Here is a 57,671-nt window from a genome sequence, read left to right as displayed (position 1 = left end):
CGTGTCGACGACGAAGTCGGGCAGCAGGCCGGTGCCGGAGGCGTACGTCGACTGGAGCCGCGTGATCTGGGTCTGGTGCGCGCTGCGCACGGCGTCCCAGGTCGTGTCGCCGGAGGCCGTACGGAAGGCGCGGAAGTGGTCGACCATCCAGTCCGAGGTGCGGGAGATGTAGTAGTACTGGTCGCCCGAGCTGCTCCAGTCGCCCAGCTTCAGGAGCTTGGTCGTCGCGTTGACCTCGTCCTTCTTGATCGCGGCGATGTGCTTGAGCGCGAGGTCCTTGTAGTTGTACGTGCCGGCGCTGCCCCACTGCTTGTCGGCGAGGAGCAGTCCGTAGGCCACGTCCATGTCGCCGTCGGTGGCGCCGTCGCCGCCGTTGACGCTCTTGCAGGCGACGTCCTGTTCGGCCGCGAGGAGGTTCGGGTTGACCGAGGACGGGTGGTCGATCTTCCACTTCACGAGACCGTCGAAGATCTTCTTCGCGTCGGGGTCGGCGCCGGCCATGGTCGCGGTGACGACCATGCCGTATCCCTGGGCCTCGGCGACGTACGGGTGGTCGGCGTCGGGCGAGATGATCTGGTACCAGCCGTTGCCGCAGTTCTGCCGGACGAAGGCGGCCTTCCACTTGTTGTAGTACTCGACGACCTTCTGGTCGATCGCGGCCTGGGTGCCGGAGGGCTTCAGCGTGCCGGCGGCGTAGGGCTTGAGGTGGCTGCCGAAGGGGACGGCCGGCCCGCCGGGGACGCCGCCGCCGCTCGGGGCGCCGTAGACCTCGAACTCCCAGAGGGAGTAGCCGTACGACGTGCCGCGTGCGGTCCCCTGCATGCGCACGTACCGGCCGCTGCCGGAGACCGTGAGGTCGTCGACGGCTCCGTCGCCGGTCGTGGTCGTGTAGACGTCGGTCCAGGTCGACCCGTCGGCCGAGGTCTGGATCCGGTACGCCTTGCCGTAGGCGGCCTCCCAGTGGAGCTTCACCCGGGAGACGGTGTGCGTCGCGCCGAGGTCGATGCGGACCCACTGCGGGTCGACGCCTTCCACACTGGCCCAGCGGGTGGTGGTGCTGCCGTCCGCGGCCAGGCCGGGCTCGAACCCGGAGCCCTCGACGGACGAGGCCGTCACCGGCTTTCCGACGGAGACCAGACTGTCGGCGGCGGCCGCCCGTTCCTGTGCGCGGGGCTGGGTCTGTGGTTGTGCCAGTGCCTGCGGCACCGATGTCAGGGGCAGCACCAGCAGTCCGGCGAGCCCGAGAAGCGAGACGCTTCGTCGACGCATGACAACTCCCTTTCCTTCATGGCTCATTCATCCAATGGTTAGGAAGTTTTCCTAACCATTGAGCCGCGAGGGTAGAGAGGGTCGGGGGCCCGCGCAAGACCCCCGACCGTTCACATGCGGGTTACGGGACGATCCGCAGGAGGCGGTTGGGCGAGCCGCTGCCCGGGCTGGTCACCTTGTTCGGGGTCGCGCCGTTCACCAGAGCCGTCGCGACCTGCGCCGGAGTGGCGGAGGGGTGCCCCGCGAGGTAGACGGCGGCGGCGCCCGCGACGTGCGGGGTGGCCATGGAGGTGCCCGAGATCGTGTTGGTGGCGGTGTCGCTCGTGTTCCAGCCCGCGGTGATCGACACGCCGGGGGCGAAGAGGTCGAGCACCGAGCCGTAGTTGGACCAGCTCGCCTTGGCGTCCGTGTTGCTCGTGGCGCCGACGGTGATGGCGGCCGCGACGCGGGCGGGCGACGAGGAGGACGCGTTGACACCGGAGTTGCCCGCGGCGACGGCGTAGGTGACGCCGTCCGCGATGGAGTTCTTCACCGCGTTGTCGAGGGCGGTGGAGGCGCCGCCGCCGAGCGAGAGGTTGGCGACGGCCGGGGCCCCCGCCGTGTGGTGGGAGGTGACCCAGTCGATGCCCGCGATGACGCCGGCGGTGGTGCCGGATCCGGCGTTGTCGAGCACGCGGACGGCGACGATCTTCGCGGCCTTGGCCACGCCGTACGTCGATCCCGCGATGGTGGTGGCGACGTGCGTGCCGTGTCCGTTGCCGTCCTGGGCAACCGTGTCGCCGTCGACCGCGTCGTACCCGTTCACGGCCCGTCCGCCGAGCTGCGCGTGCGAGATGCGGACGCCGGTGTCGATGACGTACGCGGTGACGCCGCCGCCCGCCGTGTCGGGGTACGTGAACGAGCCGTCGAGCGGCAGGTTCGCCTGGTCGATGCGGTCCAGGCCCCAGGGGGCGTTGGTCTGCGTCGCGTCGGCGCGGAAGATCTGGTTCTGCTCGACGGAGGCGACGGCGGGGTCGGCGGCGAGGCGGCGGGCCTCCGTCGCGCCGAGGGTGGCCGTGTAGCCGTTGAGGGCGGAGCCGAAGGTCTTGCGGACCGTGCCGCCGTAACCGGCTATCAGGGTCCGGCCCTTGGCGGACGCGGCCGTGAAGCCCGCGCCCTGCTTGAGGGTGACGATGTAGCTGCCGGGCACCGCGTCGGCCGAACCGGCCGCGAGGACGACGCCCTCGGCGGGGGCCGCCTGGGCGGGGACGGCGGCGAAGGTGCCGAGCAGGGCGGCCGCGGTCGCGGCGGACACGGTGAGCGCGAGCCGGGCCTTGGTGTGCTGCGGGAGTGCCATACGAGGGAGTCCTCCTCTTCGGCGTCGCGCCTCGTGTGGGGCGGCGCGACTGTGGGGGGCGCGTGTCGGTCACACGCACGGACCGGAGCCGTGTGTGCGCTCCGGGTGATCAGCAGCCTGGCCGGTCTACGGGCGTAGCTCAAGGGAGTTGGGGGCTTGTCATGCATCTGCCATACTCCTGCAATCGAAATCCCGTCGAACCCCCAGAAAACACCCGCCTCCTGACGGCGGGTCGAGCGTGGCGGAATGTTCTGATTGCTCAGATTGCCCTGATACCTTCGGCTTGCCGTGACCGATGCGCGGCACGCATCCGTGCCGCCCGCCCGACGGGATCAGACATGACCGGTGGACCCGAGCCCCTCAGCGATGTCGCCCGTGCGGCGTTCGCGCGCGAACTCGCCGACCTGCGCACCGAACGCGAGACGGTCGCCGTGACCCTGCACGACGGCGGCGGCGATCAGGTCGGCGACCGCGCCGACCAGGCCGACGAGCTGCAACGCGTCACGGAGCTCCAGCGCCTGGACGCCCGTATCGCCGAGATCGAGGGCAGGCTGCGCGAGGGCGCCGTCGCCGGCCCGCCGAGCACCGACACGGTCGGCGTCGGCAGCACCGTGACCGTGCGGTTCGCGGACGCCACGGAGACGACCGTCCAGATCGGCGAGGTCGCCGAGGTCCTGGACGCGACCATGGTCACCGCCGACAGCCCGCTCGGCCGCGCACTGCTCGGCCGCCGCGCCGGCGACACCGTCACGTACGACACGCCCGGGGGCCGGGCCGACGCGGTCGTGGTGTCGCTGGGTGGCGGGGAGGGCGGGGCGGTCAGCCCGTGACGATGCCGGTCACCAGGTTGATGGTGGTGGCGAGGATGCTGGCTCCGAAGACGTACGACAGCAGGCAGTGCCGGAGGACGATCGCGCGGAGCGACGACTTCGAGACGTTGGTGTCGGAGACCTGGTAGGTCATGCCGAGGTTGAAGCTGAAGTACAGGAAGTCGCTGTACCGCGGCGGGTCGTCGGTGTTGAAGTCGATTCCGCCGCCGGGTTCCAGGGCGTAGTAGTCGTACGCGTAGCGCGTCGCGTACATCAGGTGGAGCGCCGCCCAGGCCATGAAGACGCCGCAGAGCGCCGTCGCGGCGGCGGCGTGGCCCAGGTTCGAGTGGCCCACCAGGAGCATCACGATGATGCCGACGAGACCGCACACGGCGGTCCCGACGACGACGATCTCCTCGACGAGGGGCCGGAACTCCTCCCGGCGGACGTTGCGATGGGTGGCGGCCGCGTCCATGGGCCAGAGCACGAGCCATCCCGCGACGACGAAGACCGTCTCCGCCGCGGCGATGCCGGCGAGGATGCCCAGCGGCGTCCTCGTCGTTCCGCCGACGGCCAGGCCGGCCGCCGCCCCGACCACCGTCGATCCGACGAGTCGCGGGACGGCATCGGCCAGCCGGCGGTTCACGGGTCAGGCCTCCAGGACGACCACGGCCTCGTCGGTGTAGGTGAGGAAGGTCAGCGTCTCCTGGAAGTACAGGTCGATGGTGTCCGCGTCGTGGCCCGTGTAGCCGATCGCCACGTCCTGGCCGAGCAGCAGCTCGAAGTCGCCGCCGCGGGTGGAGAGGACGAAGCCGCCGCTGAGGGCCGGCGCCCAGATCGGGGCGCCGTCGAGCATCCGGGCCAGGTGCGCGGCGATCGGATACCCGTGGTCGGAGGTCTCGCTGACCGCCCGGTACTCCTCGGCGCCGAGGAGCAGCGCGTACGGCCCGTCCACGCCGACGAGCCGCAGCTCCGTCAGGGCCCGGCTGACCGCGTCGGGGTAGTCGCGCGGCTCGGTGGGCAGCCGCAGCACCGGGTTGGACGAGCGGGAGCGCAGCCCGTCGACGCCGGCGGCGCCGTACCCGTCGAAGATGGTCCGGTCCTCGACGTACGCCATGGTGCGCGCCGCGTCCTTGACGGGCTGCCAGTCGGAGTCCTTGGAGCCGCGCTCGACGTCGTCCACGGCGGCCCGGGAGACGGAGAACGGCACCCGCAGTTCGACGATGGGCCTCGCCTCGCGCAGCCGCGCCGAGACGCCGGGCGCGGGCGGGTGGATGTCGGTCAGGTGGCCGACACCGACGGCGGCGAGCCCGGGGCCCGCCGGGTCGGGCACGTCGACGACGCGGCGGCCCGCGATGTGGCGCCGGAAGGTGCGGCGGGCCTCCTCCTCGATCTCCGCCCAGGCCGCGGGGGGGATCGGGGCGAGTTCCCGGTGCAGGTTGTTCGTCACGTCGGTCGTCATGACGCGGGGGCTCCTTTCAGGCTGCCGATGCCCAGGGAGTCCCCGGGGCTCGCGGCGGCCGCGGACGGGGCGGCGGGGAGGTCGTCGAGCAGGTCGGCGCTCGGCACGAAGAAGAGGCAGCCGGTGACGGCGCGGGAGAAGTCGAGGATGCGGTCGGTATTGCCGGGTGGATCCCCGAGGAACATGTTGCGCAGCATCCGCTCGGTGACGGCGGGCGAGCGGGCGTAGCCGATGAAGTAGGTGCCCAGCTCGCCGCTGCCGACCCGTCCGTACGGCATGTTCTGGCGCAGGATCTGCTGTTCGGCGCCGTCGTCGTCGACGACCGTGTTGAGGGCGACGTGCGAGTCGGCCGGCTTGACGCCGTCGGGCAGTTCGACGTTGGCCTGCTTGGTGCGGCCGATGACCCGCTCCTGCTCCTCGACGGTGAGGGAGTCCCAGGCCGTCATGTCGTGCACGTACCGCTGCACGACGACATAGCTTCCGCCCCGGAACTCCGGGTCCTCGTCGCCGATCTGCACCGCGTCGGCGGCGGCCTGGCCGGCGGGGTTCTCGCTGCCGTCGACGAAGCCGAGCAGGTCGCGCTCGTCGAAGTACGTGAAGCCGTGGACCTCGTCGACGACGGTCACCGCGCCGCCCAGCCGGTCCAGGATCAGCCGGGCCAGTTCGAAGCAGAGGTCCATGCGCCGCGCGCGCAGGTGGAACAGCAGGTCGCCCGGGGTGGCCGGCGCGCGGTGGCGGGGGCCGCGCAGGGCCGGGAAGGGGTGCAGGTCGCGCGGGCGCGGACCGCCGAAGAGCCGGTCCCAGGCCTCCGAGCCCACGCCTGCGACGCAGCGGAGCCCGGATTCGGGGGACCGGAACGCCACCGAACGGGTCAGCCCCGCCAGGTCCTGGAGTGCCTCCCGTACGGCCGCCTCCCCACCGGGGGCCACGGTGGCCACGAGGAAGACGGCCGCCGGGGCGGGCGGTGTGAGGACGGGCTGCGCGACGACCATGGGACTCCCGTCAAACGAGACAAGTAACATCAAAAAGGATCAATGGGGCGGCGTCAGCGTATCCGCGCGCGGCCGGGACCGCTCGGCCGGACGGGAGCGGTCGGGCCGGACCGGAGCGTCCGGCCGGACGGGATCGCTTGGCCGGACGGAGGCACGGGAGGGGCCTCCGGGGTCGACTGGCAGGCGCACCCCACCGGACCTAGCCTGCCGGAGAGAGTCGTTTCGCCTCCCCGTGCCCGCAAGGCCGGAAGGGTTGAGAGTCGTGAACGCCGACAGCGCCGACAACACCGCTCAGGAACGTCCCCGGGACCCGGAGCAGCCCGAAGCCCGTGTGGGGCCCACTCCCGAGGGCGAACCGGAGTTCCACCCGTACCACCACCCCGCGGCGGGCTGGGGCGCGGCCAAGAGCGTGACGCGCTTCCTCGTCGCCGAGGGCGCGCTGGTGGACGGCCCCCGCGCGATCATGAAGATGAACCACGAGAACACCGGGTTCGACTGCCCCGGCTGCGCATGGCCGGACGACACCAAGGGCCTGCACCTCGACATCTGCGAGAACGGCATCAAGCACGTCACCTGGGAGATGACGAGCAAGCGGGTCGGGCGCGAGTTCTTCGCCGCGCACTCGGTGACCGAGCTGGCCGGGTGGAGCGACTACGACCTGGAGAACCAGGGCCGTCTCACCGAGCCCATGGTCTACGACCCGGAGACGGACCACTACGTACCGATCAACTGGAAGGACGCCTTCGAGCTGGTCGGCCGCACGCTGCGCGAGCTGGACAGCCCGCACCGGGCGGCCTTCTACACCTCCGGCCGCCTCGGCAACGAGGCCACGTTCCTCTACCAGCTGATGGCCCGCGAACTGGGCACGAACAACCTGCCGGACTGCTCCAACATGTGCCACGAGGCCAGCGGCCGCGCCCTCCAGGCCTCCCTGGGCACGGGCAAGGGGACCGTCGACCTGAAGGACTGGGAGACCGCCGACGCGCTGTTCATCCTGGGGGTCAACGCCGCGTCCAACGCGCCCCGGATGCTCACCGCCCTCGCGGAGGCGCACCACCGGGGCGCGCAGATCGTGCACGTCAATCCGCTGGTCGAGGCGGCCGCCACCCGCACGATCGTCCCCCACGACTTCCTCGACATGGCCCTCTTCAAGACGACGAGGACGAGCACCCTGAACCTCCAGCCGCGCATCGGCGGCGACATGGCGCTGCTGCGCGGCATGGCCAAGGCGATCCTGGAGCAGTCCGAGACCGATCCCAAGGCGCTGGACCGGGAGTTCATCGACCGGCACACGGCCGGTTTCGACGAGTACCGCGCGCTGTGCGAGGGCACGTCGTGGGAGAAGCTGGAGAAGCAGTCCGGACTGAGCCGCGCCGACATCCTCGCGGCGGCGCGGGTGTACGGGGAGGCCGACCGCTCCATCGTCAGCTGGTGTCTGGGCGTCACCCAGCACGAGCACGGCGTCGACACCGTACGGGAGATCGTCAACCTCCTTCTGCTGCGAGGCAATCTGGGCCGCGAGGGCGCGGGCCCCTCCCCCGTCCGCGGCCACAGCAACGTCCAGGGCAACCGCACCTGCGGCATCGACCACCGCCCGAGCGACGCGTTCCTCGACCGCCTCGCCGAGGTCTGCGAGATCGAGCCGCCCCGCGAGCACGGTCTGGACACCGTCCGGACGATCACGGCGATGCACGACGGCGACGTCACGGTCTTCGTCGGCATGGGCGGCAACTTCGCCCTCGCGGCGCCGGACACCCCGTACACGTACGCGGCGCTCACGAACTGCGACCTCACCGTGCAGGTGAGCACCAAGCTGAACCGCAGCCACATCGTCCACGGCCGCCGGGCCCTGATCCTGCCGTGCCTCGGCCGGACCGAGAAGGACCATCAGCGCAAGGGCGTCCAGAGCACGTCCGTCGAGGACTCGATGAGCATGGTCCACCTGTCCGTCGGCATGAAGCGGCCCGCGTCGCCGCACCTGCTCTCCGAGCCGGCCGTCGTCGCGGGCATGGCGCGCGCGGCGCTGCCCGACAGCGCGACGCCGTGGGAGTGGTACGTCGAGGACTACGACCGCATCCGCGACACCATGGCCCGCGCCCTCGACGGCTTCGAGGACTTCAACCGGCGCGTCCGGCTGCCCCTCGGCTTCCGCATCAAGCAGCCCGCCCGCGAACTGGTCTTCCTCACGCCGTCGGGACGCGCCGAGTTCTCCTCGGCTGCCCTGCCCGACGTCGTCCCCGCCCCCGGCACCCTGGCGCTCGGCACGATGCGGTCCCACGACCAGTGGAACACCACGATCTACTCCGACAACGACCGCTACCGGGGCGTCAAGAACCTCCGCACGCTCGTCTTCATGAACCGGGCCGACATGCGCGAGCGCGGCATCCCCGACCTCGGACCCGTCGACATCACGAGCACCGCGAAGGACGGCAGCCGGCGGTACCTGCGCGGCTACCTCGCGATCCCGTACGACATCCCCCGGGGCTGCGCCGCCGGCTACATGCCGGAGATGAACGTGCTGTGCGCGCTCGGCGACTACAGCACCCAGAGCGACCAGCCGATCATGAAGCACGTCAAGGTCACGATCGGCCCGGCGGCCTGACGAGCCGCTCCAGGAGCCGGTACGCGCGCTGCTCCGCGGCGGCCGGCTCCGTCGGGTCCATCTCGGCGGGCCACAGCTCGCCCGCCGCGGCGTCGTCGGCCTCGCGCAGCTCCACGACGGCCGCCGCGAGGCGCGTCTGCACGAGCGGGAACGTGCCCGCCGCCCCGGCCGCCAGGGCGCGTTCGGCGGAGTCGGCCGCCGCCGTGCACGCGTCCAGTGCGCGGCGCGCCCGGACCGCCGCCCGGTCGTGGACCACGAGCAGCGCGCAGAGCAGGGCGATGCCCATGCCGAGGACGCTGGCCAGCGCCCGGTCCTGGACGAGCGCCTCGGTCGGAGAGGCGGCGGCCAGGTCCGTCAGGAGCAGGGCGAGCGGGGTCAGGAAGACGACGCCGAGACCGTAGTTGCGGGCGACGACGTATTCGAGCAGGAACTCCAGGAGCACGATCATCAGGACCAGCACGACGGGGTCGGGGTGCGCGGAGAGCACGGCGAGGGCGAGCGCCAGACCGACGACCGTGCCCAGGGTGCGCTGGACGGCGCGCTGGGTCGCCGTACGGACGTTGACGGAGTGCAGGACGGCGGCGGCGGACACGGCCGCCCAGTAGCCGTGGCCGAGGCCCAGCAGCAGGGCCGCGCCGCCCGCGAGGCCGGTGCCGAGGACCATCCGCAGGGCGGGGACGAGCAGGACCGAGGCGTGCGTCGCGGAGGTCCCGCCGCCCGTCAGCAGTTCCGCCGCCCGGAGTTCGGCGGCGCGCCGGGTGGTGGGGGCGGGCGGCGTCGGGGCGCTGTCGTCCTGCGCCAGGGCCGACAGGAGGGCGAGTTCGGGCAGGAGGCGCAGGACCCGCCGGCGGCGGCTCGCGAGCAGGCGGACCTGGGCGCGGAGGACGCGGGCCAGGCCGGTGGTGTCGTCGGGCGGACGGCGGGCGCGGTCGATGAGCAGCGACCAGGCGAGGTCGGTGAGGCGTACGCAGGTGTCGCCCCGGTCCCCGCGTACGGCGGCGGCGCCGGCTGTGGCGGCGGCCGGGGGCGCCAGGCCCAGTGTCCGGTACGCCTGAAGGACGGCGGCGGTCGCGCGGTGACGTGCGAGCCGGTCGCCGGGCCCGGCGCCCGCATCCAGGAGGTCCGCGAGTTCGCGGAGCGCCGCGGCCACGGCGAGGCGCTGCGGCCGGTCCGGGTGGACGAAGCGGCCGGCCACGGCGAGGACCCAGGCCACGGCCGCGCCCAGGGCGGCCAGGGCGGTGTGGGGAAGGACGTCGGCCGTCGTCGAGGCGCCGTTGGCCGCCACGGCGAAGGAGAACAGCAGCAGGACCGCGCCGAGGCCGGTCAGGCGTGCCGCGTCGCAGGCGAACTTGGCGAGCCCGGCGACGAGGGCCGTCGCGGCCACCACCACGGCGGCGCCCGCTCCCCCGGCGGTCGGATCGGCCCACGCGGCGAGCGCCGAACCGCCGCCCACGCAGGCGGTCATGGCCACCGCGACGACCGCGAGCACGCGGGCGCGCCGGGCGTAGGGGAGGTTGCGGCCGAAGGAGGTGGTGAAGGACCCGAGCATCGTGTAGACGGCCTGGTCCGACCGCCCCGCCAGGGCCAACGGCAGAGCGGGCAGCGCCATGGCGAGAGCGGCCCGCAACGCGAAGGACAGGGCGCCGTCCACGCTCTGCAGGGCGAGCGCCCCGCGCGGGGAGAGCGCGCTCCGGGCCCGGGCCGCCGTGCGCCGCAGGCCGGTCAGCACGCGCCGACCCACTCCTCCGTGCCGTCCGCGAAGACCTGGTGCTTCCAGATCGGCACCTCGTGCTTGAGGTCCTCGACGAGACGGGCGCAGGCGGCGAAGGCCTCCGCGCGGTGCGGGCAGGAGACGGCCGCGATCACGGCGATGTCGCCGACGGCCAGCGGGCCCGTGCGGTGGACGGCGGCGAGGGCGCGGACCGGGAAGGCGGCGGCGGTCCGCTCCGCCACCCGGCGCAGCACGTCCCCGGCGTCGGGGTGGGCGCTGTAGTCGAGGCGGGTAACGGCCTTTCCGCCGTCGTGGTCGCGGACGGTGCCGACGAAGAGGGCGGTGCCGCCGGCGGCGGCGTCGCCGACGGCCGCGTACACCTCGTCGAGGGAGAGCGGGGTGTCGCGCACGGCGAGGAGGCGGATCGGGTCGTCGGCGGTTCCGGGCGGGTACGTCATCGGTGTCTCCCCTGCGCTGTCACGTCTTCTGCTTCTGCGGTGTCCCTCCTGGCGCTACGGCCCCGGTACCTCCAGGACCTCGACGTCGGACCCCGCCGGTACGCCGCCGGGCGGGACGACCGCGAGGCCGTCGGCGACGGCGAGGCCGCGGAGCATCGCCGGTCCGTCGAACGGGAGCGGTGCGACGCCGTGGGCCACGCGCCGCACCGGAAGCAGCCGGGTGTCGTGCGGGTGCCCGGGCAGGGGCGCGGCGGCGGTCGCCCGGTGCGGCTCGGGGTCCGCGTGTCCGCCGAGGCGGCGCAGCAGGGGTACGGCGAGGGTGACCGTCCCGGCGACGGCGGCCAGCGGGTTGCCGGGCAGGCCGACGAGGAGGCGGGGGCGGCCGTCGGGGGACGGCGGCAACTCGGCGAGCAGCATGGGGTGTCCGGGCCGGACGGCGACGGAGTCGACCAGGAGCCGCGCGCCCAACGCGCCGAGAGCGGCGTGCAGATGGTCCACGGGCCCGGCGGCCGTGCTGCCGGTGGTGACGACGACGTCGGCGGTGGAGTCGCGCAGGGCGTCGCGCAGCCGCACGGCGTCGTCCGCGACGAGCCGACGCCCGGCCACGTCCGCACCGTGGCGGGCCAGCCACGGCGGGAGGAGCGGCCCGAGCGCGTCGCGGACGCGGCCGTCGCGGGGCGGTCCGGACTCCAGCAACTCGTCGCCGAGGACGAGGAGTTCCACGCGGGGACGCCGGTGCACGGCGAGCCGGTCGTAACCGGCGGCAGCGGCCAGCCCGACGACCCCCGGCGTCACGACGGCCCCGGCGGGCAGCAGCACGTCACCGACCCGACACTCCTGCCCTTGAGCCCGCACGTCCCGACGAGGAGACAAGGGGGCGGGGCCGGGGGCGGGGACGGCAACCGGGCCGGGGGCGGGGTCCGGGCCAGGAACAGGGCCCGATCCGCCTCTCGAGCAGTCGTGCAGCATGCCGTCGCCCGCCCCGATCTCGCCGTGCTCCCTGCGCAGTACGGCGCTCGCTCCCGCCGGCAGGCGGGCGCCGGTGGCGATGGCGACGGCCGTGCCGTCGCGGAGCGGTGGGGGCTGCCCGCCCGCCAGGACCTGGCCGTCCCGCAGCCGCCAGGGGCCGGGTCCGGCGACGGCCCAGCCGTCCATGGCCGAGGTGTCGAACGGCGGCAGGTCGGTGAGGGCCGTCAGCGGTCCGGCGAGGGCGTGGCCGAGGGCCGCGTCGAGGTCGCGGGTGACGACGGGCAGCGGCTGCCCGGCGCTGTCCCGGGCACGGGCGCGGGCCTGTTCCCACGCCACGGCGTGACCCGCCGGTTCGTCACGGGCCCCCTTCCCCGCCTCGGGCGACGGCCCGCCGGCCGCGGGCAGGGCCGCAGGCACCGCCGTCGGCCCGGCCGTCAGGCCGAGCAGGCGTTCCAGGGCCAGCTCCCTGTTCAGTTCGGTCTCGGCCGCGGCGATCCATTGACGCATCTGGTACATCCGGCTCCCCTCTCTCCTCGGGTCCTGTTCTCGTGCGTCAGCCGCCGATGGCCGACATCGGGCGTTCCGGGCGGCGGAAGTCCGGGCTGTCGATGGCGTGGCCCGGGCCCTTGCCCGCGATCGTGTTCCGCCAGGCCGCCTCCAGCGCCGCGTCGTCGGCGCCGCCGCGGAGCAGGGCCCGGAGGTCGGACTCCTCGGTGGCGAAGAGGCAGTTGCGCAGTTGCCCGTCGGCGGTGAGCCGAACCCGGTCGCAGGTCCCGCAGAACGGGCGGGTGACGCCGGCGATGACCCCGATCACCGTGTCCGTACCGGCGATCCGCCATTCCTCCGCGGGCGCGTTGCCGTGCCGTCCGACGGGTACGAGGTCGAAGCGCTCGCCGAGGCGGTCGAGGATCTCGTCGGCGCGGGGCAGCCAGTTCAGGCCCTCCGCGGGCATGCAGTACGTGCAGCGCAGGTTGCAGCGGTCGGTGAGGGACACCCTCAGGTCCGTGTGGACGCGGCCGAAGCGGTCGAGCAGGGGGGCCGGTGGGGCCACGGGGGCCGTGGTGGCCAGGGGGAGCCGGGACACGGGGCTGCCTTCTTCCTCTGCCCGGAGGCAGTCGCGCGGTGCCGGGAATTCTCACCGCCATTCCTGATGGCTGCCGGTGAAACCGGAACAATCACCCGTCGATCACCTTCGGCGCATTCCCTCGGGAAGTCAAAGAGGGTTTCTCGATGACGTCATCGGCGGCGCCTATCCGACCACAGAACCCCTGTACACAGCCGTGCGACACATCGATAGGCCGCGCCTGTCACCTCATCGGAAACACCTCTTTGACTTTCCCCGGGAAATCCCGTGAAGCTTCCTCCGCAGTGCGAGCCGGAAATTCGGAAAGAGGCGGAGCGGAACGTGAGTGACATCGAGGACCCGAGCGACGATCTGAAGGTCACCGCACCCAAGACGTGGGCGACGGGCCTGCCCGCGGTGACGCACGCCCTGGAGTACTCCCTGGGGCAGACGTCCCCGCGCCGCACCGCGCTGACCCTGCTGAACATCAACCAGCCGAAGGGCATCGACTGTCCGGGCTGCGCCTGGCCCGAGCCCGCGCCGGGCGAGCGGCACAGGAACGAGTACTGCGAGAACGGCGCGAAGCACATCAACGACGAGGCCACCTCGCGCCGCGTCACCCGGGAGTTCTTCCGCGAGCACTCGATCGCCGAGCTGGACCGGAAGTCCGACTACTGGCTCAACCAGCAGGGCCGGCTGACCGAGCCCATGGTGAAGCGCCCGGGCGCGTCGCACTACGAACCGATCGACTGGGACGAGGCGCTCGGGCTGCTCGCCCGGGAACTCCAGGCGCTCGACTCCCCCGACGAGGCCCTCTTCTACGTCTCCGGCCGGCTGAGCAACGAGGCCGCGTTCCTCCTCCAGCTCTTCGCCCGCGCCTACGGCACGAACAATCTGCCGGACTGCTCCAACATGTGCCACGAGTCGAGCGGGTCCGCGATGTCGGAGACGCTCGGCATCGGCAAGGGCAGTGTGTCGCTCGACGACATCCACCACGCCGACCTGGTCTTCGTCGTGGGCCAGAACCCGGGCACCAACCACCCGCGCATGCTCTCCGCCCTGGAGGAGACCAAGCGCAACGGCGGCCGGGTCGTCGCCGTGAACACGCTGCCCGAGGCCGGTCTCCTGCGCTTCAAGCACCCGCAGAAGGCCCGCGGGATCATCGGCCGGGGCACGCCGATCGCCGATCAGTTCCTGCACATCCGCGCGGGCGGCGACCTCGCGCTCTTCCAGGCGCTCAACCTCCTGCTCCTGGAGGCCGAGGACGCCGCGCCGGGCACCGTGCTCGACCACGACTTCATACGGGACCACACCACCGGCTTCGACGCGTTCGCCGAGCACACGCGGGACACCTCCTGGGAGAACGTCCTGCGGGCGACCGGGCTGTCCCGCGAGGAGATCGAGGAGGTGCACGAGCGGGTCCTGCGCAGCGAGCGGATCATCGTGTGCTGGGCGATGGGGCTCACCCAGCACAAGCACGGCGTGCCCACCATCCGGGAGGTCGTCAACTTCCTCCTCGCGCGCGGCAACATCGGCCGGCCCGGCGCCGGTGTGTGCCCGGTGCGCGGCCACAGCAACGTCCAGGGCGACCGGACGATGGGCGTGTGGGAACGCATGCCGCAGGAGTTCCTCGACGCCCTGGGCCGGGAGTTCGGCTTCACACCGCCCACCCGGCACGGGCTCGACGCGGTGAACGGCATCCGGGCCATGCACGAGGGCCGGGCCAGGCTCTTCCTCGGCGTCGCCGGGAACTTCGTCCGGGCCACGCCCGACAGCGCGGTCACCGAGGAGGCGATGCGGAAGTGCCGGCTCACGGCCCACGTCTCCACCAAGCTCAACCGCTCCCACACCGTCTGCGGCGACACGGCCCTCATCCTGCCCACCCTGGGCCGCAGCGACCGGGACGTCCAGGCGGGCGGCGAGCAGTTCGTGACCGTCGAGGACTCCATGAGCGACGTCCACGCCTCCCGGGGGAAGCTGCCGCCCGCCTCCCCTCACCTCCTCAGCGAGGTCGCGATCGTCAGCCGGCTCGCCCGGCTGACCCTGGGCGACGAACCGTCCGTCCCCTGGGAGGAGTTCGAAGCCGACTACGGCACGATCCGGGACCGGATCTCCCGAGTCGTGCCGGGCTTCGAGGACTTCGACGCCCGGGCGGCCGTGCCCGGCGGCTTCACGCTGCCCAACCCGGTGAACGCGCGGGTCTTCCCCACCCCGAGCGGCAAGGCGGTCTTCACCCGGAACGCGTTCACGATGCCGCACGTCCCCGAGGGCCACCTCCTGCTCCAGACGCTGCGCTCGCACGACCAGTGGAACACCGTGTGGTACGCGCCGAACGACCGCTACCGGGGCATCCACGACGCGCGCCGGGTCGTCCTCGTCAACCCGGCCGACCTGGCCGGCCTCGGCCTCGCCGACCGCGACACGGTGGATCTGGTGAGCGTCTGGCACGACGGGCGGGAGCGCCGCGCGGAGGGCTTCCGGGTCGTCGCGTACCCGGCGAGCCGTGGCTCGGCGGCGGCCTACTACCCCGAGACGAACGTCCTGGTGCCGCTGGACAGCGTCGCCGACATCAGCAACTGCCCCACGTCCAAGGGCGTGCTGATCCGTCTTGAGCCCGCGGCGGCGCGCTCCGGGGAGGTGAGCGGGCCGTGGGGCGCGTGACCGTACGCCGTCGGGTGCTGCGCGTACGGGACGGCGAGGGTGCGTACCGCCCGGACACGCTGGCCGCCGAGGAGCCGATGGAGATCCGGATCGGCGGGCGGGCGCTGACCGTGACGATGCGCACGCCGGGCGACGACTTCGACCTCGCGGCCGGGTTCCTGGTGAGCGAGGGCGTGGTGCACGCCGCCGGTGACATCGCCGGGATCCGGTACTGCGCGGGCGCCACGGCCGACGGCGGCAACACGTACAACGTGGTGGACGTGGTCCTGGCCCGGGGCGTGGCCGCGCCCGACGCCTCCCTGGAGCGGAACTTCTCCACCACGTCCTCGTGCGGGCTGTGCGGGAAGGCGAGCCTGGACGCGGTGCGGACCTCGGCGGCGTGGTCCGTGGCGGACGACCCGCTGCGGATCGGCCCTGAGGTGCTCGCGGCGCTCCCGGACCGGCTGCGCGCCGCCCAGCGGGTGTTCGACAGCACCGGCGGGCTGCACGCGGCCGGGCTGTTCTCGGCCGACGGGGAGCTGTTGTGCCTGCGGGAGGACGTCGGACGGCACAACGCCGTGGACAAGGTCGTCGGGCACGCCCTGCGGTCGGGGCTGCTGCCGTTGCGGGAGACGGTGCTGATGGTGAGCGGCCGGGCCTCGTTCGAGCTCGTGCAGAAGGCGGCCATGGCCGGAATCCCGCTGCTCGCCGCCGTGTCGGCGCCGTCGTCGCTTGCCGTGGACCTGGCCGAGGAGAGCGGGCTGACCCTGGTCGGGTTCCTGCGGGGCACGTCGATGAACGTGTACAGCGGGGCCGGGCGCCTCGGGTCCGTATCCACGGCCTGAGCGGGTCGGTTGCGCCGGTCGGTGATGCCGATTGGCGTTCCGCGGGGCGGTCGGGTAGACCCGTGAGGTGCTGTTCCGTCAACTCGAATACCTGGTGGCCCTGTCCAGGGAGCGTCACTTCGCCCGTGCCGCCCAGGCCTGCCACGTCTCCCAGCCCGCGCTCTCCGAGGCCGTCCGGAAGCTGGAGGGGGAGCTGGGCGTCCCGCTGGTCCTGCGCGGCCGTACGTACGAGGGCCTCACGCCCGAGGGCGAGCGGATCGTGGTGTGGGCGCGGCGGATCCTCGCCGACCGCGACGCCCTCACGAGCGAGGTCGGCGCGTTGCGCAGCGGGCTCGGCGGCCGGATCCGGATCGGCGCGGTGCCGACCGCGTCCGGGGCGGTCGCCCAGCTGACGGCGCCGTTCTGCCTGGCGCATCCGCTGGTCACGGTGGAGGTGATAGCGGACCTGGCGTCGGAGGAGGTGCTGCGGCAGCTGCGGAGCTTCGAGATCGACGCCGGAATCACGTACCTCCACAAGGATCTCGCCGAGGGCTTCCGGTCGGTCCCGCTGTACGAGGAGCGGTACGTGCTCCTGACGGACGCCGCCGACAGCCTGGTCCACCGGACGACGGCGACCTGGGCGGAGGCCTCGCGGCTGCCGCTGTGCCTGCTGACCCGGGCCATGCAGGGGCGCCAGGTGCTCGACGAGGTGTTCACGGAGGTCGGGGTGCGGCCCTCGCCGCGGGTCGAGACCGATTCGGTGGCGGCGCTCTTCGCCCATGTCCGCACGGGCCGGTGGGCGAGCGTCGTGCCGCACACCTGGCTGCACGTGTTCGGTGTGCCGCACGGGATGCGGGCGGTGCCGCTGGTCGAGCCCACGCGCACGGTGCCGGTCGGTCTGGTGACCGTCGCCCGGGACCCGGGCTCGGTCATGGCCCGGGCGCTCACGGAGGTCGCCCGCCACACGGATGTCGCGGCGGCCCTGGAGCGGCTGCCGGGAGACCCCGCGCCGCACCCCCTCTAGAAGGGCGCGGGCGGCGGGGCATCGGTTAGCGTCGTGGGGCGGGCGGAACCGGTGTGTCCGGATGCCGGCCGCGGACGAAGATCCAGACGAAAGGACGACCATGCCCCTCGAAGGCGAGTACGAGCCCAGCACAAACGCGTGGGTACGTGACCAGGTCGAGATGTACGAGTCGTCCGGCGGCACGGAGGGCACCACGATGCGCGGCCTGCCCGTGGTCCTGGTGACGAACGTCGGCGCGCGGAGCGGCAAGCTCCGCAAGACGCCGCTGATGCGCGTGGAGCACGACGGCGCGTACGCGCTGGTGGCGTCGAACGGCGGGGCGGTGAAGCACCCCGTCTGGTACCACAACCTCGTCGCCACACCCCTGGTCGAGCTGCGTGACGGCCAGCGGACCTGGGACATGAGGGCCCGGATCGTCACGGGCGAGGAGCGGCAGGCGTGGTGGGAGCGGGCCGTCGAGGCCTTCGCCGACTACGCGGACTACCAGCGGAAGACGGACCGCGAGATCCCGGTCTTCGTCGTCGAGCCCGTCGTCCAGGAGCCGTAGGGGGTTCCTGCTCGCGTGTCATGAGGCGCGTACGCGCCGGACTTCCGTAGTCCGGCGCGTCCCACCGCGCCGCCCGCGAGAGGACCCGATGCACGCCAACGAACAGACCCGAGGCCCCGACGCCGTACCGGCCGACCGCGGGCTCGCCCGCCCCCCGGCTCTCCGCGACGGAACCCCCGCGGGGCTGCTCGCCCTCCAGAGCGGCGCATCCACGACGACAGCGCCGCCAGGGCCTCGGCCGCTGAGGTCGGCGCCCGCGCCTACACCAGCGGCAGCCATGTCGTGATCGGCGACGGCGGCTCGGACCGGCACACCCTCGCCCACGAGCTGACCCACGTCATCCAGCAGCGGCAGGGCCCCGTCGCGGGGACGGACAACGGCGACGGCCTGAAGGTCGGCGACCCGTCGGACCCGCGCGACGCCCAGCGTCAGCCGAGCGCCGCGCGGGCGCGGTTGAGGAAGTCGCGGAAGGCGGTGCGCTCGCGGGCCGTGAAGCCCGCGAGCATCTCGTCCTCCAGGTGCTGGACGGCCGTTGCGTGGAGGGCGAGCAGGGCGCGGCCCTCGTCGGTGAGGCTGATGACGTGGCGCCGCCGGCTCGCCGGGTCCGGGGACCGGGCGATGAGGCCGCGCCGCTCCAGGGCGCCGACCAGGTCGGACATCGACTGGGGCGTGACGAAGGAGTTGCGGGCGAGCTCCGCCGAGGACATGCCGTCCCGGCGTTCGAGCACGGTCAGCGCCGTGTACTGGAGGGCGGTGACGCCCGAGGGCCTGAGCAGCTCGTCGAGCCGGGCCCGGGTGGCCAGCTCGACCTGTTTCACCGAGTACAGCAGAGACGGCGGCGTGGTGTCCGTCACCTTCGCTCCCCCTCCCTCCATCATCAGGAATCCTGTCGAAAATCCTAGCGCAACCCCCTTGCCCGACGGCGGCACGTCCTCCGATACTCAGGATTCCTGATGATTGAGGAGTCCTTCTTGAGCACGCTGTCGATCGACCGCCATGACGGAGTGGCGGTCCTGACGCTCTGCCGGCCGGCCAAGCGCAACGCCCTCGACGACGCCACGGTGCTGGCCGTCGAGGCGTTCTTCCGGAAGCCGGGCCCCGACGTCCGGGCCGTCGTCCTGGACGCCGAGGGCGACCACTTCTCGGCCGGGCTCGACCTCGGCGAGCTGACCGAGCGGTCCACCGAGGAGGCGCTGGAGCACTCGCTCATGTGGCACCGCGTCTTCGACACGATCGAGGGCGGCCGGGTCCCCGTGGTCGCCGCGCTGAAGGGCGCGGTCATCGGCGGCGGTCTGGAACTGGCGGCCGCCGCGCACCTGCGCGTGGCCGAGCCGTCCACGTTCTACGCGCTGCCGGAGGGGCAGCGCGGACTGTTCGTCGGCGGTGGCGGCTCCGTCCGGATCCCGCGGCTGATCGGCGCGCACCGGATGGCGGACATGATGCTCACCGGCCGCGTCCTCGACGCCGCCGAGGGCCAGGCCGTCGGCCTCTCGCACTATCTGACCCCCGAGGGCGGGGCGCGCGCCAAGGCCCTGGAGCTCGCGGAGCGGATCGCGGCCAACGCGCCGCTGACCAACTTCGCCGTCCTCCAGGCACTCCCCCGCATCGCCGAGGCATCGCCCGCCGGCGGCCTCCTGCTCGAATCCCTCATGGCGGCCGTCGCCGCCGGCAGCGACGACGCCCAGGCGAGGATGCGGGCCTTCCTCGACGGCCGCGCCGGAAAGGTCACCCGATGAGCGAGATCCTCAGCACCCCCGGCCCCCGGGTCAGGGACGAGTCGGAGATCGGCCGCTACCTCCGCTGGCTGGAGTCCGAGCGGGGCCTGTACTTCCCGGACTACGCCGGCCTGTGGCAGTGGTCCGTCACCGATCTGGAGGGCTTCTGGTCCTCGGTCTGGGAGTTCTTCGACGTCCGCCCGCACACCCCGCCCACCGCCGTCCTGGGCCGCAGGTCCATGCCGGACACCGAGTGGTTCCCCGGCGCGACCCTCAACTACGCCGAGCACGCCCTCGGCCGGGAGGAAGATCTCGACGCCGTCGCGGTCGTCGCCCACTCCCAGACCCGGGCGCCGATGGAGCTGACCTTCGGCGAGCTCCGCGACCGGGTCGCCCGGGCCCGCGCCGGGCTGCTCCGCCTCGGCGTCGGCAAGGGCGACCGGGTCGTCGCGTACCTGCCGAACATCCCGGAGACGCTGGTCGCCTTCCTCGCCACGGCGAGCATCGGGGCGGTCTGGGCGGCCTGCGCACCGGAGTTCGGGCCGCGCAGCGTCGTCGACCGCTTCGCCCAGCTCGAACCGAAGGTGCTGCTCACCGTCGCCGGCTACCGCTACGGCGAGCGGGACGTCGACCGCCGCACCGAGGTCGCGGAGATCGCCGCCGGGCTCCCCACCGTGGAGCGGATCGTCCACGTCCCGTACGGCCCGAACGCACTGCCCGACGCGCTGGGCTGGGCGGAGCTGCTCGCGGAGCCGGCCCCCGGGCCCGTGTCCTTCGAGCCCGTGCCGTTCGACCATCCGCTGTTCGTGCTGTTCTCCTCCGGCACCACCGGCATCCCCAAGGCGATCGTCCACCGCCACGGCGGGATCCTCCTGGAGCACCTGAAGAACAACGCGCTGAGCTGGGACCTGAAGCCCGGCGACCGGATGCTCTGGTTCAGCACCACCGCCTGGATGCTGTGGAACACCCTGGTCTCCGCGCTGCTCGTGCGCGCCTCGATCGTCATGATCGACGGCAATCCGGTCCATCCGGAGCTGCGGGAGCAGTGGCGGATCGCCGCCGAGACGGGGGCGACGCTCATGGGCGTCAGCCCCGGCTATCTGATGGCCTGCCGCAAGGCCGGGGTGCGGCCCGCCGAGGAGTTCGACCTGTCGCGGCTGCGGCAGCTCGGCGCGGCGGGCAGCCCGCTCGCCGCCGAAGGCTTCCACTGGGTGGCCGAGCAGTTCGGCGACCGGGTCCTCCTGAACGTCGGCTGCGGCGGCACCGACGTGTGCACCGGCATCCTCCAGGGCAGCCCGCTCCAGACGGTGCGCGCCGGGGAGATCTCCGGCCCGTGCCTCGGGGTCGCCGCGTACGCCTACGACGCCGAGGGCAAGCCGGTCGTCGGGGAGCTGGGCGAGCTGGTGATCACCGAGCCGATGCCGTCGATGCCCGTCGGGTTCTGGGGCGACACCGACGGCTCCCGCTACCGGGCCGCCTACTTCGAGGAGTTCCCGGGGGTGTGGCGGCACGGCGACTGGGTGCGGTTCGCGCCCGAGGGCCACTGCGTCGTCGCCGGACGCTCCGACGCCACGCTCAACCGGGGCGGGGTCCGGCTCGGCACCGCGGAGTTCTACGCCGTCGTCGAGGACCTGCCCGAGATCGACGACAGCCTCGTCGTCCACATCGAGGACCCCGAGGGCGGCAACGGCGAACTGCTGCTCTTCGTCGCGGGCCCCGTCGAGCTCGACGACGCCCTCCGTACGAGGATCGCCCGGGCCCTGCGGTCGGCGCTCTCGCCCCGGCACGTCCCCGACGTCATCGAGCGGGTGCCCGCCGTCCCGCGCAACCGGACCGGCAAGAAGCTGGAGGTGCCGGTGAAGCGGATCCTCCTCGGCGCGGCCCCCGAGTCCGTCGCGAGCACCGACGTCCTCGCCGACCCCCGCTCGCTCGACACCTTCGTCGCGTACGCCGCCAAGCGCGCCGGCGCGCCGAACGACGGGCGCGCGTCATGAGGATCGCCGTCGTCGGAACCGGCGTCATCGGGGCCTCCTGGACCACCCTCTTCCTGGAGTACGGGCACGAGGTCGTCGCCACCGACCCGGCGCCCGGCGCGGAGGACCGACTCCGGGCGGCCGTCACCTCCGACCAGACCCGGCTGACGTTCACCACGGACCTCGCCGGGGCCGTCGCGGACGCCGGCTTCGTCCAGGAGAACGGCCCCGAGCGGCCGGAGCTGAAGGACGAGGTCTTCGCCGTCCTCGACGCCGCCGCCCCGCCGGAGACGGTCCTGGCGAGCAGCTCCTCCGGGCTGCTGCCGTCCCGGATCCAGCGGGCCTGCGCGGCCCACCCCGAACGGGTCCTCGTCGGGCATCCGTTCAACCCGCCGCACCTCATCCCGCTGGTCGAGGTCGTGCCGGGGGAACGGACGGGCGAGGCCGCCGTGGAGGAGGCCATGGCGTTCTACCGCGGCCTCGGCCGGCGGCCGATCAGGCTGCGCCAGGAGCTGCCCGGGCATGTCGCGAACCGGCTCCAGGCGGCGCTGTGGCGCGAGGCGTACTCCCTCGTCGGCCGGGGCGCGGCGAGCGTCGCCGACATCGACACGGCCATCGCCCACGGGCCCGGTCTGCGCTGGGCCCTGCTCGGGCCGTTCCTCAACCAGCACCTCTCGGGCGGCGCGGGCGGCATCGCGCACGTACTGGAGCATCTCGGCCCGCCCATGGAGGAGTGGTGGGCGGACCTCGGCGCGCCGCGCCTCACGCCCGAGCTGACGCGCGCGATCACCCGAGGCGTCGCCGAAGAGCTGGCCGGGACCTCCGAGGCCGATGTCGTCGCCGAGCGCGACGCGCTCCTCGCCCTTCTCCTCGACGCCAAGAACCGGACCGACCACCTGTGAGCACCCCGATGAGCCTGCCGATGAACCCGTCGATGAACCCCGACGAGCTGACCGCGATCGACTTCCACGTCCATGTGGAGCAGGACGCCCATGGCCATCTCGCGCTCGACGCCGAGCTGATGGACGCCTCGGCCGCCTACTTCAAGTCCGGCCAGGACCGCACCCCGACCGTCGAGCGCCTCGCGGCGTACTACCGCGAGCGCCGGACGGCCGCCGTGATCTTCACGGTGGACGCCACCACGGGACTCGGCCACCCGGCCCTGTCCAGCGAGGAGATCGCCGCGGCCGCGGCCGAACACCCCGACGTCCTCATCCCGTTCGGATCGGTCGACCCGCACCGGCCCGACGCCGTCGACCGGGCCCGGGCGCTCGTCCTCGACCACGGCGTCCGCGGCTTCAAGTTCCACCCGAGCCTCCAGGCGTTCGCGCCGAACGAGCGGGAGCACTACCCGCTCTACGAGGCGATCCAGGAGCTGGGCGTCCCCGCGCTGTTCCACACGGGGCAGACCGGGATCGGCGCGGGCCTGCCCGGCGGGCGCGGCATCAAGCTGCGCTACTCGAATCCGATGCTCCTGGACGACGTCGCGGCCGACTTCCCCGGTCTGACGATCGTCCTGGCGCACCCGTCGGTGCCGTGGCAGGACGAGGCGATCTCCATCGCCACGCACAAGGCCAACGTCCACATCGATCTGTCGGGCTGGTCGCCGAAGTACTTCCCGCCGCAGCTCGTCAGGGCGGCCGGCTCCTTCCTCCGGCACAAGGTGCTGTTCGGCTCGGACTTCCCGGTCGTGACGCCGGACCGCTGGCTGGCCGACTTCGACACCCTCGACATCAAGCCGGAGGTCCGGCCGCTGATCCTCAAGGAGAACGCCGTACGTCTTCTCGGCCTCTAGCCTTGTGCAATATCTTGCTGCAACACTCAGCAAGATATTGCACAGGGCAGTACGACGAGAGGAACCACGATGGCCGGCGAGTACGACGTCCTCGTCCTGGGAGGGGCGGGCGTCGACACGATCGTGTACGTCCCCGAGCTCCCCCTGCCGTACGCCGACAGCTACATGATCCGGCCGGGCATCGAGACCCGGGCCGGGCAGACCGGCGACTTCGTCGCGCTGGGGCTGAGCGCCCTGGGCCTGCGGACGCACCACCTCGACATGGTCGGCGACGACGCCCAGGGGGACCTCGTCCGCGCGTTCCACCGCGACCGGGGCATCGGCTTGACCGAAGTGCCCCTGACCGGGGGGACGAAGCGGGCCGTCAACCTCGTCGGCCCCGACGGCCGGCGGCTCTCGCTCTACGACGACAGCCGCTCCCGGGAGTCGGACCGGCTGCCCGAGGAGCTGGTCCGCTCCCTGGCCGCGCGGAGCCGGCACGCGCACGTCTCGATCACCTACCCGTGCGCCTTCGCCCTGCCCCAGCTGCGCGAGGCGGGCCTGACGATCTCGACGGACCTGCACGACTGGGACGGCGAGAACCCGTATCACGAGCCGTTCGCCTACGGCTCCGACGTCGTCTTCGTGTCCGCCACGGCCCTGGCGGACACGGAGAAGACCATGCGCCGGATCCTGGAGCGGGGCCGTGCCGAGGTCGTGGTCGCCACTGCCGGGGCCGCGGGCGCGTACCTGCTGACCGCGGACGGTCTCGTCCACGTCCCGGCCGTCACTCCGCGCGCCCCGGTGGTCGACTCCAACGGCGCGGGCGACGCCTTCGCCGCCGGTTTCCTCTTCGGCCGGCTGACGGGCGAGGCCCCGGCCCGGTGCGCGCTGTACGGCGCGGTGGCCGGCGCCTACGCCTGCACCGTACCGGCGACCGACTGCGACGCCATCGACCGCGCGGGGCTCCTCCGCGAGGCCGGCGAAACGGCGCCTTAGGCCTTCCCGTCCTGGGCGCGGTGGCCGTCCACGTACGTCGCCACGATCTCGATGTCCCCGATCCGGGACGGATCCACGCGGCGCGGGTCGTCTCCGAGAACCACGAGGTCCGCGCGCTTGCCGGGGCTCAGACTGCCGGCCGTGTCGTCCCAGCGGCAGGCGTACGCGCCGGCGACGGTGTAGGCGTGCAGGGCCTCGTCGACGGTGACGGCCTCGTCCGGGCCGATCCGCCGGCCGGAGAGGGAGGCGCGCTCCACCATGAACTGGACGGCCCGCAGCGGCGAGCCGTCCGTGACCGGCCGGTCCGAGCTGCCGACGAGGGTGACGCCGTGGTCGAGGAATCCCCGGCCCCGGTACATCCACGGCGCCCGCGACTCCCCCATGATCTCCGCGTAGTCGTCGCCGAAGGACCGCAGGAAGTTGGGCTGGACGACGGCGCCGGCGCCGAGGCGCCCGAGGCGCGGGAGCTGGTCGGGGCGGATCAGTCCGGCGTGCTCGATCCGGTGCCTGGCGTCGGGGCGGGGCCGCAGCTCCTGGGCGCGCTCCAGGGCGTCGAGGGCGAGGTCGGCGGCGCGGTCCCCGATGGCGTGGACGGCGAGCTGCCAGCCCGCGAGATGGCCGTCCATGATCAGCTGCGCGAGCCGCTCGGGGTCGTCCTGGAGCTGCCCGGTGTGGGACATCCCCTCGTACGGGGCGGTGAGGGCGGCCGTACGGGCCATCATCCCGCCGTCCGTGTAGATCTTGAGCGCGCCGAGAGACAGCCAGTCGTCGCCGAAGCCCGTGCGCAGGCCCAGGTCGAGGGCGCGGGGGATGCCGTCGTCGCGGTGCGCGTCGCGCGGTCGCAGGGTGTCGCCCGCGGCCATGAGCTGGACCCGCAGGGGCAACCTCCCCTGGTCGCGCAGGAGTTGGTACGCGCCGAGCTCGACCGGGCTGTGGCCGAGGAGGCCGCCGCCGATGCCCGCCTCGGCCACGGCGGTGATCCCCTCGGCGAGGCAGGCGCGGCCCGCGAGCTCGATGGCGTCGGCCAGCTCCTCCTGGGAGTACGGCAGCCGGAGGCGGCGTACGGCGGCCATGGCGCTCTCGACGAGGAAGCCGTCCTGGTGCGGCACGTCGGCCGGGAGGAGGTCCAGGACGGCGCTGTTGACCACGCACGCGTGTCCGGAGTCGTGCAGGACGAAGAGCTTGCGCCCGTGGGCGACCCGGTCGAGTTCGGCGGCGGTGAGGTGGCGGCCGAGCGCCCGCTGGTCGTATCCGGCGATGTCCACCCAGGCGCCGGGCGCCTTGCGTGCGGCGGCCTCCTGGACGACGGCGAGCACGTCCTCGACGCGCTCGCACGGAGCGATGCTCGGGGTGTTCGCCTTCAGCCCGGTCCACGCGAGGTGCACGTGGCTGTCGATGAAGCCGGGCAGCACGGTGGCGCCTTGGAGGTCGACGACCTCGCGGGCGGGCAGCGAGGTCACGGCCTCGTCGAGGCCGACGATCCGGCCGCGCCAGATCCCGAGGTCATGGGCGACGGGGTGGTCCGGGTCCATCGTGAGGATGTGCGCGTTCGTCAGCCTCGTACAGAGCATGGGCGATCCGTCCGGTTCGTCGTCGTCTTCGGCGGCGGCAGCGACGTCGCCGCCGCCGTCAGGAGGTCGGGGCGAGCTCGGTTGCCTGGGTGGCCTGGGTGGCCGTCTGGGTGGCCTGGGGAGTCTCCGCGGCCACGGTGGTGGGCGCGTACCGCTTGGGGGCCGCCGGCACCATCAGCGGTGTTCCCGTCTCCGGGTCGTCGATGATCCGGCAGGGCAGGCCGAACACGTCCTCGACCAGCTCGGCGGTCATGACGGTCGACGGATCGCCCTCGGCGGCGATCACGCCCCCGGGCCGCATCACGATGAGGTGCGTGGCGTAGCGGCACGCCTGGTTGAGGTCGTGGAGGACGGCGACGATCGTGTGGCCCTCGCGGGCGTGGAGTTCGGCGCACAGGTCGAGGACCTCGACCTGGTGGGCGATGTCCAGGAAGGTCGTCGGCTCGTCGAGGAGCAGGATAGAGGTCTGCTGCGCCAGGACCATGGACAGCCAGACGCGCTGGCGCTGGCCGCCTGAGAGGTCGTCGACGGGCCGGTCGGCGAGTTCGAGGACGCCGGTCTGCCGCATCGCCTCGACCACGGCCGCCTCGTCGTCGGCGGACCACTGCTTCAGCATGCCCTGGTGCGGGTACCGGCCGCGGGCGACGAGGTCGCCGACGGTGATGCCGCCGGGCGCGGTCGAGGACTGCGGGAGCAGCCCGAGGCGGCGGGCGACCTCGCGGGACCGGTAGGAGCTGATGGCGCGGCCGTCGAGGTAGACCTGTCCGGCGCGGGGCTTGAGCATCCGGGCGAGCGCGGTGAGGAGCGTGGACTTGCCGCAGGCGTTCGGGCCGATGATCACGGTGAACGAGTGGTCGGGGATGTCGACGCCGAGGCCGGTCGCGACCGTCCGCTGGTCGTAGGAGAGGGTGAGGTTCTCGGCACGCAGGCGGGAGGCGGGGCGGTGCGCCGGGCGGCCCGACGGACCGTTCACCGGGCCGTTCGTCGAGCGGTCCGTCGGGCGGTTCTCTGTTGCTGTCATGCGCGGCTCTTTCGCGACTCGGTGACCAGTAGCCAGATGAGGTAGAGCCCGCCGACGCAGCCGGTCGCCGTGCCCACGGGAAGCAGCGCGGGGGCGAAGAGGCGCTGCACGGCGAGGTCGCTCAGGGCGAGCATCAGCGCGCCCATGAGGGCGGACGGCAGCAGGGCGGGCCCGGAGGAGCGGGTCAGCTTGCGGGCCACCTGGGGCGCGGCCAGGGCGATGAACCAGATGGGGCCGGTGACGGCGGTGGCGAACGCGGCGAGGGCGACGCTGATGACGAGGAGGAGGGTGCGGGTGCGGGCCACGTCGACGCCGAGGGCCATGGCGGTGGTGTCGCCCATCTCGACCATGGAGAGCCGGCGGGAGAGGAAGAAGGCGAGCGGCAGCAGGACGGCGACGGCGATGCCGATGGCGTTCGCGTGGGTCCAGAGGCGGTTGCCCAGACTGCCGATCAGCCAGGCCTGGGCCTCCAGGGCCTCCTGGAAGGTCGCCCGGGTGATCAGGTACGAGTTGACGGCGAGGAGCAGGGCACTGACGCCGATGCCGACGACGACCAGGCGGAATCCCTGGATCCCCCGGCCGAGCATGAGGAGGTGGACGGCGAGGGCGGTGGCGAGGCCACCGGCCAGCGCACCGAGCGCGATCTGCGTCATGCTGCCGTGGAGCACGACGATGACGACGAGGGCGCCCACGGCGGAGCCGTTGGTGAAGCCGATGATGTCGGGGCTGCCGAGGGGGTTGCCCGTGACGCTCTGCAGGATGGCCCCGCTGACGGCGAGGGCGGCGCCGACGCACAGCGCGGTCACGAGCCGCGGCATGCGCAGGGTGTTGACGACGAAGTCGGCGATGCCGGAGCCGTTGCCGGTGAGGGCCTGGAGGACCTCGCCGACGGAGAGGTCGAAGTCGCCCGTGGTCAGGGTGGTGCCGACGACGGCGAGGAGCGCGGCGAGGATCCCGGCGGTGACGGCGACGGTCCGGCCCCGGACGAGCAGGGAGACGGTCCCCGAGGGCGTACGGACGACCCGGCCGGTGACGACGCGGGGCGGCGACGGGGGTCCGGAGGCCTTCGCCTCCCGTACGGCAGTCACAGCATGACCAGCTTTCGGCGGCGGCAGAGGGCGATGAAGAGGGGCGCTCCGATGAACGCGGTGACGATGCCGACCTGCACCTCGCCGGGGGCGCCGATGACCCGGCCGATGACGTCCGAGCCGATGAGGAGGACGGGGGCGATGAGCATCGAGTACGCGAACACCCATCGCTGGTCGGGTCCGACGACGAACCGGGCGACGTGCGGGACGGCGAGCCCCACGAAGCCGATCGGTCCGGCGGCGGCGGTGGCGGCGCCGCACAGCAGCATCACGGCGACGGCGCCGAGGGCGCGGGTCCGGCCGACGTTCACGCCGAGGGCCCGCCCCATCTGGTCGCCCATGGCCAGGGCGTTGAGCGAGGGTGCGAGCACGAGGGCGATGACCAGGCCCACGGCGATGAACGGCAGGGCCATCAGGACGACGTCGCCGTAGCGGCCCGCGAGCGAGCCGACGGTCCAGAAGCGGAACTGGTCGAAGGCCCTGGGGTTGAGGAGCAGGATCGCCCAGTTGAAGGCGTACAGCACCGCGGTGACGGCGGCGCCGGCGACGACGAGCCGCTCGGGCGAGGCGAGCTTCCGGCCGGAGGAGCCGAGGAGGTAGACCCCGACGGACGCGGCGGCGGCGCCGGCGAGGGCGAACCACACGTAGCCGAGGGGCGCCGCGATCCCGAAGAAGGCGATGGCCACCACCACGCCGGCGGAGGCGCCGAGGTTGACGCCGAGCATGCCGGGGTCGGCGAGCGGATTGCGGGTCAGGGCCTGCATCAGGGCGCCGGCGAGGCCGAGCGCCATGCCGACGAGCATGCCGAGGAGGGTCCGGGGGATGCGGTAGTCATGGATGATCACCGACGTCTCCGACCCGTCGGGGTTCCACAGGGCGTTCCAGGTGGCGGTGAAGGGGATGCCCCGGGTGCCGACCCAGACGCTGAGGAGGGAGACGAGGACGAGTAACGCGACGCCGAGGACCAGGCCGAGGCTCCGGAGCGTCGCCCCGGTGCGGCCCGAGTGGGGTGGCGCGTCGACGGCCTTCCCGACCTGATCGCGGGACTGGACGGACAACAACAGCTCCCCTGACGGCAGTTGACACGCGGGGCGAGCCCCGCGACACACGGACTGACGGGTCGATACGGAGGCGATACCGAGACGATGGCGAGGCGATACTTAGGTGAGGCTAACCGAACGCAAACGGCCGGTCAACGCGCAAGACAGTCAGAGTAGGCTTACCTAACCATCACCTACCTCTCCGTGGAGGAGTCCCATGCCAACGGGCGTACCGACAGGGGCAGTTGTCCTCCGTCGAGCGATCAGAGGGCAGCGTCCGCGCATCGTCGCGGCGTCCCTGCTCGGCATGACCCACCAAGGCTGCGAGGCCCTGGTCCCCGTGGTCATCGGCGTCATCATCGACACGGCGGTGGCGACCGGCTCCTCCGACGCCCTGCTGCGCTGGCTCCTCGTCCTCGCGGCCCTCTTCCTCGTGCTCTCCACGTCCTACCGCACGAGCGCGCGAATCACCGAGGGCGCGGGCGAGCACGCCGCGCACCGGCTCCGCGTGGAACTGGCCGCGCGCGTCCTCGACCCCCGGGGCGGCGCCGAGACCAACCGGCTCCCCGGCGCCCTGACCAGCATCGCCACCAACGACGCCCGCCGGGTGGGTTCGGTGGCGACGATCATCGCGTACGGAGTGTCGGCGGTCGCCGCCCTCGTGATCAGCGCCGTCGCGCTCCTCAGGATCTCCGTCCCGCTCGGCCTCCTCGTCCTGCTCGGCATCCCGCCGCTGCTCTGGCTCGGGCACCGCATCAGCCGGCCCCTGGAACGGCGCAGCGAGACCGAGCAGGAGCGCGCCGCCCACGCCTCGGGCGTCGCCGCCGACCTCGTCTCCGGTCTGCGCGTCCTCAAGGGCATGGGCGCCGAGTCGGCGGCCGTCGCCCGCTACCGCACCACGAGCCAGGACTCGCTGGCCGCCGCCCTGCGCGCGGCCCGCAGCCGGGCCGGGCACGAGGGCGCGGTCCTCGCCCTGACCGGCGTCTTCATCGCCGTGATCGGCCTGGTCGGCGCCTACCTCGCCATGGACGGCACCATCAGCGTCGGCGACCTGGTGGCGGCCGTGGGCCTGGCGCAGTTCCTCCTCGGACCGTTCCAGCTGCTCACCTACGTCAACGCCGAACTCGCCCAGGGACGGGCGTCCGCCCGGCGGATCTCCGAGGTCCTGGCCGAGCCCGCCGCCGTCCGGGGCGGGGAGACGGTCCCGGCCGAACCGGCCGCCGGACACCTCGCCCTGCGCGGTGTGTCGCTCGGCGCCCTGCAGGGCGTGGACCTCGACCTGCCCGCGGGCGGCCTGACCGGCATCGTCGCCAAGGACCCGGCGGCCGCCGCCGACCTGCTGCTCTGCCTGGCCCGGGAGCAGGACCCCGCCGAGGGCACGATCGAGCTCGACGGCGTCCCGCTGACCGGGCTCGACCCCGACGCGCTGCGCCGGGCCGTCCTGGTCGCCCACCACGACGCGGACCTGTTCGAGTCCAGCCTCCTCGACAACGTACGGGCCGGGGCCGACGGCGACACGGCGGCGGTCGACCGGGCCCTCGGGGCCTCGGCCGCCGACGACGTGGCCCAACTCCTCCCGGACGGCGTGGACACCCTCCTCGCCGAGCGCGGCCGGTCCCTGTCCGGCGGCCAGCGTCAGCGCGTCGCGCTCGCCCGGGCGCTCGCCGCCGACCGGCCCGTGCTCGTCCTGCACGATCCGACGACCGCCGTCGACACCGTCACCGAGTCGCGGATCGCGAGCCGGCTGCGGGAGGTCCGCCGGGGCCGGACGACCGTCCTCGTCACCACGAGTCCCGCGCTCCTCGCGGTGACCGACCGGGTGGTGGTCCTGGAGGACGGGGCCGTACGGGCCGCCGGCCACCACAACGACCTCCTCGTCGCCGACGAGACGTACCGCGCGACGGTGCTGGCATGACGGCGGCCGGCACGACGACCGACGAGGGACCGCGTACGACCCCGCCCAAGGAGACGGAACAGACCATGACCGGAAGCAGCCCGGACCGCACGCTCCTGCCGACCGCCACGGGCGCCGCGTGCCTGGCGGCGCTCCGCACGATGCTCCACGGCCACCGGCTCCTGGCCGTGGCCGCGACGGCCGTCCTGGTCGCCGGAACCGCGATCGGCCTGCTGACCGCACCGATCCTCGGTCACATCGTCGACCTGGTCGTGGACCAGCGGGGCGCCCAGGCCCTGACGCTTCCGCTCGTCCTGCTCATCGCCGTCGCCGTGGCCCGGGGCGCGGCCACGGCCGTCGGCAGCACGCTCGTCGCCCGGCTCGGCGAGACCGTGCTCGCCGCGCTGCGCGAGCAGTTCATCGAGCGGGCGCTGCGGCTGCCGCTGGAGCGCGTCGAGGCGGCCGGCTCCGGCGACCTCGTCTCGCGGGTCACGAGCGACGTGACCATGATCGCGAAGTCGGTGCGCCAGGCGCTGCCCGAGTTCAGCCGGTCCGCGCTCACCATCGTGCTCACCTTCGTCGGACTCGCCGTCCTCGACTGGCGGTTCCTGCTCGCGGCGCTCCTCGCCGCGCCGGTCCAGGTGTTCTCCGTCCGCTGGTACATGCGCCGCTCCTCCCCCGTGTACGGGGCGCACCGCATCGCCACCGGCGCGCTGCAGCACCAGCTGCTCGACAGCGTCGGCGGCGCGCGGACCGTCCGCGCGTTCCGTCTCGGCGGGACGCACGCCGGCCTCCTGGACGAGCGGTCGGCGGCGGCGCGCGACCTCGGCCTGCGGGGCATCCACCTCGTCACCGGCTTCTTCTCCCGGCTGAACCTCGCGGAGTTCATCGGCCTGGCCGCGATGCTCGCCACCGGATTCGTCCTGGTCGACGGCGGTTCGGTCAGCATCGGTACGGCCACGGCCGCCGCGCTGTACTTCCACAGCCTCTTCAACCCGATCAACGCGACGCTGTACCTCCTGGACGACGCGCAGTCCGCCGGCGCGAGCTTCGCCCGCCTGGTGGGCGTCTCGGCCCTCCCGGCCGAGCCCGCGCCGCAGGACGCGGACGCTCCCGTGGACGGCTCGGTCACCGTCTCGGCGCTCAGTCACGCGTACGCCACCGGGGCTCCGGTGCTGCACGAGGTCGACCTCGTCGTCCGCAGCGGGGAGCGGATCGCGCTGGTCGGCGCCAGCGGGGCCGGCAAGACGACCCTCGCCAAGGTCATCGCCGGGGTCCACACGCCGACGTCGGGCTCGATCACCCTCGGCGGGGTCCCCGTCGGGAAGCTGGGCCCGGCAGGGGTACGGCGCGCGGTGGCCCTCATCAGCCAGGAGGTGCACGTCTTCGCCGGGCCGCTCGCCGAGGACCTGCGCCTCGCCCGGCCCGACGCCGGTGACGAGGAGCTGCGCGCGGCCCTGGACCGGGTGGGCGCCCTGGAGTGGGCGGAGGCCCTGCCCGAGGGGCTCGCCACGGTCGTCGGGGAGGGCGGGCACCGGCTGACGGTGACGCAGGCACAGCATCTCGCGCTGGCCCGGCTGGTCCTCGCCGATCCGCCCATCGCCATCCTCGACGAGGCGACGGCCGACGCGGGCAGCGCGGGCGCGCGCGTCCTGGAGGACGCGGCGGCGCGGGCCCTTGAGGGCCGTACGGGCCTGATGGTGGCCCACCGTCTCCCGCAGGCCGCGACCGCCGACCGCGTCGTCGTCCTGGATCAGGGCCGGGTCGTGGAGATCGGCACCCACGAGGAGCTGATCGCCGTGGGCGGCCGGTACGCCGACCTGTGGGCGGCGTGGTCCGACAGCCGACGGCAGCCCGCGGAGAAGGTGCCGGGACCGGCCTCGGGTTCCGACTCCGAGGTGCCGGTCGCGCCGGCTCTGTAGGAGCTCTCCGGCAGCTCGCCAAGAGCCGCTGAGAGCGACACGAAGGAGGGGCGTCACGACGGATCGTCGTGACGCCCCTCCTTTTGTCGCTCAGCCCTGTTGGGCGAATTGTTGCTCAGCCCTGCTCGGCGAGTTGTCGCTCAGCCCTGCTGGGCGACGAGGCTCACCGGGCGCAGGTCGGTCCAGTGGGACTCGACGTAGGCCAGGCAGGCCTCGCGGGTGTCCTCGCCGAAGACGGTCCGCCAGCCGGCGGGCACGGCGGCGAAGGAGGGCCACAGCGAGTGCTGGTTCTCTCCGTTGGCCAGGACCAGAAAGCGGCCCTGCGGGTCCTCGAAGGGGTTGGTCGTCATGCGTTCTCACTCCTCGTGGATGTGACGTGGTACAGCTCGGACAGCGGCAGTTCGGAGTCCGCTGTCACCGTGCGCAGAAGGGTCTGGAGTTCTTCGGCGAGCCGGCGGGCCTTCGCGGCGCCGATCCGCTCGTGGGCGTGGACGAGCCCGCAGTGCACGGGCCCGTCGCCGCGCGGTTCGTAGAAGGAGAGCGTGAGCTCCACCCGTGCCGTGCCGGTCGGGACGGCCTGGAGGGCGCCCACGCCGCCTTGCAGCGGGTCGAGGTCGGCCTGCTCGTGGTGGATCACCATCACCTGCGGGCCGGCCGGACGCAGGCCGGCCGCGCGGACGACCGCGTCGAAGGGGACGTCCTGCCGGTCGAGCGCGGCGAGCGTGGTCTCCCGTACGCGGGCGAGCAGTTCGGCGAAGGTCGGGTCTCCGGCGGTGTCGGTACGCAGGAGCACCGTGTTGAAGAAGCAGCCGACCAGATCGGCGAGCCGGTCGTCGGTGCGGCCGGCGACCATGGTGCCGATGGGCAGGTCGGTGCCTGCGCCGTGGGCCGTGAGCAGCGCGGCGAGCGCCGAGTGCAGGACCATGAACATGCTGGTGCCGGTGGCCTGCGCGAGCCGGTCGACGTCGGCGTGCAGCCGCTCGTCGAGGACGAACTCGACGACCCCGGCCGCCCCGCGTCCGGTGCGGCCGTCGGCCCCGGGGGCGGGGACGTCGGCCGGCAGGGCCAGTTCGCGCGGTGCTTCCCTGAGCGTCCGCCGCCAGTAGGCCAGTTGACGGCCGCCCCGGCTGTCCGGGTCGTCGAGGTCCCCGAGGACCTCGCGCGCCCAGCGGGTGTAGTCGGCGTACGTCACGGGGAGCGGCTCCCAGCCGGGTGCCCGGCCGGCGGTCCGCTCTCCGTAGGCCGTGGTGAGGTCGCGGAGGAGCGGGACCACGGACCATTCGTCCACGGCCAGGTAGTGCATGGTCAGCAGGACCGCCTGGGTCCCGTCCGTGCCGGTGAGCAGCCTGACCCGCAGGGCGGGTTCCCGCTCCAGGTCCGGTGTCTGCCCGGCCAGTTCGGCCAGTCGGGCGTCCAGGTCCGCGCAGTGCTCGGAGGCGAGCGCCGGTGCCTCGGCGGCCCGCCGCAGCACCGTGCCGTCGCGCTGCTCGGTGAACGCGGTGCGCAGCGGCTCGTGCCGGGCCGTCACGTCGGCGAGCGCCGCGGCGAGGGCGTCGGCGTCGAGGCCGCCGGGCGAGCGGAGCACGAGCGCGTGGTCGAAGCCGGGGCCGCGGCGGTACGCGTCCCACTGCCACTGCTGGACGGGCGCCACCGGCAGGTCGGTGCCGTCGGCCGCCGCGTCGTGTGCCGGGTCTGCCGGGCGCAGGGCGGGCCGGGCGGCGGTCGCGCCGTCCAGCTTGCCGGCGATGCCGGCGACGGTGAGGGCGTCGAAGACGTCCCGGATGCTCAGCTCGACGCCGAACTCGGTGCGGATCCTGCCGAGCAGCCGCATCGACGCCATGGAATGGCCGCCGAGCGCGAAGAAGCTGTCGTGGACGCCGACGCTCTCCAGCTTGAGGATCTCGCAGAACAGTTCGGCGAGCCGGGTCTGGGTCGGGGTCGCCGGGCGGGCGTCGCCGGTCATCGCGGACCACTCCGGCGCGGGCAGCGCCTTGTGGTCGAGCTTGCCGTTGGGCGTGAGCGGCAGCGGGCCGTCGAGGGCGACGACGAGGGCGGGGACCATGTACTCGGGGAGCTGCCCGGCGACATGGGCGCGCAGCTCCTGCGGGTCGAGCTCCTTCGGCGCCCCTCCCCCGGTCTCGGGTACGGCGTAGCCGACGAGCCGGACGATGTCGCCGTCGCGGTCGGGCAGGACGGCGGCCTGGGCGACGGACGGGTGGCCGGCGAGCGCGGCCTCGATCTCGCCGAGCTCGATGCGGAAGCCGCGGATCTTCACCTGGGTGTCGACCCGGCCGAGGAAGTCGAGGTTGCCGTCGGCGCGCCAGCGGGCGCGGTCGCCCGTGCGGTACATGCGGCTGCCGGGTGCGCCGAACGGGTCGGCGACGAACCGCTCCGAGGTGAGCCCCGGCTGCCCGAGGTAGCCCCGGGCGATGCCGCGCCCCGCGACGTACAGCTCGCCGACGACACCGGGCGGCACCGGCCGCAGGTGCTCGTCGAGGACGTAGCAGCGGGTGTTGGGGTCGGGGCGGCCGATCGGCACCCGGCCGGTGGCGCGGCCGCCGTGCTCGCGGGCGGGCCAGAGCGTCGAGTTGACCGTCGCCTCGGTGAGTCCGTACGCGCAGATCAGGTGCGCGGTGACGCCGAACCGCTCGAAGAGGTCCGGCGGGACGGTCTCCGTCCCGACGAGGACGGTCGAGCCCTCGGGCAGGGCGCAGCCCGGGGGCAGCGCCGACACCAGCGACGGCGGCAGGATCATGTGGGTGATCCGCTGGTCCGCGAGGAAGTCGGTGAGGGCGGGGCCCGCGACCCTGGCCTCGTCGGTGATGAGCACGAGCCGTCCGCCGTGGCAGAGCGCCATGGCGAGCTCGAAGGCGAAGACGTCGAAGCCGATGGAGGCGAACTGGAGGACGCTGCTGTCGTGGGCGAGACCCATCCGGTCGACGGCGGTGGCGACGAGGCTGGCGATGCCCTCGTGCGGGACGACGACGCCCTTGGGGCGGCCGGTGGAGCCGGACGTGTAGATCACGTACGCGGCCTGGTCCAGCCCCACCGGTCCGCCGGGCGGCGGTGTGGCCGGCAGCGCGGCGAGTTCGGCCGCGGTGTCCGGGGCGTCGAGCAGGAGCACCGGGACGCCGGGCACGTCGGGGATCTTCCCGGCGACGGGCTCGGTGCCGACGACGACGGCCGCGCCCGAGTTCTCGATCATGTACGTGAGCCGGTCGCCGGGGTGGACGAGGTCGAGCGGGAGGAACGCGGCGCCCAGCTTCAGCGCGGCGACGACCGTCGCGATCATGTCCACCGAGCGCGGCACGGCCACTCCGACGACGCTCTCGGCGCCGACGCCGCGGGCGGCGAGCAGCCGGGCGAGGCGGTCGGCACGGGCGTCGAGCTGGGCGTACGTCACCGACCGGGAGCGGTCGACGACGGCGACGGCGTCCGGGCGTTCGGCGACCCGGCGGGCGAACAGCCCGGGCAGGGTCTCCTCGTCGACCTCGCGGGGCGGGCCGTTGAAGCCTTCGAGGACCAGTCGGCGTTCCTCTGCGGAGAGGATCCCGGCCCGCGACACCGGCTGGTCGGGGGCGGCGACGAGGGCCGTGACCAGCCTGCGGAGGCGGTCGGCGACGCGCTCGGCGGTCTCCCGGTCGAAGAGTTCGGTGGCGAACTCCAGGCGGCAGCCGAGGGAGTCGGCGGCGCCGTCGGCGCCGGTGCGCTCGGTGAAGCTGAACACCAGGTCGAACTTGGCGGTGCCGATCCCGCAGGGGACGTAGGAGGCCTGGAGGCCGGGCAGCCGCAGCTCGTCGTCGGTGCGGGCGTGGTAGCCGACCATCACCTGGAAGAGCGGGTTGCGGGAGAGGGAGCGGGTCGGGTTGAGCTTCTCCACGACCGACTCGAAGGGGACGTCCGCGTGGGAGAACGCGGCCAGGTCGGTCTCCCGCACCCGGGCGAGCAGCTCGGTGAAGCTGGGGTCGCCGGTGAGGTCGGTCCGCAGGACCAGCGTGTTGACGAAGAAGCCGACGAGCTCGTCCAGGGCCTCGTCGCCCCGCCCGGCGATCGGTGCGCCGAGGGGGATGTCGGTGCCGGCGCCGAGCCGGTGGAGCAGGGCGGCGACGGCCGCGTGCACCACCATGAACATGCTGGCGCCGGTCTCGCGGGCGAGCCGCTTGAGGCCCTCGTGGACCGTGGGGTCGAAGGCGATGTCCAGCTCGGCGCCGGTGAACGCCGGGCGGGCGGGCCGCGGCCGGTCGGTGGGCAGCTCCAGCTCCTCGGGGGCGCCGGCCAGGGCCGTGCTCCAGTGTTCCAGCTGCCGGGCGGCGAGGCTGTCCGGGTCGGCCGGGTCGCCGAGGAGGCGCTGCTGCCAGAGGGCGTAGTCGGCGTACTGGACGGGCAGCGGTTGCCAGTCGGGGGCGGCGCCGTCGAGGCGGGCCCGGTAGGCGGTGGCGAGGTCCCGCAGGAAGGGGCGGTCGGACCACTCGTCGGTGGTGATGTGGTGCAGGAGCAGCGCGACGACGTGGTCGTCGGGCGCCACCTCCACGATCGTGGCGCGGAGGGGGAGTTCGCCGGCGAGGTCGAAGGGCCGGCGGACGGCGGCGTCGACGATGGCGGGCACCTCCTCCTCGGCGGCGCGCAGGTGCTCCACGACCGGGCGGACGTCGGCGGGCAGGACCCGCTGGAACGCCTGGCCCTCGCGCTCGGCGAAGACCGTGCGGAGCGCCTCGTGGCGGGCGGTCACGTCGGCGAGGGCGGCGCTCCAGGCCGTGCGGTCGAAGGCGCCGCGCAGCCGCATGACGAGCGGGAAGTTGTACGCGGCCGAGGTGCATTCGATCTGCTGGATGACCCACAGGCGCTGCTGGGCGTGCGACAGCGGCAGTTCGTCGGGCCGTTCGGCGGCCGTGAGGGCCGTCAGGGCCGGGCGGCCGGTGCCGCGCGAGGCGGCCGTGCGGGCGACGAGCTCGGCGACGGTGGGCGCCTCGAAGAGGTCGCGGATCGCGAGTTCGGCGTCGAGCGCGGTGCGGGCGCGGCTGACGAGCCGGGTGGCGAGGAGCGAGTGGCCGCCCAGCTCGAAGAAGTCGCTGTCGATGCCGACGCTGCCCTCGGCAAGGCCGAGCACCTCCGCGAAGAGCGCGCACAGCGTCTCCTCCTGCGGGGTGCGCGGGGCGCGGGTCTCGCCGGTGCCGGCGAAGTCCGGGGCGGGCAGGGCCTTGACGTCGAGCTTGCCGTTGACGGTCAGCGGCAGCGTCGCCACGGGGACGAGCGCGGACGGGACCATGTAGTCGGGCAGGCCGGCCTTGAGGTGCTCGCGCAGCCGCTGCACGAGCGTCTCGTCGACGGGATCGGCGCCCTCCTCCCGTACGAGGTAGCCGACGAGGCGCTTGGTGCCGGCGGTCTCGTGGACGACGACGGCGGCGTGGGCGACCTCCGGGTGCGCGGACAGGGCCGTGGAGATCTCGCCGAGTTCGATGCGGTAGCCGCGGAGCTTCACCTGGTCGTCGGTGCGGCCGAGGAAGTCGAGCAGGCCGTCGGGGCGCTGCCGTACGAGGTCGCCCGTGCGGTACATGCGCTCGCCGGGCTCGCCGAACGGGTCGGCGACGAACCGCTCGGCCGTGAGCCCCGCCCGGTCGTGGTAGCCGCGGGCGAGGCCCGTACCGGCGATGTACAGCTCGCCGGGGCAGCCCGGGGGGACGGGCCGCAGCATCGTGTCGAGGACATGGGCCCGGGTGTTGCGGATGGGCAGGCCGACGGTGGGCGTCGCGCTGTCGGTGGTGGAACCGCCGAGGGTGTTGATCGTGTACTCGGTCGGGCCGTACAGGTTGTAGCCGTACGTGCCGTCGGTGTCGCGCAGGCGCGTCCAGACCGTGTCGGAGACGGCCTCGCCGCCGAGCAGGACGAGCGCGGGCCGGTGCCGGCCCGCGCCACTGCCCGTGCCACTGCCCGTGCCACTGCCCGCGCCACTGCCCGTGGCCTCGTCGCGGTCGAGCAGGCCCTCCTCGATGAGGAGCTGGGCGTAGGTGGGCGTGACGTTGACGACGTCGACGCGGTGCTCGTCGCAGTACGCGACCAGGGCCTCGGCGTCGCGGCGGAGCTCCTCGTCGCAGACGTGGACCTCATGGCCCTCGACGAGCCAGAGCAGCTCCTCCCAGGACATGTCGAAGGCGAAGGAGACGGTGTGCGCGATGCGCAGGCGCCGTCCGCCGGCCGAGGCGATGGCCGGGTCGAAGATCTCCTTCTGGTGGTTGAGCTGCATGTTCGTCAGACCCCGGTAGGGGGTGACGACGCCCTTGGGGCGGCCGGTGGAGCCGGAGGTGTAGATGACGTACGCGGGGTGCTCCAGCCGGTCCGGCACACCGCGGGCGAACGCGGGCCGCTCGGCGTCGCTGATGCCGTCGCCGGGCAGCGCGGCCAGTTCGGCCGCCACGGCCGGGTCGTCGAGGAGGAGCTCGGGGGCGACGGGCCCGTCCTCGCCGCGCAGGGTCGGGGCGACGGCGGTCGTGGACAGCAGGCACAGCGGTCCCGTGTCCTCGGCCATCAGGCGCAGCCGGTCGGCGGGGTGGTCGAGGTCGAGCGGCAGGTAGGCGGCGCCCGTCCGCAGGACGGCGAAGAGCGCGGCCACCATCTCGATGGACCGGGGCAGAGCGAGCGCCACGACCGTCTCGGGTCCGGCGCCGCGGGCGAGGAGCAGCCGGGCGAGCCGGTTGATCTGCGCGTCCAGTTCGGCGTACGTGAGGGCGCGGTCGCCGAAGACGAGCGCCACGGCGTCGGGGGTACGGGCGACCTGGGCCGTCAGCATGTCGGCGACGGTCTCGTCCGGTACGTCCTCGCGGGTGGCCGCGCGGCCGGAGTCGAGGGCGGCGCGCTCCTCCGGGAGCAGCAGGTCCACTCCGGCGGTGCGGGCGGACGCCGTGCCGTCGAGGGCCTCGCCCAGGCGGTCGAGGACCGTCGTGAAGCGGGCCAGGATCGTGGCGGCGGCCGCGGCGTCGAAGAGGTCGGGCCTGGCCGCCAGGGTCACCCGCAGCCGCGCGCCGGGCGTGACGATCAGGGTGAGCGGGAAGTGGGTGCCGTCGACGTTGGAGACGCCGGTGATGCCGTGCCGCGCCCGGAGCTCCGCCGCGCGGTCCTCGCCGTCGGCCGAGCGGAGCACGAAGAGCGTGTCGAAGAGGCGGCGGTGGCCGGTCTCCTGCTGGAGCGTGCCCAGGCCCACGTACTCGTACGGCATGACGGAGGCGCGCTCGGTCTGCATCCGCCGCAGCAGGTCGAGCAGCGGCTCGTCCGGGGCGAAGGCGACGCGGGCGGGGACGGTGTTCAGGAACATGCCGATGATGCCGGCCACGTCCGGTACGTCCGCCGGGCGCCCGGCGACCGCCGTGCCGAAGGCGACGTCGCCGCGGCCCGTCATCGCCGAGAGGACCAGGCCCCAGGCGGCGTTCAGGACGGTGTTCAGGGTGAGTCCGTGGCGCCGGGCGAGGGCGCGGAGCCGGTCGCTGCTCTCCTGGGTCAGGTGGGCGTCGAAGTCGGCCGGGATGACGGGGCCGGCGTCGCGTCCGGACGGGGCGACGAGCGTCGGTTCGTCGAATCCGGCGAGCGTCCCGCGCCAGGCGTCCAGGGCGGCCGCGGTGTCCTGGGCGTCGAGCCAGGCCAGGTAGTCGCGGTACGAGCCGGGCCGCGCGAGGCCGGTGGCGTCGCCGGCCCGCTCGTACAGCGTGAACAGCTCCTCCAGGAACAGCCAGGCGGACCAGCCGTCCCACAGGATGAGGTGGTGGGTGACGACGAGCCGGTCGCGGCCGTCGCCGAGGCGGATGAGCAGCAGGCGGCAGAGCGGGGCGGCGGACAGGTCGAAGCGCCGGCGGCGGTCGGCGGCGAGCAGCTCCTCCACCCGGGTCCGCTGTTCCTCCTCGGGCAGGTGGCTCAGGTCCTCCTCGGTCAGCGGGATCTCGGCGCCGTCCGCGATGAACTGCACGGGCCGGGGCAGGCCGTCGCTGGTGAATCCGGCGCGCAGGCTGGTGTTGCGCGCGAGGAGGGCGCGGCAGGCGGCCCGCAGCCGGTCGGCGTCGACCCTGCGGTCGAAGTCGAGGGCCTCCTGGGACTGGTAGACGTCGAGGGCGTCGCCGGCGTCGTAGGTGGCGTGGAAGTACATGCCCTCCTGGAGCGGGGAGAGCGGCCAGATGTCCGCGACGGGGAGCCCGGCGGCGGCGTGGACGCGCTCGGTCTCCTCGGCGGTGAGCACGAGCCCGCCCAGCGGGGCCGGGGGCGGTTCCGGGGCCGGTGCGGAGGGCTCCGGGGGCGCGGCGGCTGTCAGTTGGTCGAGCAGGGCCTTCAGGGCGGGGTCGACGGCGGCGCCGGACTGCTGCTGGAGGGCCAGGACGGCCTGGAGGGCGGCGGCGGCCTGCCCGGCGTCGGTGGCGGAGACGGTCACGCCGTCTGAGTGCACGGGTACCTCGGTTGTCTGGGATGCGGTGGGGTCGGCCGGCGTCGCGGTCGGAGTCGCGGTCAAAGTCGCAGTCGGGGCCGCAGTCAGGGCCGTACGCGCGGCCGTCTCGGCGAGCGCGGCGGGGGTGCGGCACGCGAACACGTCGCGCGGGCTGAGCGTCAGCCCCCGCTCGCGGGCGCGGGTGGCGACGGTGATCGAGGTGAGGCTGTCGCCGCCGAGGACGAAGAAGTCGTCGTCGACGCCGATCCCCGGCATGCCGAGGACGTCGGCGAAGATCGCGCACAGGGCGCGCTCGCGCTCGTCGCGGGGCGCGCGGCCGTCCGCCCGGGGTGCGGCCTCGGGGGCCGGCAGGGCGTTCTGGTCGAGCTTGCCGCTGGGCGTCAGGGGCAGTTCGGCGAGGACGACGAGGGCGCCGGGCACCATGGGGGCGGGCAGCGCGTCGGCGAGCGCCGCGAGGAGCGCCCCCTGCTCCGGGGCGGCGCCGGGGGCCGAGACGGCGTAGCCGACGAGGGCGCCGTTGCGGACGGTCACGGTGGCGCGGGCGACGCCGGGGAGTGCGGCGAGGGCGGTCTCGATCTCGCCCAGCTCGATGCGGTTGCCGCGGATCTTGACCTGGCGGTCGGTGCGCCCGAGGTACTCGACCGCGCCGTCGGCGCGCCGCCGCACCAGGTCGCCGGTGCGGTACATCCGGCTGCCGGGCTCGCCGAAGGGGTCGGCCACGAACCGCTCGGCGGTAAGACCGGGCCGGTGGTGGTAGGCCCGCGCCAGCTGGACGCCCGCGAGGTACAGCTCGCCGGGCACTCCGTCGGGCACCTGCCGCAGGAACGGGTCCAGGACGTGGAGCCGGGTGTTCCACACGGGTCGCCCGATCGGGACGGCGGGCTCGTCGCCGCCCTCGTACGGGAAGTACGTGACGTCGACGGCGGCTTCGGTGGGGCCGTAGAGGTTGTGGAGGGGGACGGGTCCCCGGCCGTCGCGGGAGGTCCGGGACGTGAGGTCTCGCCAGCGGCGGGCGTCGGCGCCGGTGAGCGCCTCGCCGCTGCAGAACACCCGGCGCAGGCTCGCCGCCCAGTCGGGGAGGTCCGTGGCGGACTCCGCGACCTGGACGAACGCGGCGAGCATCGACGGCACGAAGTGGGCCGTGGTGACGGCCCGTTCGTGGATGAGGCCGGCCAGGTAGGCGGGGTCGCGGTGGCCGTCGGGGCGGGCGAGGACGACGGTCGCGCCCTCGGCCAGCGCCCAGAAGAACTCCCAGACCGACACGTCGAAGCTGGACGGGGTCTTCTGGAGCACCCGGTCGTCGGCGGTCAGCCCGTACGCGTGCTGCATCCAGGCGAGCCGGTTGACGATCGCCCGGTGGGTGACGGCGACGCCCTTGGGCCGGCCGGTGGAGCCCGAGGTGTAGATCAGGTACGCGGGGTGGTCGGGTCCGGCGGCGCGCACGGGCGCGTCGGGGGCGGCCCCGTCCCGCTCCTCACCGTCGACGAGCAGGTGGTGGAGGTCCGGGACGGCGGGCAGCCGGCCGGCGGCCTCCGCCGTCGTCACGACGGTACGGGCGCCCGAGTCGGTGAGCATGAACGCGACCCGGTCGGCCGGGTAGTCGAGGTCGACCGGCAGGTAGGCGGCGCCCGACTTGAGGACGCCGAGGAGCGCGACCATCAGCTCGGCCGAGCGGGGCACGGCGACGGCGACGTACTGCTCGGGGCCGGCGCCGCGGGCCCGGAGCCGCCGGGCGAGCGCCTCGGCGCGCCGGTCCAGATCCGCGTAGGTGAGGGTGGTGTCGTCGAAGACGACGGCCGGGGAGTGCGGGGCGTCCGCGACCCGTGCGGCGAAGAGGGAGGCGAGGGTCGCCTCGGGGACCGGGTGCCCGGTGGCGTTGAGCTCCGCGAGGTGGTCCCGCTCGCGGAGGGAGAGTATGCCGGTGCGGCCGACGGGGTGGGCGGGTTCGGCGACGACGGTCCGCAGCAGGGCGGTGAAGCGGCAGGCGAGGACCGCGACGGCGACCTGGTCGAGGCGTGCCGCGTCGTGCTTGAACCGCAGCAGCAGCCCGTCGTCGGCGGGCTCGACGACGAGCGCGAGCGGGTAGTGCACGGCGTCGAGGATCTCGGCGCCGGTGACGAGCGGCTTCTCGGGCCCCTGCCCCGCGGTCCGGTCGCCGGTCGGGTAGTTCTCCACCACCACGAGCGTGTCGAAGAGTTCACCGCCGCCGCCCGTGACCCGCTGGATGTCGGCGAGGCCGAGGTGCTGGTGGTCGAGCAGGGCCGCGTGCTCGTCCTGGACGCGCCGCAGGAGGTCGGTGAGCGACTCGTCGGGGCGCAGGGTCACCCGCGCCGGAACGGTGTTGATGAACAGGCCCACGGCGGCGTCGAGGTCCGCGACCTCCGTGGTGCGCCCGGAGACGGTGGTGCCGAAGACGACGTCCCGGCTGCCGGTGAGCGCGCCGAGGAGGAGGCCCCAGGCGCCGTGGAGGACGGTGCTCAGGGTCAGGCCGTGGCTCCGGGCGTAGGCGGTCAGTCCGTCGGCGAGGCCCTGGGGGAGCCGGGTGTCGACGTGCTCGGGGCGGGCCGGCGCGTCGGCGGTGCCCGGGCGGGAGAGCTCGGGCAGCCGGGTGGGCTCGTCGAGCCCGGCGAGGGCCTGCCCCCACGCCTCGCGGGCGGCGTCGCGGTCCCGGCCCGCGAGCCAGGCCAGGTACGGCTCCGGGGCGACCGGCTCCGGGAGCGTGAACCCCTCGTACGCGGCGGCCAGTTCGCGGAGCAGGACGGAGACGGACCAGCCGTCGGCGACGATGTGGTGCAGGGTGAGGAGGAGCCGGTGGCGCTGCCCGTCCCTGATGAGGGTGGCGCGCAGCAGCGGCGGCCGGTCGAGGGCGAACCGCTCGGCGCGGTCGGCGTGCAGGAGCGCGTCGAGTCCGGTGGTGGCGGTGTCGGCCTCCCGCCACGGCAGGGTCACGTGCGCGGCGAGCCGCTGGACGATCTCGCCGCCGGGCAGCTGGCGGAACGACGCGCGCAGCAACGGGTGCCGGTCGAGGAGAAGTTGGAGGGCGTCGCGGAGCCGGTCGGGGTCGACGGGGCCCGCGAGGTCGAGGAGTTCCTGGACGACGTAGAGGTCCTTGGCCCGGTCGTCGAACTCCGCGTGGAAGAAGAAGCCTTCCTGGAGCGGGGAGACGGGCAGGGCGTCCGCGTCGAGCTCCACCGCGCGGGCCGGGGCGGTGGGGGTCTCGCCGGTGGTCCGGGCGGCGCGGGCGAGAGCGGCCACGGTCCTGTTCCGGAACACCTCGCGCGGGGTGATCGCGAGCCCGGTCTCGCGGGCGCGGTGGACGAGCTGGATGGCGACGATGCTGTCGCCGCCCAGTTCGAAGAAGCTGTCGTGGACGCCCACCGACGGCAGGCCGAGGACCTCGGCGAACAGCGCGGCGAGCGCGGTCTCGGCCGGGGTGCCCGGGGTGTCGGCGCCGGTCAGGGCCGTCCACCGGGGCTCGGGCAGGGCCTTGCTGTCGAGCTTGCCGTTGGGGGTCAGCGGGAGCGTTCCCTCGAGGACGACGACGGCCGACGGGACCATGTGGTCGGGGAGCGCGTCGGCCACGTGGGCGCGCGCGGCCGTCACGGCGGCCTCGGCCTCCGCGCCGGCCGCCTCCGCGACCAGGTAGGCGACGAGGCGCTTCACGCTCCGGTGGTCCTCGCGGGCGAGGACGGCGGCCTGGGCGATGCCCGGGCAGGCCATCAGGGCGCTCTCGATCTCGCCGGGCTCGATCCGGTGGCCGCGGATCTTGATCTGGCCGTCCGCGCGGCCGAGGAACTCCAGGTTGCCGTCGGCGCCCCAGCGGACCCGGTCGCCGGTGCGGTACATGCGGGTGCCGGGCTCGCCGTACGGGTCGGCGACGAACCGCTCCGACGTCAGCCCGTGGCGGCCCAGATAGCCGCGGGCGAGGCCGCGGCCGGCGACGTACAGCTCGCCCTCCGCGCCGACGGGCACCGGGCGGAGGGCCGTGTCGAGCACGTAGGCGCGGGTGTTGGGGTCGGGCCGGCCGATGGGCGCGGGGCCGGGCCGGTCGGGCTCGGCGAGCCAGAGCGTCGAGTTGACGCTCGCCTCGGTGAGGCCGTACGCGACGACGACCCGGAGCCTGCCGTCCCAGCGGGCGATCAGTTCGCTCGGGACCGCCTCGGTGCCGACGACGAGCACGGCCCCGGCGGGGAGTTCGCACTCCTGCGGCAGGGCGGAGACGAGCGACGGCGGGAGGATCATGTGGGTGGCGCGGTGGCGGGCGATGTAGTCGGTGAGCGCGGGGCCCGCGACGCGGCGCTCGGCGGGGACGACGATGATCCGGCCGCCGACGCACAGCGACATGATCAGGTCCCACACCGTCACGTCGAAGCCGACGGAGGCGAACTGCACGACCCGGCTGTCGGCGGTGATGCCGATGCGGTCGGTCGCCGTGGCGACGAGGCTGCCGACGCCGTCGTGCGGGACGACGACACCCTTGGGGCGGCCGGTCGAGCCGGAGGTGTAGATGACGTACGCGGCCTGGTCGAGGGCGACGGGGACACCGGGGTCGGTGTCGGCGAGGGCGGCGAGCGCGTCGGCGGTCTCCGGGTCGTCGAGCAGGAGGTGTGTGACGCCCGTGGGCCGCGGGAGTTCACCGGCGAGGTCGCGCACGGTGAGGACGGTCCGGGCCCGGGCGTCGTCCAGCATGTAGGCGATGCGGTCGCGCGGGTGGTCCGCGTCCAGCGGCAGGTAGGCGGCGCCGGCCTTCATCACGGCGAGGAGGGCGACGACGAGTTCGGGCGAGCGCGGCAGGGCCACCCCCACGACGTCCTCGGCGCCCACGCCTCGCGCGGCGAGGAGCCGGGCGAGCCGGTTGGCGGCGGAGTTGAGTCCGGCGTACGTCAGCTCCCGGTCCTCGCAGACGAGGGCGACGGTGTCGGGCCTGCGGCGGACCTGCCGCTCGAAGGCGGCGGGCCAGGAGAGGTCCGCGACCTCGCGCGGGGCGACGCCGAACTCGTCGAGCACCAGGGCGCGTTCGGCGTCGGAGGTGACGTCGAGGAGGCCGAGGGGGCGGTCGAGGTCCGCGGTGAAGTCACGCAGCACGGCGAGGAAGCGGCGTTCGTGGTCCGCGAGCTCCCGCTCGTCGCACACGTCGGCGTCCGCGTCGAGGTGGACGGTGACGCCCCGGCCGTGCCGGGTCTCGGCGAAGGTGAAGGCGAGGTCGCTGACGGGCCCCAGCCATTCCGGGCGCAGCTCGGCGTCGAGTTCGCCGCCGTCGGCCGCGAAGCGGAGGCCCTCGGAGCGCGGCAGGACGTTGACGGTGGGTCCGACGAGCTCCGGCACGCCGTCGACGAGGCCGAGGTCCCTGGCCAGGTCCTCGGCGCGGTAGCGGCCGTGGGCGACCGCGTCGGCGACCCGGTCGCGGACGTGGGCCACGAGGGCGGCCCCGGTGGCGGCGGGCCCGGCGGCGAGGCGCAGCGGGAGGATGTTGGACACCATGCCGGGGACGGTCGCGGAGACCTCGTCCCGGCGGGCGGTGATCGGCAGGCCGAGGACGAGGTCCTGCTCGCCGCTGACGCGGTGGAGGTAGGCGGCGACGGCGGCGACGAGGACGCGGGACGGGCGGACGCCCGCGCTCCGGGCGGCGGCGTGCAGCCGGTCGACGTCCTGGGCGGCGAGTTCCGTCGTACGCCGCAGGCGTCGCGTCATCGGGGACGCGGCGCGCTCGACGAGGCGTACGGGCTCGGTCCTGCCGGCCATGCGGTCGGCCCACCAGGCGCGGTCCTGATCGTGCCCGTCCGACGTGCGGTAGGCGCGGTCGGCGGCGACCAGGCCGGCGAGGGTGCGGTCGCCGGGGGCCGGCGCCTGCTCCCCCGCCGTGTAGAACTCGCCGGCGCGCCGGGAGACGAGGGCGGCGCCCATGCCGTCGTTGACGATGTGGTGGTAGCGCTGGACCCAGAGGACGTGGTCGTCGGCGAGCCGCAGCAGCGCGTGGCCGGAGAGCGGTCCGTGGGCGAGGTCGACGGTCCGGTCCCGGTCGGCGGCGGTCCACGCGGCGGCGGCCTCCTCCGGGTCGGCGGCGGCGCGCAGGTCCACGACCGTGAGGTCGAGGGGGTGGGTGCGGGGCGTCTGGCGCGGTCCGTCGCTCCCGGGAACGACGTTCACCCGCAGGCACTCGGCCTCGTCGACGGCCCGGCGGACGGCCGCGGCGAGCCGGTCGAGGTCGAGGTCGCCGCGGAGGTCGAGCGTGAACACGATGTTGTAGGCAGAGCTGTCCGGCTCCAGTTGCTGGGCCAGCCAGATACCGGATTGCCCGCCGGTGAGGGGGAGCCCGTGGGCGGACGTCCGGTCCGACTCGACGTCAAACATCGTACGAAGTGGCCTTTCCCTGGAGGTGCGTCGGTGTGAGTGGTCCCGGTCGCGACTCGACGGCGTGGCGGGACCGCCACGCCGTCGGTAGGACCCACGCTCCCTGACGCTGCGTCAGCGACGAGCGGGGCAGCGGTGCGTCGTCACTTGATGGCCGCGAGCAGCGGCTCGATCTCGTCGATGGCGTACGGGATCGACAGGACGGTGTTGAAGGAGAACGCGGCGCCGATGTCCGGGTCCTGGTAGGGCACGAACAGGTCGCGCTTCTCCTGGTTGACCTTCAGCTTCTTGTAGAGCGGCTCCGCCTTGATGCGGTCGTTGGCCTCGGTGCTGGAGGTGACCCAGACGAGCCGGTCCACGTCGAGGACGTTCAGCTTCTCGGCGCTGAGCTCGGCGACGTTCCAGCCCGGCTTGGCCAGGCCGTCGATCTCCGGCTTCAGCTTGAAGCCGAGCCCGGAGAAGAAGATCGCCTTGGGGTCGGTCCTGGTGAACGCCGAGTACTTGCCGGCCTCGAAGGAGTCGGCGACGGTCAGCGTCTTCTGCGCGAACTCGGGGTGCTTGTCGCGGACGGCCTTGAAGCGGGTGTCGATGTCCGCGATCAGCTTCTCGGTCTCGGCGTCCTTGCCGAGCGCCTTGCCGATCTGCCGGGTCATGACCTGCCACGGCGCACCGTAGTCGGGGTGCTCCTTGGGCTGGGCGACGACCTTGGTGAACTTGGAGAGCGTGTCGTACTGCTCCTTCTTCATCCCCGAGTACTGGGCGATGACCAGGTCCGGCTTGAGCGCGGCGATCTTCTCGATGTTGTACTCGTCGCGCTCGCCGACGATCACCGGCTTCGTGTCGCCCCACTTGTCCTTCGTCCAGGGCCACTTGCCGTACGGCTGCTCCTTGAACCAGTCGACCGAGCCGGCCGGCTCGACACCGAGCGCGAGCACCGCATCCTGGTCGGAGAGGCCGAGGGTGACGATCGTCTTCGGCTCCTTGTCGATCGTCGTGCTGCCGTACTTGTGCGCGACCGTCACCGGGAACGCGGCGGGCTTGCCCGCTCCGTCGGCCGACGCCGGCGCGGAGGGCGTGGAGGACGAGCCGGACTTCTCCGTCCCGCCCCCACAGGCGGCGAGTGCGAGCGCCGCCACCGCGAGGACGGCCACGCGGGGAGCGGATCTGGCGAACCGCGCGAGCGCGGGACGTGCACCAGTGGACACAGACTTTCCTTTCACGGGGATTCACAGTGCGTGCCGCCCCCGCCGGGCGAGAGCGCTGCCCGGCGGGGAAGCGGCGGGTGTTGCGTGGGGGGCGCGGAGAGGTGCGAGGGGTGCGGCACGGGGGTTCCTCGCGGGGGCCGGTCCCGGCGGACCGGTTCCAGCGGACCGGGTGTGGCGCAGACCGGGCCTCGCGGACCGGTTCCTGCGGACCGGGCCTGAGACGGACCGGCTCCAGCGGGCCCGGGGCCCGGCGCGGGTCGGGTCTAGCGGGCCGTGCCGACGCCGTCGGCGACGGGCCGGTTCTCGCGGGCGGCCGGCACGGCGGCGGGGCGGTGGCCGACGATCGAGTCGAGGATCTCCCCGACCCTGATCGCGGTGTTGGAGAGCAGCGACGACGTGATGCCGTGGGTGTGCTCCGTACCGCCCTGGAGGTAGATGCCGCAGCGCAGTTCGGGGTCGGTGGCGACGCGGTAGTCGCGCTCGACGCGTATGCGGCCCTGCTCGTCGCGGTGGCAGCGCTCGGCGACGTCCCCGAGGAGGCCGAGCGGGTCGGCGGGGCTGTAGCCGGTGGCGAGCACGACCACGTCGGCGTCGAGCGTGGTCTCCTCGCCGCTGACCAGGGACCTGACGGTGGCGCGGGCTCCGTCGGGGCCGTCCTCGACGCCGACGAGCCGGGAGATGTTGAGGAAGCGCAGCCGCTCGGTGCCGAGGACCTTCTCCTGGTACGACTGCCGGTACAGGTCGTCGATGAGGTCGATGTCCACCACGGAGTAGTTGGTGTTGCCGTGGTACTCCATCAGCTTGCGCTTGACGTCGTCGGGAGCGGTGAAGTACTCGTCGACCGCTTCGGGGTCGAAGATGCGGTTGGCGAAGGCGCTGTCGTCGGCGGGGCTGTAGCCGTAGCGGGAGAAGACGGCGCAGATCTCGGCGTCCGGGAAGCGGCGGTGCAGGTAGGCCACGTTCTCGGCGGCGCTCTGCCCGGCGCCCACGACGACGAACCTCTCGGGGGCGGTGCCCTCCAGGCCGTCCACCTTGGCCAGCAGGTCGGAGTTGTGCCAGACGCGGTCGCTGCGCTCGATGCCCTCCGGCATCCGGGGGCGCAGTCCGGTGCCGAGGACGAGGTTGCGGGCGCGGTGGACGACGAGCTCCGATCCGGCGCGGGCGGTGACCTCCAGGTACTCCACCACGCCGTCCTGGACGACCGGTTCGACGGCGATGATCTCGTGGCCGTACGAGACCATGTCGTCGACCTTCGCCGCCGCCCACTCGAAGTAGTCGTGGAACTCCACGCGCAGCGGGAAGAGGTTCTTGTGGTTGACGAAGTCGATCAACCGCCCCTTGCTCTGCAGGTAGCAGAGGAAGCTGTACTCGCTGGACGGGTTCCGGAGCGTCACGAGGTCCTTGAGGAAGGACACCTGCATGGTCGCGTCGTCGATCAGCATGCCGCGGTGCCAGCCGAAACACGGCTGCCGCTCGAAGAAGTGCGCGGTCACCGCCTCCTCCCTGCCGACGCGTGCGTTGTGCTCGCTGAGCGCCAACGCCATGGCCACGTTGGACGGCCCGAAGCCGATTCCAATGAGGTCGTGGACCAGAGGTGTGTCGCCAGGAAGAACCTGAGACATGTCACTCCCATCGTGCGTGCCGCCTGTGGGGGGCGTGGCAGGGAACAGGGCATCGGGGCACACCGGAGAGGGCGACCCGAGCGGAACTTAGGTAAAGCTAACCTGATTTGATGGCGCCTGTCGACGGGGTGTCGCGAACAGCACCGAAACCATGGCTTCGAACAGCCTTGAAACATCACCCAGTTGTGATGTTAGGTAAGCCTTGCTTTACTTACGCCGATCAATCGCTCTTCCGAGGAGGAAGCCCATGCGGGTCGTCATGTTCGGTTATCAGACCTGGGGCCATCGCACCCTCCAAGCGCTCCTGGACTCCGAGCACGACGTGGTGTTGGTCGTGACGCACCCCAAGAGCGAGCACGCGTACGAGAAGATCTGGAGCGACTCGGTCGCCGACCTGGCGGCGGAGCACGGCGTGCCCGTCGTCATCCGCAACCGGCCGGACGACGAGGAGCTGTTCGAGCGGCTCAAGGAGGCCGATCCGGACATCATCGTGGCCAACAACTGGCGTACGTGGATCCCGCCGCGGATCTACGATCTCCCGCGCCACGGCACGCTGAACGTCCACGACTCCCTGCTGCCGAAGTACGCCGGCTTCTCGCCGCTGATCTGGGCGCTGATCAACGGCGAGCCGGAAGTGGGCGTCACGGCCCACATGATGGACGAGGTGCTCGACGCCGGCGACATCGTCCGGCAGGAGTCGGTGGCCGTGGAGCCGACCGACACGGCGACGGACCTGTTCCACAAGACGGTCGACCTCATCGCCCCGGTCACGATCGGCGCCCTCGGCCTGATCGCCTCCGGGCAGACCGAGTTCACCCGGCAGGACAGGTCGCAGGCCAGCTTCTTCCACAAGCGGGCCGAGGAGGACATCCGGATCGACTGGAGCTGGCCGGCCGAGGTGCTGGAGCGCCTGGTCCGTGCCCAGTCCGACCCGTATCCGGCCGCCTTCACCTTCCACCGCGGAAGGCGTCTCGAAGTCCTCTCCGCCGTGGTCTCCACGGGCCGTTACGGCGGGACGCCCGGCCGGATCTTCTACCGCGAGGGCGACGGCGTCGTCATCGTCGCCGGAGCCGACGCGCGCACGGGCCGCAACCACGGCCTGGCCGTCACCCGCGTCCGCACGGACGACGGCCGCGAGCTGTCCGCGGCCGAGTACTTCACTTCCATGGGCGGCTACCTCACCGGCCGCCCCTGACATCGAGGACCCTCACCATGCGTACCGCACGGCCTCGGCACTACCTCATGTGCCGGCCCACCCACTTCGACGTGGTCTACTCCATCAACCCCTGGATGGACCCGGCGAAGCCCGTCGACACCCAACTGGCCATCACCCAGTGGGAGAAGCTGCGCGAGGTCTACCTGAGCCTCGGGCACACCGTCGACACGATCGACCCCCTCCCCGGCCTCCCCGACATGGTCTTCGCCGCCAACGGCGCCACGGTGATCGACGGCCGGGCGCTCGTGGCGAGGTTCCGCGACGCCGAGCGCATCGCGGAGGGTCCCGCCTACCACGACTGGCTGCGCGACAACGGGTTCCCCGACCTCCGCACCGCCGACGTCGTCAACGAGGGCGAGGGGGACTACCTGTTGACCGGCGACTGGCTGCTCGCCGGTACGGGCTTCCGCAGCGACCCGCGCTCGCACGACGAGGCGCAGGAGTTCTTCGGGCGCCCCGTCATCGGGCTGACGCTCGTGGACCCGGACTACTACCACCTCGACACCGCGCTGACGGTGCTCGACGAGCGGACGATCGCGTACTACCCGGCGGCCTTCTCGCCGGGCAGCCTCGCGGTCCTGCGGCGCCTGTTCCCCGACGCCGTCATCGCCACGGCCGAGGACGCGGCGGTCTTCGGACTCAACGCGACCTCGGACGGCTACAACGTGGTGCTGCCGCACAACGCCACGGGAATGACCGAGCAGTTGCGCGCCCGGGGCTTCCACCCCATCGGCGTGGACCTCTCGGAACTCCTCAAGGCCGGTGGCAGCGTGAAGTGCTGCACGCTGGAGCTGCGGACGGCCACCGCATAGCCACTGACGTGCCCCGGAAGGTCCCGGGGTGCGTCGCTGAATGAATATTAGGTTAGCCTCACCTAAGGATGAGTCATGGAGCAGTCGGTCGTCTCCGGGACGGCACACGACCCGGAAGGCAAGCAGTTCGCCTTCGTCGGCCTCTCGAACGTACCGACCGACTGGGCGCGGGTCCTCGCGGCGCTCGCCGGTACCGACCTGACGCTCCCCGCGCTCCCGGGCGAGACACCGGTCGCGCCGCCCGCCACCGGTGCCCCGGCGCGCACGACGCCGCCGAGCGTCCTCGACCTCCACGCGTACCTCCTGACCGCCATCGGCAAGGCCGCGCGTCGGCGGCTTACCGACCGGCTGGCCGCCCGGGGGCTCCGGCTGTGGCACCTCACCGTGCTGGCGCTGCTCGGCGACCTCGGCCCGCAGATGAAGACGGCCCTGGCCGCCCGGCTCGACATCAACGCCAGCGACCTCGTGAAGATCGTCAACGACCTGGAGCGGGCCGGGCACGTGGACTGCGTCCGGGACCGCTCCGACCGGCGCCGCGTCGTCGTCGCACTGACCGACGAGGGCAGGGCCGCACTCGCCGACCTCAGCGCCGACATCGCATCGGCGGACGACGAGATCCTCGCCCCGCTGAACCCGGCGGAACGCGACCAACTGGGCTCCCTGTTACGGCGGGTGCACCGCCACCTCGAACCGGCACCGGCCGGCGTCGTGCACGAACCGGCGGGGAGCGACCGTCCCCGAGGGCGGGGCGCCGACATCCCCGTACGGACCCACTCCGTCGAGGACGGCCGGATCGACTGGTCCCTTCCGGCGGAGTCCCTCGCGCGGTTCGTCGACGCCCGACGGAACGCGTACCCGGCCGCGTACACCCACCACCACGGCCGGCGGCTCGACATCCTCGCCGCCACGGTCACGCGCCACACCTACGCCGGAACGCCCGGACTGGTCCTCCACACCGAGGACGAGGGCGTCGTCATCGTCACGGGAGCCGCCGCCCACACGGGCCACAACCACGCCCTCGCCCTCACCCGGGTCCGCACGGAGGAGGGCCGGGAGGTCGCCCCGGAGGAGTGCTTCGGGGCGACGGACCCGGAACCCGTCGGCGAGCGCCGAACTCTCAGCGACGGGTGAGGACTTCGGCGATCCGGATGAAGCCCTCGGCGCCGTGGCCCAGGCCCACCGTGCGGCGCGCGAGCCCCTCGGCCGCCCGCATCACGCCCGCGTCGATGCCGTGGGCCTCGGACGCCTGGACGATGTGCGCCATGGACGACACCGCGGACGTCAGCGGATTGCCCTCGCCCGAGTAGGCACCGCTCTCCAGGTCCTCGGCCAGTTCCTGGAACAGCGGCGGCAGGATCGCGCCGATGCCCTGGGCGAACGGGGCCAGTTCGCTCGGCGAGACGCCCTCCGCCCCCGCCAGGGCGACCGCGTGGACGTACCCCGCCATCGACGTCCAGAAGATGTCGAGCAGCGCGATGTCGTACGCCGCCGCCCGGGCGATGTCCTCACCGAGGTGCGTGTGGCTGCCGCCCAGGACGTCGAGCACCGGCCGGTGTTCGGCGTAGAGCTCGGCCGGGCCGCTGTGCAGGAACACAGCCTGCGGCGTGCCGATGGTCGGGGTGGGCGTCATGATGGCGCCGTCGAGATACCGGATGCCGTGATCGCCGGCCCAACGGCCGGTGTCCCGGGCCCGGTCCGGGGTGTCGGCCGTGAGGTTCACCAGGGTGCGGCCCTTCAGCGCCGCCGTGACGGCGACCTGACGGAGTACGGCGTCCGTCGCGTCGTAATTGACCAGGCAGACGACGCTGAGCGGGCTCGCGCCGACCGCTTCCTCGACCGTCGCCGCCCCGATCGCGCCCCGCGCGACCAGCTCACGGTCCCGGCCCGGGGTGCGGTTCCACACGGTGGTACGGACCCCGGCGGCCACGAACGCACCGGCCAGCGCACGGCCCATGGGGCCGAGTCCGACGACCGTCACGGACGGCACCTCGGACGAGGTCGGGGAAGAAGAAGGGGAGGAAGAAGGGGAAGAAGACATCGCGGAACTCCCTTGTACATGAGGTAAGAAGAAAAGACATGACCGAGGTACGAGGACGGGGACGAGCACGATGACGCGTGGCCGGGCCGCAGACACGGAGGTCTGCGGCGTGACCGCGGCCGTCGCAGTGATCGACGGCAAGTGGAAGACCCTGCTGCTCTGGATGCTCGAATCCGGCCCGCACCGGCCCGGTGAGCTGCGCCGGCGGATCCCGGCGATCAGCGAGAAGGTACTGACCCAGGCCCTGCGGGAGATGGAGTCGGACGGCCTCGTGCACCGCGAGGTGCACGACGTGGTGCCGCCGAAGACCGTCTACTCCCTGACCGACTTCGGCCGCGAGCTCTCCGACGCGCTGGCGCCCCTCTCCGACTGGGGCCACCGCAGGCTGGACCGGCTCGCCGAGGAGCGCGCCGCGTCCTGACCGTTCGACCGTCTCCTTTCCCTCTCCGTTCCCTCGGCCACCACCAGGTTCTCCCCGCGCCCCTCCCCCGGCAAGTACCCACAAAAAGGTGGGTGTGCCGACGGCACTCCGGCGGCCGTCGGCCGGCGCCACGTCAACCGGCGGCCTCGGGGTCCTTCGGGAGAGTGCTCCTGTTTGCCACCACGATCTGCCGCCCCCTAGGGTTCTGACCTGCTGGAACACCATTTGTCCCTGCGGCGAAGGGCGCCATCATGGCTGCCGACCGGCCTGACGACCAGGAGCCGGCCCGCGCGCTGGGCAGGGCGCTGCGCGACCTCCAGCGGCGCTCCGGATGCACGCTCCGGACCCTCGAAACGAGCGTCCGCATCAGCGACTCGTCGCTGTCCCGTTACTTCCTCGGCAGCACCGTTCCCCCGTGGTCCACGGTGCGCGCCCTGTGCGAGGTCCTCGACGGCGACCCCTCCGCGTACCGGCACTTGTGGGAGGCCGCCGACCGCAGCCAGCGCAAACCGGTCCGGCGTCAGCCGGGCGAGGGAGGCGAACCGGGCGGGGACGTACCGGTTCAGGACGCCGGTCCGACGGAGGTGGAGGCGGACGCGGAGGCGGACGCGGAGGCTCCGCAGGAGGCCGCCGCGTCGCAGGACGCCGACGGGCCCGCGATCGCCGCCGAGGCGTCGGACGCCGTCCTGCCCGAGCCGGCGCGGCGCCCGCTCTCCGTGCGGAGACGGCACGTGGCCTGGGCCGTCGCGGGGGCCGCGATCGGCCTGGTGATCGGCGTCGTGAGTGCGGTCCTGGTACTCGCCCGGCCGCAGGCCCCGGCAGGCGCCGGCGATTCCTCGGCGGGCACACAGGGCGCGTCCGCCACGTCCGCCACGTCCGCCACGTCGGAGATCACCCGCATCTTCGTGAGCCGGGCGACGGGCGCGTGCCTCGACGACAGTCTCGACCAGGGCACCCGGTCCTTCGCGTGCAACGGCATGTCGTACCAGCGCTGGACCGTCCGCACGACGGAGGACGGCAGCACCCTGCTCAGGAACCACGCGACGGGAGAGTGCCTGGACCACCATCCCGGCGGCCTGACCACCACGGTCTGCGGCTCGTCCGCGTCACAGCGGTGGACCGTCACCGCGCGGGACGACACGGCCGTCGAGGTCAGGAGCACGACGGCCCGGCACTGTCTGGCCGACAGCGCGGGCGGTCTGCGGGTGCTGCCGTGCGACGGGACGACACCTCAGAAGTGGGCCTGACACGAAGTGGCCGGACAGGCCCTACGACACCTCCACGGCGTCGAGCTCCGTGTACCGGTCGCCCTTCGTCAGACGGACCGTGTTCCACCCCTCGCGCAGGTCCACCGGCACCTCGCGCGACGTCCACTCGTCCCACCCGGTGTACGGGTAGTCGACGGCGCCCGCACGCGTGCCGTTGACGGTCAGCAGGTGCGACGCGGCGGCAGGCGCGCCCGCGTCGTCCAGCGAGCCGTTGCCGTAGCGCACGGCCAGGGTGTGGCGGCCGGGCGAGGCGGCGAAGACGCGGAACTCCACGAAGCTGTCGGGTTCGTCGATGTGCCCGACGGCCCGGTCGCCCCAGGCGTTCCGCGCCTCGCGGACAGTCGCCGCGTGCACCCGGGCGAGCTCTGCCTCGTACACCGCCTTGCTGCCGCGCACGACCGGACGGCCGTCGGCGAATCCCAGGTCGGCGGCGTACAGCACCCGTCGTGAGGCGTCGGCGCCCCGGCCGTGGAAGAGGAGCCGGTCCCGGCCGTCGGGGCCGGTCACGACGTCCTGGCCGCCCGGTCCGCCGATCGCTCCCGCGAAGGACGCCGTCGTCATGAACGGCCCGCTCCCCTTCACGTACGGCCCGGTGAGCGCGTCGGCGGTCGCCCAGCCCGCGGCGTAGGCCTGGGTGCGGTAGTCGCCGCCCGAATACAGGAGGACGTAACGGCCGTCCCTCTTCACGAGGGTGGGTGCCTCGACGAGGCCCTGCTCCCAGCTGTGGGGATCGTCCTGCTTGATGAGCCGGACGGGGTCCCCGGTGACCCGGGTGCCGTCCCACGAGACGGGCTGGAGATGGAGCCAGGTGTCCAACTGGCAGCAGTTCCCGTCGCTCTTCCAGAGGAGGTGGCGGGTGCCGTTCTCGGTGTAGCTCGACGCGTCGATCGCGCCGCCCTGCCCGGTCGGACAGACCAGGGGGCCGTCGCCGACCGGCCGGAACGGGCCGCCGGGCGAGGACGCGAGCGCGACGCCGATGCACTGGCGCCCGCCGGCCCGGTCGCGGGCCGTGTAGTGGAGCGTGAAGCCGTCGCCGTTGTCGAAGACTTCCGGTGCCCAGACATGGCCCGGCGGATCGAGCGTGACCCAGGCGCCGACCTCGGGCAGGACGTCCGCCCCGTCGACCGTCCAGTGGACCAGGTCGGTGGAGGTGGCGTGCTGGATGTTCCTGCCGTGGGCGTTGGTGGCGTAGGCGTGGAAGACCCCGCCGACCCGCACGACGTCCGGGTCGGCGAAGTCCTGGTCGAGGACGGGCGTGGGCGGCCCGGTCGGCGAGGGCGGCGCGGGTGCGTGGGCTGCGGCGGCCGGGGCGAGGGGTGTGGTGGTGGCGGCGCCGGGGAGCGCGGCGAGGCAGGCAGCCGCGCCGCCCAGCGCCACGGCCGCGAGGAACCCCCGCCGGGACGCGGCCCGTCCCCTGCCGATCGGTCCGCCTGCCCGGCGGCTTCTCGCGTCCGCGCGGCGGAGAAGTCCGCTCTCCCGCTCGTTCCGGTGGTCCACGGATCGGCTCACGGATCGGCTCCCTCGGTTCGGGCCGGCCCGCCGTCGCGGGCGACCTCGGTGTCGGCTGCTCTTCACTGGTCCCGCGCCTCGGTGCGCTGCGCGGGGCACACCAC

Annotated in this window: 38 protein-coding genes and 1 pseudogene (1 of these 39 cut by a window edge); 19 read left to right on the top strand and 20 right to left on the bottom strand. The window is 73.4% G+C overall.

Features of this window, described 5'->3' with window-relative positions; genetic code table 11:
* Both ACZ6K0_RS22665 and ACZ6K0_RS22660 read right to left on the bottom strand, forming a co-directional pair.
* Positions 1–1,269: the 5' portion of a glycosyl hydrolase family 8 gene (locus ACZ6K0_RS22665; RefSeq protein ID WP_469229931.1), read on the bottom strand. Its footprint begins 420 nt before the window's first position; 1,269 of the gene's 1,689 nt are visible here — the first part of the coding sequence; it begins with the start codon at positions 1,267–1,269; its stop codon lies off the left edge, out of view.
* Positions 1,270–1,390: 121 nt separating this feature from the next.
* Complete coding sequence (locus ACZ6K0_RS22660; protein WP_376403540.1) at positions 1,391–2,605, bottom strand: S8 family peptidase; 1,215 nt, start codon at positions 2,603–2,605, stop codon at positions 1,391–1,393.
* 338 nt (positions 2,606–2,943) lie between these two features.
* On the opposite strand from ACZ6K0_RS22660, the gene ACZ6K0_RS22655 reads away from it, so the two are divergent.
* Positions 2,944–3,435 (top strand): GreA/GreB family elongation factor, encoded by a 492-nt coding sequence (locus tag ACZ6K0_RS22655; RefSeq protein ID WP_469229929.1) that lies wholly within the window; start codon positions 2,944–2,946, stop codon positions 3,433–3,435.
* On the opposite strand, the gene ACZ6K0_RS22650 is transcribed toward ACZ6K0_RS22655, so the two are convergent.
* Genes ACZ6K0_RS22650 through ACZ6K0_RS22640 form a run of 3 tightly spaced genes read right to left on the bottom strand, consistent with a single transcriptional unit; the run spans position 3,425 to position 5,868 of the window.
* The gene (locus tag ACZ6K0_RS22650) at positions 3,425–4,060 is read right to left on the bottom strand and encodes a DUF1345 domain-containing protein (protein WP_376403544.1); all 636 of its coding nucleotides are present in this window, start codon (positions 4,058–4,060) and stop codon (positions 3,425–3,427) included. The two genes, ACZ6K0_RS22655 and ACZ6K0_RS22650, sit on opposite strands and share 11 nt — an antisense overlap.
* 3 nt (positions 4,061–4,063) lie before the next feature.
* The gene (locus ACZ6K0_RS22645; RefSeq protein ID WP_469229926.1) at positions 4,064–4,876 is read right to left on the bottom strand and encodes a family 1 encapsulin nanocompartment shell protein; all 813 of its coding nucleotides are present in this window, start codon (positions 4,874–4,876) and stop codon (positions 4,064–4,066) included.
* Positions 4,873–5,868, bottom strand: coding sequence for a Dyp-type peroxidase (locus ACZ6K0_RS22640; protein WP_376403549.1), 996 nt, complete (start codon positions 5,866–5,868; stop codon positions 4,873–4,875). The genes ACZ6K0_RS22645 and ACZ6K0_RS22640 overlap by 4 nt, the downstream gene beginning before the upstream one ends.
* A gap of 262 nt (positions 5,869–6,130) precedes the next feature.
* Here ACZ6K0_RS22640 and ACZ6K0_RS22635 point away from each other — a divergent pair, with 262 nt between their 5' ends.
* Positions 6,131–8,470 (top strand): FdhF/YdeP family oxidoreductase, encoded by a 2,340-nt coding sequence (locus ACZ6K0_RS22635; protein WP_469229924.1) that lies wholly within the window; start codon positions 6,131–6,133, stop codon positions 8,468–8,470.
* Here the strand turns inward: ACZ6K0_RS22635 and ACZ6K0_RS22630 are convergent.
* The 4 genes from ACZ6K0_RS22630 to ACZ6K0_RS22615 all read right to left on the bottom strand — a co-directional run bounded on the left by ACZ6K0_RS22630 (position 8,448) and on the right by ACZ6K0_RS22615 (position 12,677).
* A complete protein-coding gene (locus ACZ6K0_RS22630; protein ID WP_469229922.1) occupies positions 8,448–10,199 on the bottom strand; it encodes an FUSC family protein in 1,752 nt (583 codons plus the stop codon). The two genes, ACZ6K0_RS22635 and ACZ6K0_RS22630, sit on opposite strands and share 23 nt — an antisense overlap.
* Entirely contained in the window at positions 10,193–10,639 is a 447-nt protein-coding gene (locus ACZ6K0_RS22625) for a molybdenum cofactor biosynthesis protein MoaE (RefSeq protein WP_376403555.1), read from the bottom strand. The genes ACZ6K0_RS22630 and ACZ6K0_RS22625 overlap by 7 nt, the downstream gene beginning before the upstream one ends.
* 54 nt (positions 10,640–10,693) lie before the next feature.
* A complete protein-coding gene (locus ACZ6K0_RS22620; protein WP_469230618.1) occupies positions 10,694–12,046 on the bottom strand; it encodes a molybdopterin molybdotransferase MoeA in 1,353 nt (450 codons plus the stop codon).
* Between the two features lie 115 nt (positions 12,047–12,161).
* Positions 12,162–12,677, bottom strand: a complete 516-nt coding sequence (locus ACZ6K0_RS22615) for a GTP 3',8-cyclase MoaA family protein (protein WP_469230616.1) — start codon at positions 12,675–12,677, stop codon at positions 12,162–12,164.
* Positions 12,678–13,013: 336 nt separating this feature from the next.
* On the opposite strand from ACZ6K0_RS22615, the gene ACZ6K0_RS22610 reads away from it, so the two are divergent.
* The 5 genes and pseudogenes from ACZ6K0_RS22610 to ACZ6K0_RS22590 form a co-directional block, all read left to right on the top strand.
* Complete coding sequence (locus ACZ6K0_RS22610) at positions 13,014–15,332, top strand: FdhF/YdeP family oxidoreductase (RefSeq protein WP_469229920.1); 2,319 nt, start codon at positions 13,014–13,016, stop codon at positions 15,330–15,332.
* The gene (gene fdhD, locus ACZ6K0_RS22605; RefSeq protein WP_469229918.1) at positions 15,320–16,156 is read left to right on the top strand and encodes a formate dehydrogenase accessory sulfurtransferase FdhD; all 837 of its coding nucleotides are present in this window, start codon (positions 15,320–15,322) and stop codon (positions 16,154–16,156) included. Before ACZ6K0_RS22610 ends, fdhD begins: the two co-directional genes overlap by 13 nt.
* A gap of 67 nt (positions 16,157–16,223) precedes the next feature.
* A complete protein-coding gene (locus ACZ6K0_RS22600) occupies positions 16,224–17,159 on the top strand; it encodes a LysR family transcriptional regulator (RefSeq protein WP_469229916.1) in 936 nt (311 codons plus the stop codon).
* Between the two features lie 100 nt (positions 17,160–17,259).
* Positions 17,260–17,706, top strand: a complete 447-nt coding sequence (locus ACZ6K0_RS22595) for a nitroreductase family deazaflavin-dependent oxidoreductase (RefSeq protein ID WP_469229914.1) — start codon at positions 17,260–17,262, stop codon at positions 17,704–17,706.
* A gap of 204 nt (positions 17,707–17,910) precedes the next feature.
* Positions 17,911–18,121, top strand: a pseudogene (locus tag ACZ6K0_RS22590) (eCIS core domain-containing protein); the annotation flags it as partial.
* A gap of 13 nt (positions 18,122–18,134) precedes the next feature.
* Here the strand turns inward: ACZ6K0_RS22590 and ACZ6K0_RS22585 are convergent.
* The gene (locus ACZ6K0_RS22585; RefSeq protein WP_376403567.1) at positions 18,135–18,584 is read right to left on the bottom strand and encodes a MarR family winged helix-turn-helix transcriptional regulator; all 450 of its coding nucleotides are present in this window, start codon (positions 18,582–18,584) and stop codon (positions 18,135–18,137) included.
* Between the two features lie 93 nt (positions 18,585–18,677).
* Between ACZ6K0_RS22585 and ACZ6K0_RS22580 the strand changes: the two genes are divergently transcribed.
* The 5 genes from ACZ6K0_RS22580 (at position 18,678) to ACZ6K0_RS22560 (ending at position 24,167) form a co-directional block, all read left to right on the top strand.
* The gene (locus ACZ6K0_RS22580; RefSeq protein ID WP_376403569.1) at positions 18,678–19,442 is read left to right on the top strand and encodes a crotonase/enoyl-CoA hydratase family protein; all 765 of its coding nucleotides are present in this window, start codon (positions 18,678–18,680) and stop codon (positions 19,440–19,442) included.
* Complete coding sequence (locus ACZ6K0_RS22575) at positions 19,439–21,415, top strand: acetoacetate--CoA ligase (protein WP_469229911.1); 1,977 nt, start codon at positions 19,439–19,441, stop codon at positions 21,413–21,415. The genes ACZ6K0_RS22580 and ACZ6K0_RS22575 overlap by 4 nt, the downstream gene beginning before the upstream one ends.
* Positions 21,412–22,296: a 3-hydroxyacyl-CoA dehydrogenase NAD-binding domain-containing protein gene (locus tag ACZ6K0_RS22570; RefSeq protein ID WP_469229909.1), complete on the top strand. Its 885-nt coding sequence runs from the start codon at positions 21,412–21,414 to the stop codon at positions 22,294–22,296. Before ACZ6K0_RS22575 ends, ACZ6K0_RS22570 begins: the two co-directional genes overlap by 4 nt.
* Before the next feature lie 32 nt (positions 22,297–22,328).
* The gene (locus ACZ6K0_RS22565) at positions 22,329–23,189 is read left to right on the top strand and encodes an amidohydrolase family protein (RefSeq protein WP_469230615.1); all 861 of its coding nucleotides are present in this window, start codon (positions 22,329–22,331) and stop codon (positions 23,187–23,189) included.
* Positions 23,190–23,258: 69 nt separating this feature from the next.
* The gene (locus ACZ6K0_RS22560; RefSeq protein ID WP_469229907.1) at positions 23,259–24,167 is read left to right on the top strand and encodes an adenosine kinase; all 909 of its coding nucleotides are present in this window, start codon (positions 23,259–23,261) and stop codon (positions 24,165–24,167) included.
* Here ACZ6K0_RS22560 and ACZ6K0_RS22555 read toward each other — a convergent pair.
* The 4 genes from ACZ6K0_RS22555 to ACZ6K0_RS22540 are packed head-to-tail and all read right to left on the bottom strand — an operon-like array spanning position 24,164 to position 28,911.
* Entirely contained in the window at positions 24,164–25,738 is a 1,575-nt protein-coding gene (locus tag ACZ6K0_RS22555; RefSeq protein ID WP_469229905.1) for an amidohydrolase, read from the bottom strand. The genes ACZ6K0_RS22560 and ACZ6K0_RS22555 overlap by 4 nt on opposite strands.
* A 58-nt stretch (positions 25,739–25,796) precedes the next feature.
* Positions 25,797–26,759, bottom strand: a complete 963-nt coding sequence (locus tag ACZ6K0_RS22550) for an ABC transporter ATP-binding protein (protein ID WP_469229903.1) — start codon at positions 26,757–26,759, stop codon at positions 25,797–25,799.
* Entirely contained in the window at positions 26,756–27,847 is a 1,092-nt protein-coding gene (locus ACZ6K0_RS22545; RefSeq protein WP_376403581.1) for a FecCD family ABC transporter permease, read from the bottom strand. Before ACZ6K0_RS22545 ends, ACZ6K0_RS22550 begins: the two co-directional genes overlap by 4 nt.
* On the bottom strand, positions 27,844–28,911 hold the full coding sequence (locus ACZ6K0_RS22540; protein ID WP_469230613.1) for a FecCD family ABC transporter permease: 1,068 nt from the start codon (positions 28,909–28,911) through the stop codon (positions 27,844–27,846). The genes ACZ6K0_RS22545 and ACZ6K0_RS22540 overlap by 4 nt, the downstream gene beginning before the upstream one ends.
* A 193-nt stretch (positions 28,912–29,104) precedes the next feature.
* On the opposite strand from ACZ6K0_RS22540, the gene ACZ6K0_RS22535 reads away from it, so the two are divergent.
* Both ACZ6K0_RS22535 and ACZ6K0_RS22530 read left to right on the top strand, forming a co-directional pair.
* Entirely contained in the window at positions 29,105–30,802 is a 1,698-nt protein-coding gene (locus ACZ6K0_RS22535; RefSeq protein WP_469229901.1) for an ABC transporter ATP-binding protein, read from the top strand.
* Entirely contained in the window at positions 30,799–32,703 is a 1,905-nt protein-coding gene (locus ACZ6K0_RS22530) for an ABC transporter ATP-binding protein (protein WP_469229899.1), read from the top strand. Before ACZ6K0_RS22535 ends, ACZ6K0_RS22530 begins: the two co-directional genes overlap by 4 nt.
* A 140-nt stretch (positions 32,704–32,843) precedes the next feature.
* Here the strand turns inward: ACZ6K0_RS22530 and ACZ6K0_RS22525 are convergent, their stop codons facing one another.
* The 4 genes from ACZ6K0_RS22525 to ACZ6K0_RS22510 form a co-directional block, all read right to left on the bottom strand.
* A complete protein-coding gene (locus tag ACZ6K0_RS22525) occupies positions 32,844–33,053 on the bottom strand; it encodes an MbtH family protein (RefSeq protein WP_469229897.1) in 210 nt (69 codons plus the stop codon).
* Positions 33,050–47,476, bottom strand: coding sequence for an amino acid adenylation domain-containing protein (locus tag ACZ6K0_RS22520; protein WP_469229895.1), 14,427 nt, complete (start codon positions 47,474–47,476; stop codon positions 33,050–33,052). The genes ACZ6K0_RS22525 and ACZ6K0_RS22520 overlap by 4 nt, the downstream gene beginning before the upstream one ends.
* A gap of 143 nt (positions 47,477–47,619) precedes the next feature.
* Positions 47,620–48,681 (bottom strand): iron-siderophore ABC transporter substrate-binding protein, encoded by a 1,062-nt coding sequence (locus tag ACZ6K0_RS22515; protein WP_376403594.1) that lies wholly within the window; start codon positions 48,679–48,681, stop codon positions 47,620–47,622.
* A 263-nt stretch (positions 48,682–48,944) separates the two neighbouring features.
* Positions 48,945–50,303: a lysine N(6)-hydroxylase/L-ornithine N(5)-oxygenase family protein gene (locus ACZ6K0_RS22510; RefSeq protein ID WP_469229894.1), complete on the bottom strand. Its 1,359-nt coding sequence runs from the start codon at positions 50,301–50,303 to the stop codon at positions 48,945–48,947.
* Positions 50,304–50,550: 247 nt separating this feature from the next.
* Here ACZ6K0_RS22510 and ACZ6K0_RS22505 point away from each other — a divergent pair, with 247 nt between their 5' ends.
* The 3 genes from ACZ6K0_RS22505 (at position 50,551) to ACZ6K0_RS22495 (ending at position 53,462) form a co-directional block, all read left to right on the top strand.
* Positions 50,551–51,498 (top strand): methionyl-tRNA formyltransferase, encoded by a 948-nt coding sequence (locus ACZ6K0_RS22505; RefSeq protein ID WP_469229892.1) that lies wholly within the window; start codon positions 50,551–50,553, stop codon positions 51,496–51,498.
* A gap of 17 nt (positions 51,499–51,515) precedes the next feature.
* Entirely contained in the window at positions 51,516–52,331 is an 816-nt protein-coding gene (gene ddaH / locus ACZ6K0_RS22500; RefSeq protein WP_469229890.1) for a dimethylargininase, read from the top strand.
* Positions 52,332–52,406: 75 nt separating this feature from the next.
* The gene (locus tag ACZ6K0_RS22495; RefSeq protein WP_469229889.1) at positions 52,407–53,462 is read left to right on the top strand and encodes a MarR family winged helix-turn-helix transcriptional regulator; all 1,056 of its coding nucleotides are present in this window, start codon (positions 52,407–52,409) and stop codon (positions 53,460–53,462) included.
* Here ACZ6K0_RS22495 and ACZ6K0_RS22490 read toward each other — a convergent pair.
* Positions 53,449–54,369 carry an NAD(P)-dependent oxidoreductase gene (locus tag ACZ6K0_RS22490; protein ID WP_469229887.1) on the bottom strand — a complete coding sequence of 307 codons (921 nt, stop codon included), beginning with the start codon at positions 54,367–54,369 and terminating at the stop codon, positions 53,449–53,451. The genes ACZ6K0_RS22495 and ACZ6K0_RS22490 overlap by 14 nt on opposite strands.
* Positions 54,370–54,439: 70 nt before the next feature.
* Here ACZ6K0_RS22490 and ACZ6K0_RS22485 point away from each other — a divergent pair, with 70 nt between their 5' ends.
* A complete protein-coding gene (locus ACZ6K0_RS22485; RefSeq protein ID WP_376403605.1) occupies positions 54,440–54,790 on the top strand; it encodes a winged helix-turn-helix transcriptional regulator in 351 nt (116 codons plus the stop codon).
* Positions 54,791–55,041: 251 nt separating this feature from the next.
* Entirely contained in the window at positions 55,042–56,037 is a 996-nt protein-coding gene (locus ACZ6K0_RS22480; RefSeq protein ID WP_469229885.1) for an RICIN domain-containing protein, read from the top strand.
* 21 nt (positions 56,038–56,058) lie between these two features.
* Here ACZ6K0_RS22480 and ACZ6K0_RS22475 read toward each other — a convergent pair whose 3' ends face one another.
* Complete coding sequence (locus ACZ6K0_RS22475) at positions 56,059–57,567, bottom strand: family 43 glycosylhydrolase (protein WP_469229883.1); 1,509 nt, start codon at positions 57,565–57,567, stop codon at positions 56,059–56,061.
* Between the last annotated feature and the right edge of the window lie 104 nt (positions 57,568–57,671).

The organism is Streptomyces sp. NPDC042346 (assembly GCF_055581845.1).
Note: the sequence above shows the minus strand (reverse complement) of the source record. Positions and strands in the feature narration are given on the sequence as shown.

Bases quoted from the DNA above. Each gene is read 5' to 3' on its own strand.
- ACZ6K0_RS22660 (WP_376403540.1), bottom strand. From the start codon at position 2,605: ATGGCACTCCCGCAGCACACCAAGGCCCGGCTCGCGCTCACCGTGTCC.
- ACZ6K0_RS22655 (WP_469229929.1), top strand. From the start codon at position 2,944: ATGACCGGTGGACCCGAGCCCCTCAGCGATGTCGCCCGTGCGGCGTTC.
- ACZ6K0_RS22645 (WP_469229926.1), bottom strand. From the start codon at position 4,876: ATGACGACCGACGTGACGAACAACCTGCACCGGGAACTCGCCCCGATC.
- ACZ6K0_RS22640 (WP_376403549.1), bottom strand. From the start codon at position 5,868: ATGGTCGTCGCGCAGCCCGTCCTCACACCGCCCGCCCCGGCGGCCGTC.
- ACZ6K0_RS22625 (WP_376403555.1), bottom strand. From the start codon at position 10,639: ATGACGTACCCGCCCGGAACCGCCGACGACCCGATCCGCCTCCTCGCC.
- ACZ6K0_RS22595 (WP_469229914.1), top strand. From the start codon at position 17,260: ATGCCCCTCGAAGGCGAGTACGAGCCCAGCACAAACGCGTGGGTACGT.
- ACZ6K0_RS22585 (WP_376403567.1), bottom strand. From the start codon at position 18,584: ATGATGGAGGGAGGGGGAGCGAAGGTGACGGACACCACGCCGCCGTCT.
- ACZ6K0_RS22575 (WP_469229911.1), top strand. From the start codon at position 19,439: ATGAGCGAGATCCTCAGCACCCCCGGCCCCCGGGTCAGGGACGAGTCG.
- ACZ6K0_RS22570 (WP_469229909.1), top strand. From the start codon at position 21,412: ATGAGGATCGCCGTCGTCGGAACCGGCGTCATCGGGGCCTCCTGGACC.
- ACZ6K0_RS22565 (WP_469230615.1), top strand. From the start codon at position 22,329: ATGAACCCCGACGAGCTGACCGCGATCGACTTCCACGTCCATGTGGAG.
- ACZ6K0_RS22560 (WP_469229907.1), top strand. From the start codon at position 23,259: ATGGCCGGCGAGTACGACGTCCTCGTCCTGGGAGGGGCGGGCGTCGAC.
- ACZ6K0_RS22555 (WP_469229905.1), bottom strand. From the start codon at position 25,738: ATGCTCTGTACGAGGCTGACGAACGCGCACATCCTCACGATGGACCCG.
- ACZ6K0_RS22550 (WP_469229903.1), bottom strand. From the start codon at position 26,759: ATGACAGCAACAGAGAACCGCCCGACGGACCGCTCGACGAACGGCCCG.
- ACZ6K0_RS22535 (WP_469229901.1), top strand. From the start codon at position 29,105: ATGCCAACGGGCGTACCGACAGGGGCAGTTGTCCTCCGTCGAGCGATC.
- ACZ6K0_RS22530 (WP_469229899.1), top strand. From the start codon at position 30,799: ATGACGGCGGCCGGCACGACGACCGACGAGGGACCGCGTACGACCCCG.
- ACZ6K0_RS22525 (WP_469229897.1), bottom strand. From the start codon at position 33,053: ATGACGACCAACCCCTTCGAGGACCCGCAGGGCCGCTTTCTGGTCCTG.
- ACZ6K0_RS22520 (WP_469229895.1), bottom strand. From the start codon at position 47,476: ATGTTTGACGTCGAGTCGGACCGGACGTCCGCCCACGGGCTCCCCCTC.
- ACZ6K0_RS22510 (WP_469229894.1), bottom strand. From the start codon at position 50,303: ATGTCTCAGGTTCTTCCTGGCGACACACCTCTGGTCCACGACCTCATT.
- ACZ6K0_RS22505 (WP_469229892.1), top strand. From the start codon at position 50,551: ATGCGGGTCGTCATGTTCGGTTATCAGACCTGGGGCCATCGCACCCTC.
- ddaH (WP_469229890.1), top strand. From the start codon at position 51,516: ATGCGTACCGCACGGCCTCGGCACTACCTCATGTGCCGGCCCACCCAC.
- ACZ6K0_RS22495 (WP_469229889.1), top strand. From the start codon at position 52,407: ATGGAGCAGTCGGTCGTCTCCGGGACGGCACACGACCCGGAAGGCAAG.
- ACZ6K0_RS22490 (WP_469229887.1), bottom strand. From the start codon at position 54,369: ATGTCTTCTTCCCCTTCTTCCTCCCCTTCTTCTTCCCCGACCTCGTCC.
- ACZ6K0_RS22485 (WP_376403605.1), top strand. From the start codon at position 54,440: ATGACGCGTGGCCGGGCCGCAGACACGGAGGTCTGCGGCGTGACCGCG.
- ACZ6K0_RS22480 (WP_469229885.1), top strand. From the start codon at position 55,042: ATGGCTGCCGACCGGCCTGACGACCAGGAGCCGGCCCGCGCGCTGGGC.